A 56,878-nucleotide genomic window follows, 5' to 3' on the forward strand; every position below is an offset into this window, starting at 1 on the left:
CGCCGCGGTTGAGGCGGGTGGCGAAGTCGGGGAAGACGTCGAGCCGGTTGCCGCCCAGGTGGTTGCCCCAGACACCGTGCTTGGCGGGCTCGACGCCGGTCACGATGGTGGCCCAGCACGGCCCGGACATGGTGGGCGTGGTGTCCGCGACGGTGACCGGCACCAGGAACCCGGCCTCGGCGACCTCCTGGAGGCGCGGCATCGCCACCTCGGCCAGGTAGTCGTGGCGGACTCCGTCGATCCCGACGACGAGCACGCGGGGGCGGGGCCACTGGGCTGGGGACATGGCGGGGCTTCCTTTCGGTGGTGCGCACCCGGCCGCGCCCGCCGAGGGCGCCGCCGACCGCGCCATGCTTCACCGCCCGCCGTACCGATCGGCGTCGCCCTGTCGAACGGAGGGTGTCCGCGAGGTGTCAGGAGGTGGCCGGTCGCCCGTCACGTCAGCTTTCGGTCAGCCGTCGGTCGGGCCGGCTTTCGGTCGGCCGTCGGCCGTCGGCCGGCGGGCGGACGAAGCGGCGGTCGGCCTCGGCGAGTTCGGCGGCCGGTCCGGCGGCGCGCAGCACCACGTCGAGCACCCGCTCCGGGTCGGCGGCGTAGCAGTGTGCGAACCAGGGCAGGTTGGCTTCGACCACGGCCCAGTGCTCGGCCGGGTCGTACGGGTCGGCGACCGGGCCGACGTCCAGGGCGACGGCGCTGGGCAGGGTGTCGCCGACGGCGTCGAGCAGGCGGCGGGCGAAGGCGGCGGCCCCGTCGGTCAGCGGCGCCGGGTCGAGGCGGCCGAAGCGGGCGTAGCGGCTACCGGTGAGCACCTCGCCGTCGCGGACGAACAGCCGGTACTCGGCGGCGAAGGTCACCGGTTCGCTGACCAGGACGGGGGTGTCGGGGCCGATCCGATCGCCGGTACGGGGCAGCCGGGAGCCGTCCGGGTAGACGGCGGGCGGGATCGACTTGTCGGCGGGCGGCTTCACGAAGACGGGGTGGCGCAGCGTCCAGGCCTCGGCAAGGGTGGTGAGTTCGATCCGGCGGCGGGTGAACTCCTCGGGGAGGCGGGCGAGCCAGTCGTCCTCGGGTTCGAGCAGGGCGAGGCCGAGCGGCGCGGCGATCCGGGCGGCGGCGAGCGGGCCGCCGTACCAGTGGACGGGCCGCCCGGTGAGCCGCCCGACCGCGCCCGGGCCGTCCAGGGCGGCGATGGTCAGGCCGCGCCGGGCGGCGGCCTCGGCGAGCAGGGTGGTGGTGCTGGTGCGCTGGGCGGAGGTGAGCAGGACCCGCCCCACCGCATCCGTACCGGCCGCGCCGGAACGCGCCGTGGCCGTACGCGCTGTGCCCGTGCGCGGTGTCACGGCTGAGGCCGGAACTCGTGGACGACCTCGATCCGGCCGACGATGTGCCGGTTGAACTCCGTCAGCTCCTCGGCGGGCACCCAGAGTTCGAGGATGGTCCGGCCGCCGGCCTGCTGCACGGGGTAGCGGGCCAGGAAGGCGGTCTCGACCTTGAAGCGGGTCACGTAGCCGACGCCGGAGGCGGGCACGTTCCAGTCGCGGGCGATCCGGATCGCGTAGTCCTCATTGAGGACGGGGTAGAAGATCGGCTGCTCGGGCAGCCTCGGCGGCCAGGCGCGCCAGTCGGCGGCCTCGACCAGCGCCAGTTCCTCGGGCCCGGTGGGGCGCCAGAGGGTGGTGGTCGGGGGCGTCCGGGTCGTCCCGGTGCTCTGGCCGTTCATGGCGGGAACGGTAGCCGGGCCGCGACGGGCCCGGCTACCGGATTTCCGCTGGTCGACGGGGTGGACGGGCCGTCAGCGGTAGGCGGACTCGCCCGTGATGGCCTCACCGAGGACCAGGGTGTGGATCTCGCTGGTGCCCTCGTAGGTGAGCACCGACTCCAGGTTGTTGGCGTGCCGCAGCACCGGGTACTCGGTGGTGATGCCGTTGGCGCCGAGGACGGTCCGGGCGCTGCGGGCGATCTCCAGCGCGGTGCGGACGTTGTTGAGCTTGCCGAAGCTGATGTGCGGCGGGCGGGCGGCGCCCTCCTCCTTGAGCCGGCCGATCCGCAGCGCCACCAGGTAGGCCTTCTCGACCTCCAGCATCATCTCGACCAGCTTCTGCTGGGTGAGCTGGAAGCCGGCGATCGGGCGGTCGAACTGGATCCGGCTCTTGGCGTAGTCGAGGGCCGCGGTGTAGCAGTCGCGGGCGGCGCCGACGGTGCCCCAGAGGATGCCGTAGCGGGCCTCGTTGAGGGAGGAGAGCGGTCCGCGCAGGCCGGTGACCCCGGGCAGCACGGCGTCGGCGGGCAGCACCACCTCGTCGAAGGCGAGCTCGCTGGTGACCGAGGCGCGCAGCGAGAGCTTGCCGTGCACGTCGGTGGCGGTCAGGCCGCGGGTGCCGCGCTCGACCAGGAAACCGCGCACGCCCTGCTCGGTCTGCGCCCAGACCACGGCGACGTCGGCGATGCTGCCGTTGGTGATCCACATCTTGCTGCCGGACAGCACCCAGTCGCCGCCCTTGCCGCCCTTCTGGACCGCCCGGGTGCGCATGTTGGCCGGGTCCGAGCCGAAGTCGGGCTCGGTGAGGCCGAAGCAGCCGATCAGCTCGCCGGCCGCCATGCCGGGCAGCCAGCGCTGCTTCTGCTCCTCGGAGCCGAAGGCGTGGATCGAACGCATCGCCAGGGAGCCCTGGACGGACACGAAGCTGCGCAGTCCGGAGTCGGCCGCCTCCAGCTCCATGCAGGCGACCCCGTAGGCCACCGCGTCGGCGCCCGCGCAGCCGTAGCCGTCGAGGTGCATGCCGAGCACGCCGAGGGCGCCGAGTTCGGGGGCGAGTTCACGGGCCGGGAAGACGCCGCGGTCGAACCAGTCGCCGATGTGCGGGCGGATCCGCTCCTCGGTGAACTTGCGGACGGTGTCACGGATCAGCCGCTCCTCGTCGGAGAGGAGGTCGCCGACGGCGAGCAGGTCGGACGGGTCGATCCGGGGCGGCTTCGTCATTGAAGTTCCTTGTACTCTCGGCGGAATATGGCGGAATATGCCGGATGTTCGGTGGTCGGCCGGGTGCCGGGTACCGGGAGTATCGCGCACGCGGCCGGGCGTCGGACGGACGCGAAGGCGTGAGGAAAGCGACACGGGGACACGGGGAGGCGGAACATGGCGCGTTGGGCGCTGGTGGTCGAGGAGACGGTCGGCATCGGCAGGGACCGGACCTGGGGCAACAAGGTTCTCGGCGAGGTCGAGGGCACCCGCGAGGAGGCCGTCGCGGAGCTGCGCCGGATCGTGCCGACGTACACCCCGGATCACCCGATGAGCAGCCGGCGGAGGACGCTCCTCCGGGACGGGGACACCTATCTGCTGATCTCGCAGGGGAGCATGCGCGACTACCACTGCGTGTTCAAGGTGTGGGAGATGCTGTGGGACAGCAAACGGCCGGAGGTGCAGGCGGAGCGGTTGACGGAGGAGTAACCGGCGCGGGCGGGGCGCGCGGCGGCGGCGAACAGGTGGCGGCGAACGGACAACAGTGAACAGATGACAGATTTCGAAATCCGTCATCTGTTCGCTGAAAGTTGTCAGCTGTTCGCCGCCAGCCGGCTGCCGCCCGCCGTCACGCCACCCCGCACAGCCGCAGCAGCGCCGTGGTCGCCGCACCCGCGACGACCACCACCGGGAAGGGCGCCCTGCGCCAGGCGAGCGCCCCGGCGACCAACACCCCCGCCGGGCGCGCCCACCCCGCGAAGCCGTGCCCCTGGGTCAGCGCGCCGGTCGCCACCAGCGCGACCAGCAGCACCGCCGCCGCGACGGCCAGCAGGTGCCGCAGCCGATCCGAGAGCGCGAGCCGGTGCCCCAGCAGCGGACCGGCCACCCGGTAGGCGTACGTCCCGACCGCCAGCAGCAGGATGGCGTAGAGCGGCATCATCGGACGTCCTCCTTCACGGCCACGACGGCCACCTCCGGCCCCGCCGTCTCCTTCACTCCCGGCCGACCCGCGAACAGCAGCCCGACCAGGGCGAGCAGCACGGGCACCCCAGCCGGCACGAACGGCGTGGCTGCGACGGCCACGACCGCGCCCGCCACCGCCGCCGTACGAGTCCCGCGGTCCGCGAGCGAGGGCAGAACCAGCGCGAGCAGCACCGCCGGGAAGGCCGCGTCCAGGCCCAGCACGTCCGTGTCGCCGATCAGGCCACCCGCGAACCCGCCGAGCAGCACCGCGGCGTTCCACACCACGAACAGCGAGACCCCGCAGATCCAGAACACCGCCCGGCGCCGCCGCGGGTCGCGCTGCCGCAGCACGAAGGCGGCACTCTCGTCGGTGAGCATGTGCGCCCCGAACAGCCTTCGCCACCACGGGCCTTGGAGCACATCGGCGACGGCGAACCCGAACGGCAGCAGCCGGGCGTTGAGCACCAGCCCGGTGGCGACGGCCGCGAGCGCGCCGCCGCCGGACAGCACCACGCCGACGGCCGCGAACTGCGAGCCGCCCGCGAAGACGAGGACGGAGAGGGCGACCGGCACCCAGAGGGGCAGACCGCCGGACACGCTGATCGCGCCGAAGGAGACGCCGACCAAGGCGTCGGCCAGGCAGACCAGGGCGATGTCACGGACAGTGGCATGTTCCAGTGTTCGGAGAAGCGAACGCATGTCCACCAGAGTGAACCTGCCGCCCACAGTTCGTCAAGGCGAACAAAGAGGCCGACATAACGAACGAACGCCGCCGCGGACGGCCGTGGCAGCATGAACGGCACCAACCACCGAAGACCGACCGACCGACCCCGACGAGGGAGCCGGGAGAAAGCGTGAGTGGCGAACATGAGTGACCAGACCGCCCAGCCCACGGGCGCCAACGGCTCCGGCACGGAGCTGATCGGCCAGATCGCCGCCTCCATCCGGCGCGAGCGCGAGCGCAGCGGCCTGTCGATGACCGAGCTGGCCCGGCGCGCGGGCATCGCCAAGTCGACGCTCTCGCAGCTGGAGTCGGGCGCGGGCAACCCCAGCGTGGAGACGCTCTGGGCGCTCGGGGTCGCGCTGAACGTGCCCTTCAGCCGACTGGTCGACCCGCCGCGCCCGACGGTCAAGGTGCTCCGGGCCGGAGAGGGCCCGGTGACCCACTCCGAGCAGGCCAACTACGCGGCCACCGTGCTCTCCTCCTGCCCGCCGAACGCCCGGCGCGACATCTACCGGATCGAGGCCCAGCCCGGCGAGACCAGGGCCTCCGACCCGCACATGCCCGGCACCGTCGAGCACGTGATGATCGGCTCTGGCCGGGCCCTGGTCGGCCCGACCGAGGCACCGGTCGAGCTGGGCCCGGGAGACTACATCAGCTACCCGGGCGACGCCCCGCACCTGTTCCGCGCCCTCGTACCGGACACCCTCGCGGTGATCGTGATGGAGCACATCTGACGAACCACCGCCCTCCTCCCCCGGACGACCCGGGGCCTGCCTACTTCAACAGCCCGTCCAGGAAGGGGTTTCCGAACACCCGGTGCGGGTCGTACCGGTCCAGCACGGCGACCGCCTCGTCCCAGCCCGGCCCGCCCCCGGCGCGCAGGCTGTCGGGGATGACCCGGCCGAGCAGGTCCGGGTCGGACCAGGCCGCGTCGGCGGTGTAGGCCCAGCCCTTGGACCACTCGACCCGCACGCCCGCCCGGGTGCCGTCGAAGGTGCGCAGCAGCCACTGCTCCAGGTCCCGGGCGAAGCGTTCCAGGCCGGGGGTGCCGGGGAAGGCGAGCACGTCGAGCCAGACCGCGGTGTCCCACTCCGGCCGGTCGGCCCGCGGCCGCAGCGCGGACAGCAGCGGGGGCCGGGCGCCGGGGACGCCGGAGTACGCGGGGTCCTCCAGGCCGGTGACCCGGATCTCCACCGCGCCGTTCACCGGGAACTCGCCCCTGGCCTGGTACTCGCCGAGCAACTGCCGGTAGTAGGCGGCGAATTCGCTGACCACCCACTGCAGGTCGGCGCGCTTGGCCAGGACCGCGTAACCGTTGGCGGTGACCCGCAGCGTGGTGGGCCGGACGTACTGCAGCAGGGTACGCGAGGGGCCCCAGAGGTCGGAGCGCAGGCCGCCGGCGAGCAGGTGGGTGATCAGGTCGCCGGTGAGCAGGTCGCGCAGCAGTCCGCCGGAGAGCAGGACGTCGGTGAGGTCGCCGGTGAGCGCCACCTTGGCGACGAGGTACTGGAGTTGGCCGAACAGCGGGGCCGATCCCCAGGCTCCGCTGACGATTTGCCCGGCCAGCTGGGCGACCGGTTCCGGAACGCTGTCCGAGAAGGGGTAGTTGTAGGGCTGGTCGACGGCCTTCGAGGCGAGCGGCTTGGTCGGGGTGACGGTCCAGGTCTTGAGCCACGGGTACTCGGTGTAGGCGAACCAGATCGCCTCGACCCGGCCGTCGCGCTCGACGAAGTCGGCGAGGGTGCGCGGACCGCCGCCGCCCAGCAGCCCTCCGAGCAGTCCACCGCCGCTGCCGCTGCCGGGACGGGCGAACAACTCGGTGGCCGGGATGTCGAGTCGGCTGACGCAGCGCAGTGGCCGGTCCGCCCCGGCCCGCAGCACCACCTCGGTGAGGAAGGCCCGGCCCAGGTGCACCAGGAGGGCGGCGCTGTCGGCCTCGGCGCGGTCGAAGGTGCGCAGCGCGTAGCGACCGGTGGCCGGGTCGAGGACGACGGCCGTGAGCCGGACCACCTGGTTGCTGACCGAGCCGTAGCCGTGCCCGTCCGGCCGCTGTTCCCCGGCCGCGGGGGCGGCCGTGCCGTGGCCGCCGATGGCGAGCACGCCGCCGACGGTGAGGTCGCCCGGGGCCGGGCAGGCCGTCAGGCCGAGGCCGCGGTCGGCCAGGTGGGCGAGCAGCGCCTCCATGCTCGCGCCGGTCTGTGCCCGGACGGTGGTGGGAGAGTCGGCGGTGAGCGCGGTGAGGTGGCGGCTGGTGTCCAGGAGCAGGACGCGGGCGCTGTCCGGGGTCCCGTTGGCGACGGTGAGCGGCGCCCAGGTGTGCCGGTAGCCGGTGGCACGCAGCCGCCAGCCGTTGGCGTGCGCCCAGTCGGCGAGCGCCGGGACCTCCTCGGGGGTGCGCGGCGCGCAGGTCCACAGCTGGTCGGTGCGGATCTCGCCGGACCAGTTCTGGAAGACCCGCTGGAAGAGTTCGGCGCCGGCGGGCAGGCCGGGCGGTACGGGTGTGGCGGCCTCGGCGCTGTCCGGGCCGACGGTGCCGCGCAGCAGCCAGGCCGCGCCGCCGAGTGCCGCCGAGGCGCCGAGCAACCGCCGCCTGCTCAGTCCTCTCCCCCGGCTGCTCCCCGACTCGTTCCCCGCCCCGCCCGCTCCGCCGTTCACACCGTGTCCTGCGGTCATCCTGGTCCGCCCCCTGCGCCTGCGCCGGTGTCCCCCCGGGCCGTGCTGCGGCGTTCCGGGGCGGGCCGGTGTCCGCCCGGCCCCGGTCAGAAGCGTACGAAGCGCCGTACGACCGTTTGAAGTGATCCGGCCGGGATCTCACTCCTTCGAGTGATCACGGCCCAAACGGCTGCGGACCGCCCCTGCAGCGCCCCTCAACTCGGCGCCGCGGGGGCGGCCTCCGCGTGGCGCCACCGCCGGTCGGCCGCCAGGCCCGGCACGCAGAGCCGGTCCTTGCCGGGCTCCTCCGGGCACGCATAGGTTGATCTTGACCACCGACTCCCACCCGCCCGGAGCCCCGCCTTGCCCTCGTCCGCGTCGCTGACCGTCACCGTCGCCCAGCCGGCCTGCGCCGAGCCCGGCCGCCCGGACACCGTGTCCGTCAACGTCGAGCGGCACGCCGAGGCCGTCCGGGCGGCCGGGACCCGCCTGGTGGTCTTCCCCGAGCTGTCGCTCACCGGCTACGACCTGGCCGCCCCCGCCGTCGACCCGGCGGACCCTCGGCTCGCCCCGCTGGTCGAGGCCTGCGCCGCCACCGGCGCCCTCGCCCTGGTCGGCGCGCCGGTCGCGGAGGCGGACGGACGCGAGGCCATCGCCACCCTGGCGGTCACCGGCGAGGGTGCCACCGTCGTCTACCGGAAGATGCGCCTGCACGGCGAGGGAGAACCCGACCGCTTCGCCCCGGGCGAGAAGCCCGTCGTACTGGAGCTGGACGGCCTGCGCCTCGGCCTCGCGATCTGCGCCGACGCCGCCGACCCGACCCACGCCGAGGAGACGGCCGCGCTCGGCATCGACGCCTACGTCGCCTCCACCCTGTACGGCCCGGGCGCCGCGCAGGCCGAGCGGCGGGATGCCCACTGCCGGGCCCGCTCCACCGCGCACGGGGTCCAGGTCGTGCTGTCCACCAGCGCGGGGCCGACGGGCGTGTGCCCGGACAGCTCGGGCGGTTCCGGCGTCTGGGCGGCGGACGGGTCGCCGGTCGTCCAGGCCGGCACCGAGCCGGGCGAACTGGTCCGGGCCGAGCTGACCCGGCTGTAGCGGCGCCGCCGGCGGATCACCGGTGGATCACCGGCGGATCACTCGGCCCCGGGTGGAAATACCCGGAGCCCGCGCGCGGCTGTCGTGATCGGTGAATCAATCGGTGAATCAATCGGTGAGTCAGCGGATCGGCGGATCAGTACCGGATCGGCGGATCGGTGGACCCGTGACCGGGCCGAGCGGGCCCGTACAGGAGGTGCAGCGCGCGATGGGTGACGAGCGGGAGAAGTCGCAGGACTACCGGGTCGAGCACGACTCGATGGGCGAGGTGCGGGTGCCGGCCGACGCGAAGTGGCAGGCGCAGACTCAGCGGGCGGTGGAGAACTTCCCGGTGTCCGGCCAGCGGCTGGAGCGCGCGCACATCGCCGCGCTGGCCCGGATCAAGGCGGCCGCGGCTCGGGTGAACGCCCGCCTCGGGGTCCTGGACGAGGAGACGGCCGGGGCGATCGCGGCGGCGGCCGACGAGGTCGCGGAAGGCCGCTGGGACGACCAGTTCCCGGTGGACGTGTTCCAGACCGGTTCGGGCACCTCCTCGAACATGAACGCCAACGAGGTGATCGCCACCCTGGCCGGCGAGCGGCTGGGACGGCCCGTCCACCCGAACGACCAGGTGAACGCGAGCCAGTCGTCCAACGACGTCTTCCCCTCCTCGATCCACATCGCCGCGACCGCCGCCGTCACCCACGACCTGATCCCGGCGCTGGAGCACCTGGCGGAGTCGCTGGAGCGCAAGGCGGCCGAGTTCGCGCAGGTGGTCAAGTCGGGCCGTACCCACCTGATGGACGCCACGCCCGTCACGCTCGGCCAGGAGTTCGGCGGCTACGCGGCGCAGGTGCGGCACGGACGGGAGCGGCTGCTGGCGACGCTCCCCCGGGTCGCCGAACTGCCCCTCGGCGGAACGGCGGTGGGCACCGGCATCAACACCCCGCCCGGCTTCCCGGCGGCGGTCATCGAGGAGGTGGCCCGCGCCACCGACCTGCCACTGACCGAGGCCCGGGACCACTTCGAGGCGCAGGGCGCGCGGGACGCGCTGGTCGAGCTGAGCGGTCAACTGCGCACGGTGGCGGTCGGGTTCACCAAGATCGCGAACGACCTGCGGTGGATGGGGTCCGGCCCGCGCACCGGCCTCGGCGAGATCAACCTGCCGGACCTGCAGCCAGGTTCGTCCATCATGCCGGGCAAGGTGAACCCGGTGCTGCCCGAGGTGGTGCTGATGGTCGCCGCGCAGGTGGTCGGCAACGACGCGACGGTGACGCTGGCCGGCGCGAGCGGCAACTTCGAGCTGAACGTGATGCTCCCGGTGATCGCCCGCAACGTGCTGGAGTCGGTGCGGCTGCTCGCCAACAGCGCCCGGCTGCTGGCCGACCGGACGGTGGACGGCATCACCGCCAACGTCGAACGGGCCCGCGAGTACGCGGAGTCCTCGCCCTCGGTGGTGACGCCGCTGAACCGGTACATCGGGTACGAGGAGGCGGCGAAGGTCGCCAAGCAGGCACTGGCCGAGCGGAAGACGATCCGTCAGGTGGTGCTGGAGCGCGGGTACGTCGAGCAGGGCAGGCTCACCGAGGAGCAGTTGGACCAGGCGCTGGATGTGCTGCGGATGACGCACCCGTAGGCGCTTGCGCAGTCGAACTTCCGCAGCCGCAGGCGTTTCCGTCGGACGCGCGCCGGGGCGCGGCGGGCTCGCGCCCTCCGCGCCCCGGACACGGGCCAATGGGGAAGATCAGCCCTTGGCGCGGCCGGCCCGGCCGAGCCGCATCGCTGCTCCGTTCGCTGTGATCGTGGCCATCGAGATCGCCGCGAGGCCGAGCAGGAACATCACGGCACCGGCGATGACGCAGGTGACGATGTTCCTGCCGAGCGCGACGGACCCGGAGACGGCCCAGGGGGAGAGGATCGTCCAGACACCGAGCGCGGTGGCCGCCCAGGCCCGCGCGTGCGTCCGTTCGTAGGCCGATCCGTAGCCGGCCATCAGCGCCGTGTAGGCCAGACCCACGATCAGGCAGGTCACGGTCAGGGTGCTGAAGGCGCTGAATCCGACGATCCACGGCGATGCCGCCAGGAAGAGGCCGGCCAGTACGGCCAGGGCTTCGACGCCCTGGGCGCGGGGAGTCAAGGTGACCCGCTCGTAGTGCTCCCGGAGTTCGACGATGTCCGGGTGGTGCTCCATGCCCGTCGGCATATGGGTTGCCACCGATACCACCTCCATGTGGTTCGGACCAGGGAAGGGGCTTGCCCCGTACCTATTCTGGCGCTTCTCTACCGTTTTGCACCCGATAGTCGGGAATGATCGATAACCATCCGATCACGCCGGTGACCTGTGTCTCAACACTCCAAGGGCCCATTGCCTATGCAACTCGTTGCATAGCAGGATGCGGGCATGGCACTGGAGCACGCGATCCTCGTCTCGCTGCTGGAGCAGCCCGGCTCCGGCTACGAGCTGGCCCGGCGTTTCGACCGCTCCATCGGACGCTTCTGGACCGCCACCCACCAGCAGATCTACCGGGTGCTGCGGCGGATGGAAGCGGACGGCTGGATCGCGGCGGAGGAGGTCGCGCAGGACGGCCGGCCGGACAAGAAGGTCTACTCGGCGGCCGGACCGGGCCGGGCGGCACTGGCCGGCTGGCTGCGCGAGCCGGTCGAGCCGGAGACCGTACGGCACGAACTCGCGGTCAAGATCCGCGCCGCCGCCTTCGACGACCCGGCCGCGCTGGTCTCCGAGGTCGAGCGGCACCGCGAAAGCCACGCTGCCCTGCTCGCCCGCTACCTCCACGGCGAGCAGCGGGACTTCCCCGACCTCGCCGCCCTCGACACCCGGCAGGAGCTCCAGCACGTGGTGCTGCGCGGCGGCATCGAGTACGAGCGGATGACCCTCGCCTGGCTCGACGACGTGCTCGCCACGCTGCGTCGGCTCGCGGGCGAGCGGGAGGGTGGCGGGGAACAGGGTTCAGATAACAGAGTCTGAAATCTGTTATCTGAAATCTGTCTTCTGAACTCCGACCGCTGAACTCTGTCTGCTGAATTCCGTTCGCTGAACTCCGTTCGCCGAGTCCTCAACACCCTCGACCCCCAGGAGCTCCTGATGCTCTTCAACCCGCGCACCTACGACCCCGCGCAGTTCGACGAGCCGACCCGCCGTCTGCTGCGCGCGACCGTCGACTGGTTCGAGTCCCGCGGCAAGAAGGCGCTCATCGACACCTACATCGACCGCACCTGGTACGCCGACTTCCTCGAATTCGCCGCCCAGGAAGGTCTGTTCGCGGAGTTCCTGACCCCCGCCACGGCCGACCCCGTCAAGCGCTGGGACACCGCGCGGATCGCCGAGCTGAACGAGATCCTCGGCTTCTACGGCCTCGGCTACTGGTACACCTGGCAGGTCACCATCCTGGGCCTCGGCCCGGTCTGGCAGAGCGAGAACGAGGCCGTCCGGGCCCGCGCCGCCAAGCTCCTCGCCGAGGGCCACGTGATGGCCTTCGGCCTGTCCGAGCGCACCCACGGCGCCGACATCTACTCCACCGACATGATCCTCACCCCGGACGGCGAGGGCGGCTTCACCGCGACCGGCCCCAAGTACTACATCGGCAACGGCAACGTGGCCGGCCTGGTCTCGGTCTTCGGCCGCCGCTCGGACGTCGAGGGCCCGGAGGGCTACGTCTTCTTCGCCGCCGACAGCCGCCACGAGGCGTACCACCTGGTCAAGAACGTGGTGAACGCCCAGATGTACGTCAGCGAGTTCCGGCTGGAGGACTACCCGGTCCGCGCCGAGGACGTGCTGCACACCGGCCAGGCCGCCTTCGACGCCGCGCTGAACACCGTCAACGTCGGTAAGTTCAACCTCTGCACCGCCTCGGTCGGCATCTGCGAGCACGCGATGTACGAGGCCCTCACGCACGCCCACAACCGGGTGCTGTACGGCAAGAAGGTCACCGACTTCCCGCACGTGCGACGGGAGTTGACCGACGCCTACGCCCGCCTGGTGGCGATGAAGCTGTTCAGCGCCCGGGCCGTGGACTACTTCCGCACCGCCTCCCCCGAGGACCGCCGCTACCTGCTGTTCAACCCGATGACCAAGATGAAGGTCACCACCGAGGGCGAGAAGGTCATCGACCTGATGTGGGACGTCATCGCGGCCAAGGGCTTCGAGGCGGACACCTACTTCGACAAGGCCGCCAAGGACATCCGCGGCCTGCCGAAGCTGGAGGGCACCGTCCACGTCAACCTGGCGCTGATCCTCAAGTTCATGGGCAACTACCTGTTCGCGCCCGCCGACTACGCCCCGGTGCCGACCCGCCTGGACGCCGCCGACGACGCCTTCCTGTTCCGCCAGGGCCCGGCCCGCGGCCTCGGCGCGATCCGCTTCCACGACTGGCGCGCCGCCTACGACCGCCACGCGCAGCTGCCGAACGTCGCCCGCTTCCGCGAGCAGGCCGACGGCTTCTGCGAGTTGCTGCTCAAGCACGCGCCGGGCAAGGAGCAGCAGGCCGACCTGGACTTCCTGCTGGAGATCGGCCAGCTGTTCGCGCTGATCGTCTACGGCCAGCTGGTGCTGGAGCAGGCCGAGTTGACCGACCTGCCGGCCGACGTGCTGGACCAGATCTTCGACGCCCTGGTCCGCGACTTCTCCGCGCACGCCGCCGAGCTGCACGGCAAGGCCTCCACCACCGAGGAGCAGGCCGCCTGGGCGCTGGCGAACGTGCGCCGCCCGGTCGCGGACGCCGAGCGCGCCGCGAAGGTGTGGGCGCGGGTCGAGGCGCTGTCCGGCGCGTACGAGATGCAGCCGTAGGACCGGAAGTACCAGTGAGACCCCGGGGGTGCCGGTCGGCGGACCGGCACCCCCGGACCGATCCGGGCGAGCTCGGCCGCCCCCCGAGCCCCGTGCCGCACACCCGGGTGGTCGCCTCGGCGCGCGTGGCGACGTGCGGCTTCTCGAAGACGCGGGTGACGTGGTTGCGGACGGCCCTCTCCGCGACCACCGGCTCCCGGGCGATCCGCCGGTTGTCGTAGCCGCGCGCGACCGGGTCCGGCCCTCGGCCGCACGGGGGTGCCACCTCGTCCCGATTCCGGCCCCGTGCCCACCGTGTCCTGGGGCTCGGGGCTCGGCAGGCACGGTCCCGGGAGTCCACCCGGGCGGCCCCGTCCCTGCCCGGCGCCCACGCCCGTCCCGGCCCGACATCGGCGCCCGTACCGGCCCCGCCGCGACGGGCCCGGGATCGGCGTAGCGGATCGGCGTACGGTGGAACTCGGAGGCCGTGTCATGCACGTCACCGGAACCCACTTCACCGACCGCACCGACGCGGGCCGGCGCCTGGCCGCCCGCCTCAGCCACCTGGGCGGTACCGACACCGTGGTGGTCGCGCTGCCGCGCGGCGGGGTGCCGGTGGCCGCCCAGGTGGCGGCGGCGCTCGGCGCGCCGCTGGACATCTGCGTGATCCGCAAGCTCGGCGTGCCGTACCAGCCCGAGCTGGGTATGGGGGCGATCGGCGAGGACGGCGTGCGGGTGCTGAACGAGCACGTCATCCGGCTCGCCGGGATCACCGACGACCAGCTGGCGGCGGTGGAGCTGAGCGAGCGCGTCGAGCTGGAACGCCGGGCCCGCCGCTACCGGGGCGACCGTCCGGCCGCCGACCTGCGCGGGCGCACCGTGGTCGTGGTGGACGACGGCATCGCCACCGGCTCCACCGCGAAGGCCGCCTGCCGGATCGTCCGGGCGCGCGGCGCGGCCCGGGTGGTGCTCGCCGTGCCGGTGGCACCTGTGGACTGGACCGAGCGCCTGTCCGAGGTCGCCGACGAGCTGGTCTGCGTCGACACGCCGTCCCCGTTCTTCGCGATCGGTGAGTTCTACGCCGACTTCTCGCAGACCGGCGACGAGGAGGTGCTGGCGCTCCTGGCCGAGGCCAGGGGTGAGCAGTCCCCGGAGCCCGCCGAGGTCGACCGCGAGCTGGTGCTGCCGGCCGCCGGGGTCCGGCTCGCGGGCCGGCTGACCGTCCCGGGCGGGGCGCGCGGCATCGTGGTGTTCGCGCACGGCAGCGGCAGCGGGCGGCACAGCCCGCGCAACCGGCACGTCGCCCGCTACCTGAACCGCGTCGGGCTGGGCACGCTGCTGTTCGACCTGCTCACCGAGGCCGAGGAGCCGGACCGGCGCAAGGTGTTCGACGTCGGTCTGCTGGGCTCGCGGCTGACCTCCGTCGCCGGTCGGCTGGGCGGGCTCACCGAGACCCGTGGCCTGCCGTTGGGCCTGTTCGGTGCCAGCACCGGCGCCGCCGCCGCGCTGCACACCGCCGCCACGCTGGGCCCGGCGGTGCGCGCCGTGGTCTCCCGGGGCGGGCGCCCGGACCTCGCCGGGCCACAGGTGCTGGGCGAGGTGAGCGCGCCGACGCTGCTGCTGGTCGGCGGCCTGGACACCGTCGTGATCGACCTCAACCGGCAGGCCCGGGCCCGGCTGCGCTGCGAGAGCGAGCTGGTGGTGGTGCCGCACGCGAGCCACCTGTTCGAGGAGCCGGGCACGCTCGACCGGGTCGCCGAGCTGGCCGGAGACTGGTTCCTGCACCACCTCCCGCCTGCCGAGTCATCTGCCGGGTCACCTGCCGGGTCACCTGCGAACTCACCTGGCGGCTCACCTGCCGACTCAGCTGACGAGAGCCCGTAGCGGCCGGTTGCGCAGAATTCGTGCGACAGCTGCCGTGGGGCAGCACATTTTGCGCAGCCCGAGGCGGGATTTCCTAATCAGCTTGTACACATTGAGCAGTGAAAAATCGACCTGTTGCCCAACCACCCGGACAGGAGCAAGCTCTGCGCCATCCGCACCGCGCATTTGTTCGCCGTGCGGCCGCGATCCACGCGAGCCACGCGAGCCAAGCGGTCCAGCACAAGCCTCAGCGCCGAGGCCCAGAGTGGAGGAACGAGCGATGACCACGCAGTCCCACGCCCTTGAGTTGACCCCCGAGGAGCGCGAGGCCGGTCTCGACACCGACCAGCTGCGCCGCCTCGTCGGCCTCGTCGAGCACGACGCCAGCACCGACCCGTTCCCGGTCACCGCGCAGGACGCGGTGGTCTTCGTGGTCGGCAACGCCACCCAGACCGCGCAGTTCTACCAGGTCGTGTTCGGCATGGAGCTGGTCGCCTACTCCGGTCCGGAGACCGGCCGCCGCGACCGCAAGGCGTACGTCCTCCGCTCCGGCTCCTGCCGCTTCGTGATCAAGGGCGGCGTCCAGCCGGACAGCCCGCTGCTGGACCACCACCGCCGCCACGGTGACGGCGTGGTCGACCTCGCCCTCGAGGTCCCGGACGTCGACAAGTGCATCGAGCACGCCCGGGCGACCGGCGCCACCGTCCTGGAGGAGCCGAACGACGTCTCGGACGAGAACGGCACCGTGCGCCGCGCGGCCATCGCCACCTACGGCGAGACCCGCCACACCCTGATCGACCGCTCCCGCTACAGCGGCCCGTACCTGCCGGGCTACGTCACCGCGAAGAGCGGCGTCACCCACCCGGAGGGCTCGCCCAAGCGCCTGTTCCAGGCCCTCGACCACGCCGTGGGCAATGTCGAGCTCGGCCGGATGGACGAGTGGGTCCAGTTCTACAACCGGGTCATGGGCTTCGTGAACATGGCCGAGTTCGTCGGCGACGACATCGCCACCGAGTACTCCGCCCTGATGTCCAAGGTCGTCGCCAGCGGCAACCACCGGGTGAAGTTCCCGCTCAACGAGCCGGCCATCGCCAAGAAGAAGTCCCAGATCGACGAGTATCTGGAGTTCTACACCGGCCCCGGCTGCCAGCACATGGCGCTCGCCACCAACGACATCCTGACCACCGTGGACGTGCTGCGCTCGCGCGGCGTGGAGTTCCTCAACACCCCGGACGCCTACTACGACGACCCGGAGCTGCGCGAGCGGATCGGCAAGGTCCGGGTGCCGATCGAGGAGCTGAAGAAGCGCGGCATCCTGGTCGACCGCGACGAGGACGGCTACCTGCTGCAGATCTTCACCAAGCCGATCGGCGACCGCCCGACCGTCTTCTACGAGTTCATCGAGCGCCACGGTTCGCTGGGCTTCGGCAAGGGCAACTTCAAGGCGCTGTTCGAGTCCATCGAGCGCGAGCAGGACCGTCGCGGCAACCTGTAAACGTCGGCCTACCCTGATTGACGGCGGCCCTCACGGACGGTCGAGGAGGAGCACGGAGATGGCGTACTACCGGCAGCTGGGCAACATCCCGCCCAAGCGGCACACCCAGCACCGCACACCCGAAGGCGGGCTGTACTACGAGGAGTTGATGGGCGAGGAGGGGTTCTCCTCCGACTCGTCGCTGCTCTACCACCGGGGCATCCCCTCGGCAGTGGTCAACGCGGTGCCCTGGGAGCTGCCGGACCAGTCCACGGTGCCCAACCATCCCCTGCTCCCCCGCCACCTCAAGCTGCACGAGCTGTTCGCGGGCCAGGAGTGGAAGTCCGCGGACGTCGTGAACAGCCGCCGCCTGGTCCTCGGCAACGGCGACGTGCGGATCTCGTACGTCGCCGCCGGGGCCCCGAGCGAGCTGTACCGCAACGGGCTCGGCGACGAGTGCGTGTACGTGGAGTCCGGCTCGGGGACGGTCGAGACGGTCTTCGGATCGATCGAGGTCGGCCAGGGCGACTACGTGATCATCCCCCGGGCCACCACCCACCGCTGGGTGCCCTCCGGGGACGAGCCGCTGCGCGCCTACTGCATCGAGGCGAACAGCCACATCACCCCGGTCAAGCGCTACCTGTCCAAGTACGGGCAGCTGCTGGAGCACGCGCCGTACTGCGAGCGGGACTTCCGCGGGCCGGCCGGGCCGCTCGTGGTCGACACTCCCGGCGACGTCGACGTGCTGGTCAAGCACCGTGGCCCGAAGGGGGTTTCGGGCACCCGCTACACCGTTCCGCACCACCCCTTCGACGTGGTCGGCTGGGACGGCTGCCTGTACCCGTACGCCTTCAACATCCGGGACTTCGAACCGATCACCGGCCGGATCCACCAGCCGCCGCCGGCCCACCAGGTGTTCGAGGGCAACAACTTCGTGATCTGCAACTTCGTCCCCCGCAAGGTGGACTACCATCCGCTGTCGATCCCGGTGCCCTACTACCACGCCAACGTGGACAGTGACGAGGTCATGTTCTACTGCGGCGGCGACTACGCGGCCCGCAAGGGCTCGGGCATCGCCCAGGGCTCGATCTCGCTGCACCCGGGCGGGCACACCCACGGGCCGCAGCCGGGCGCGTACGAGCGCAGCATCGGCGTGGACTTCTTCGACGAGCTGGCCGTCATGGTGGACACCTTCCGGCCGCTGGAGCTCGGCGAGGGCGGACGGGCCAGCGAGGACGACAACTACGCCTGGACCTGGGCCGGTCGGGGGCCCGGACGATGAGCGCTCCGGTCGCCACGGGGGTGATCCCCGAGCTGTTCCGCGGGCTCTTCGACGACGCGGCGGTGTTCCCCCCCGGGAACCTGCCGATCGCCGAGGCGGTGCCCGCCCACCGCGTCCACCGCGCGGCCTGGTACGCCGAGGCGGTCGGCCCGTTCCTCTGCGGGGCGGGCCGACTGGGCGAGTTGGCCGCCGTGGTGACGGGCGGCGCGACGCCCCCGGCCTCAGCCGCCGTGGCCGCCGCGACCGCGCGGGGTGCGGAGGAGGCGGGCGCCACGCCGCTCAGGGTCGGACTCGTGCTGCCGGGGGGCAGCGCGGAGCTCGCCCCGGCGCTCGCCGCCGCCGCGCCGTTCGAGCTGGCCGGTGTCGAACTGGCCACCCGGGACGCTGCCGAGGCGGTCGCCGAACTGGACCGGCTGCTGCCGCCGCACGTACCGGCCGCCGTCGAGCTGCCGCGCGAACTCCTGCGCGGGGACGGGCTGGACGCGGTCCTGGACGTGCTGGTCGACAGCCCGTACCGGGCGAAGTTCCGCACCGGCGGGCTGGTCGCGGAGGCGTTCCCGGACGAGGACGAGCTGGCCGCCTTCCTCACCGGCTGCGCGCTGCGCGGTCTGCCGTACAAGTGCACGGCCGGACTGCACAACGCCGTCCGGCACACCGACCCGGAGACCGGCTTCGAGCACCACGGCTTCCTGAACGTGCTGCTGGCCGCGCAGGAGACCGACCGGGCGGCCGCGGCGGCGGTACTGGCGGAGCGGGACGGCGAGGTGCTGGCCAAGGCGGCCCGCGCGCTGACCGATCGTCAGGTTACGGTGATCCGCAACTCGTTCACCGCGTTCGGCACCTGCAGCATCGCCGAGCCGCTGGGCGACCTGGCCGCACTCGGCCTGCTGTCGTCGCCCGATCCACTGCCCCAGGAGGACCGTTGAGCACCACCCCCAGCAGCCCGCGCAGCTGGCTCGCCAGCGCCCAGGACTCGCCGTTCGGCGTGCACAACCTGCCGTACGGCGTCTTCACCGCCGCCGACCAGCCCGGCCGGCGCCGGATCGGCGTGCGCGTCGGGGACTTCGTGCTGGACGCCGGGGCGGCCGCCCGCGCCGCCGGGGCGCCGTCCGCACTGCTGGCGGCGGACTCGCTCAACCCGCTGATGGCGGCCGGACGTTCGGTCTGGACGCAGGTGCGCTCCGACCTGACCACCTGGCTGACCGACGAGTCCTTCCGCGAGGCGCTCTCGCCCGCGCTGCTGCCGGCGGACGAGGTCGAGCTGCACCTGCCGTTCGAGGTCGCGGACTACGTCGACTTCTACGCCTCCGAGCACCACGCCAGCAACCTGGGCCGGATCTTCCGCCCGGGCTCGGAGCCGCTCACCCCCAACTGGAAGCACCTGCCGATCGGTTACCACGGCCGGGCGGGCACCGTGGTGGTGTCCGGCACGCCGGTGGTGCGTCCGCACGGGCAGCGCAAGGCGCCGGCCGACACCGCGCCGACCTTCGGGCCGTCGCGCCGGCTGGACATCGAGGCCGAGGTCGGCTTCGTCGTCGGCACGCCCTCGCAGCTGGGGCAACCGGTCGTGCTGGACGACTTCCGCGAGCACGTGTTCGGCGTCTGCCTGCTCAACGACTGGTCGGCGCGCGACATCCAGGCCTGGGAGTACGTGCCGCTCGGCCCCTTCCTCGGCAAGTCCTTCGCCACCTCGGTCTCGCCGTGGATCGTGCCGCTGGACGCCCTGGAGCACGCCCGGGTCGCGCCGCCGGAGCGCGACGTCGAGCCGCTGCCGTACCTCGACGACCGGGGCAACGAGCCGTGGGGCCTGGACCTGGCGATGGAGGTCAGGCTGAACGGGCACCCGATCTCCCGGCCGCCGTTCGCCGCGATGTACTGGACGGCGCAGCAGCAGCTCACCCACATGACCGTCAACGGCGCCTCGCTGCGCACGGGTGACCTGTTCGCCTCGGGCACCGTCAGCGGGCCGGAACCGGACACCCGGGGCGCGCTGATCGAGCTGACCTGGAACGGCGAGGAGCCGGTGAAGCTGCCGGACGGGACGACCCGGACCTTCCTGGAGGACGGCGACGAGGTCACCATCACCGCCACGGCCCCGGGGCCGGACGGCGCGGTGGTCGGGTTCGGCGAGGTGACCGGGCGGGTGCGGGGGTAGCGATGCGCTCCCTTCGCCACGGATGACAGATAGCAGCCGACGAATGACAGCTGACAGATTTCATCATCTGTCAGCTGTCATTCGTTTTCCCGCATCCGTCCACAGCCCCGCCCCGCCCGTGGCGTCGATGACCCGCCCCGTCACCCAGCGCGCGTCATCGGAGGCCAGGAACGCCACGATGTCCGCGATGTCCTCCGGCTGCCCGACCCGCCCGAGCGCGGCGACCGAGGCCGCGTACGCCTGCGCCTCCGCGTTGCCGCGCAGCCAGCCCGCGTTGACGTCCGTGTCCACGATGCCGGGCGCGACCGCGTTCGCCGTGATCCCGCGCGGGCCGAGCTGCTTGGCGAGGTTGAGCGTGAAGGTGTCCAGCGCCCCCTTGGTCGCGCCGTAGGCGATGATCTCCGGCATCGCCACCTCTACCCGGACCCGTCCCACCCGGCGGGCTGCCTGGTGATCACCGCCGCTACCAACGTCACCCCGCAGGACGCCGAGGTCCAGGCGCACCTGCGCGAGCTGCGCAACCGGAACAAGCAGGTCTTCGAAGACCGTCTTCGTACCGCGCGGCACGACGGCGAACTGCCACCCGAGGCGGATCCGAAGGCCCTGGCCGGATACCTCGCCGCGGTGGTCCAGGGCATGTCCCAGCAGGCCCGCGACGGCGCCACCGCCGACGCCCTGGCCCACACCGCCGAACTCGCGCTGCGCGCCTGGCCGTAGCCGCCGAGCCACCCGGTCCCGGCCCAGCGATCACGACCGCCCGCCCTCCCCGGTACGGTGGAGCGCGGAAGTCCACATCACCGAGGGACGGGAGCGGGTCCGATGAGCGTAGAGGTGGCGGAGGTCCAGGCCTTCCTCGACGAGAACGGCGACGGCGGCCTCGGCCGGATCGTGCTCAACCGCCCACGGGCGCTCAACTCCCTGACCCACGGCATGATCACCGCCCTGCGCGCGACCCTGGACGACTGGGCCGCAGACCGCCGGGTACGCGCGGTCGTGCTGACCGGCGCCGGCGAGCGCGGCCTCTGCGCCGGTGCGGACATCCGCGCGATGCACGACGACGCCAAGGCGGGCGGGGCCGGCACCCGCGCCTTCTTACGCGACGAGTACCGGCTGAACGCGCTGATCGCCGACTACCCGAAGCCGTACGTCGCGGTGATGGACGGCATCACCATGGGCGGCGGCGTCGGCCTGTCCGCGCACGGCGCGGTGCGGATCGTCACCGAGCGCTCCGTGGTCGCGATGCCCGAAACCCGGATCGGGCTCGTCCCGGACGTCGGCGGCAGCCGCCTGCTCGCCCACGCCCCGGGCGAGTTGGGCACCCACCTCGGACTCACCTCGGCCTCGATGGGACCCGGCGACGCCCTGCTCTGCGGCTTCGCGGACCACTACGTCCCGTCCGCACGCCTCCCCGAGCTGCTCGACGCCCTCGCTAGCAGCGCCGATCCGGCCGCCGCCGTCGCCGCGCACGCCGAGCCCGCGCCACCCTCCGAGCTCGCCGCCCAGCACGAGTGGATCGACGCCTGCTACGCGGCCGACACCGTCGAGGAGATCGTCGAGCGGCTGCTCAACTCCGGTGTGCCGGAGGCGAAGGAGGCCGCCGGGCTGGTCCTCGGGAACTCCCCCACCGCCGTCAAGGTCACCCTGGCCGCGCTGCGGCGGGCCCGTACGCTGCCCTCGCTGAAGGCCGTGCTCGACCAGGAGTACCGCATCTCCTGCGCCGCGCTGGACGGCCACGACCTGGTCGAGGGCATCCGCGCCCAGGTGGTCGACAAGGACCGCAACCCGCAGTGGTCGCCGCGCGCGCTCGCCGAGGTGACGGAGGCGGACGTCGCACGCTTCCTCGCCCCGCGCGAGGACGACGAGCTGGGCCTGGCCTGACCCCGGTCCGACCGGATCCGACCGGATCCGACCGCCCCACCCCCCTGCTCTCCCCGGAACTCCTGGAGCGCCATGACCCACCCGGGGCAGGGCACTCCGCCACGCTCGTGACCGGCGTCTCGCATGTCAAGACTGGCGCGAGGCGGGGCGCGTCGTAGATCGTTGGGTGGTCAGGGCGCGCCCGCGCGGCGCCGAGCAGCGGAATGGGAGTCAACGGCGATGACCGAGACCGAGACCTACGAGACGATCCTGGTCGAGCGCAAGGGACGGGTGGGCCTGATCACGCTCAACCGGCCCAAGGCGCTCAACGCGCTGAACACCCAGCTGATGAACGAGGTCGTGGCGGCCGCCACTGCCTTCGACCGGGACCCGGAGATCGGGTGTCTGGTGATCACCGGGTCGGAGAAGGCCTTCGCGGCCGGAGCCGACATCAAGGAGATGCAGGGCAACCACTTCCCGGACGTCTACCTGGACGACTGGCTGGGCCCCTGGGACCGGATCGGCGCGCTGCGCAAGCCGGTGGTGGCGGCGGTGGCCGGCTTCGCGCTGGGCGGCGGCTGCGAGCTGGCGATGCTGTGCGACATCCTGCTGGCCGCGGACACCGCGAAGTTCGGGCAGCCGGAGATCAAGCTCGGTGTGATCCCGGGCATCGGCGGCTCACAGCGACTGACCCGGGCAGTCGGCAAGGCGAAGGCGATGGAGCTGTGCCTGACCGGCCGGATGATGGGCGCCGAGGAGGCCGAGCGGGCCGGCCTGGTGTCCCGGATCGTCCCGGCCGACCAGCTGCTCGACGAGGCGCTCGCCACCGCCGAGGCCGTAGCGGCGATGTCCACCCCGGCGGCGATCATGATGAAGGAGAGCGTCAACCGCGCCTTCGAGACCACGCTGGCGGAGGGTGTCCGCTTCGAGCGCCGGCTGTTCCACGCGGCCTTCGCCACGGCGGACCAGAAGGAGGGCATGTCGGCCTTCGCCGAGAAGCGCCCGCCGAAGTTCGAGAACCGCTGACGGCGGAGGGCGGACGGTCCGCGGGGAGCGCCCGCCCGCTGACTGCGAACAACTGACGGATGACGGCTGACAGATTTCAGATGATGAAATCTGTCAGCCGTCATCCGTTCGCGGCCATCTGTTCGCGGCCTTCTGTTCGCGGTCCGCCGTCACCCGCCCGCTGTCACCCGCCCCCAGCCGCGCGCCTCACCCCTCCTCCACCAGCACCGTGTTGAGCCGTGCCAGCCCGCTGCGGGTGGCGGCGACCACGATCCGGTCACCCGGGGTCAGCTGGCGGGTGCGGTCCGGGAAGTTCCACTGCAGGTGCGTGCTGCGCGCGAAGCGGACGGCGATCACCCGGACGCCGCCCGGGTCCTCCAGGTCGTGCCGGTTCAGACCGATCAGCCCGCTGCCGTCCTCCACCGCCAGCTCGGCGATCAGCAGCACGTGCCGGAACACCGACAGCGTCCCGCGCACCTCGCTGCCCATCAGGGCGGCGGCGAAGGCGGGCGCGGCCAGGTAGGACACCGACCGGGAGGCCGCGTTGTCCAGCGTCTTGTAGAAGTGGCCGGCGAAGTTGTCGTCGAACAGCCGCACCACCACCCGCACCTCGGGATTGCCGTGCCGCGCCTCCAGCGCCGCCTCCAGGTTGGTGGCGTCGTCCCCGCTGACCGCGACCACCGCCCGGCTGTGCTTCAGCCGGGCGCGGCGCAGCTGCTCCTCGAACGGCCCGTCGCCCAGCACGACCGGGATGCCGAGCGCCCGGACGGCGGCGATGCCGCGGGCCTGCGGGTCCCGTTCCATGCAGACCACCGGCACGCCCAGCTCGTGCAGCTGGGTCGCGACGCGCGTACCGAGGTTGCCGAGCCCGACCACGATCACGTGGTCCCGGGTGCCCGCGCTGGGGTTGCGGGGCAGCCCGCGTCGTCCGGAGCCGAGCACCTCGACCGCGATGGCGGTGGCGACCGGCGCGAAGGTGATCCCGCAGATGGTGATGACCACCTGGGCGACCCGCTGCCAGATCCCGCCCGTCCCGGTCCCGGCGGCGATGTCGGCCTGCTGGTCGGGCTGGGCGGCGCCGGCCAGGTCGAGCAGCGAGATGTAGACGGTCCAGCCGAAGTCCCGGTTGAGGTACCAGAGCACGCCGAAGGCCATCAGCACCGCGGCGAGCGCGGTGAGCAGCACCAGCCGCATCCGGGCGCTGGTGAAGAACCGCATGGTGTCGAGCAGCCGCCAGCGCAGCCGTCGTGCCCAGCTGATCGGCTCCCGGGGTTCGACGGGCAGCGCCTGCAGCGCGGCCCTCCCGCCCGGCGCCTCCTCGGGCACGGCGGTCGGCACCACCGGTTCACGGTCCACCCCGCCGCGGAGGACCGGCCCGTCGTCGCCGAACTCGCGGGCGAGGCGGACGAACTGGGCCGAGTCGCCCTCCTGTTCCGGCAGCAGACGGATCTTGCTGAGGTCCTGCCGGTCGATCTGGTCGGCGACCACGCAGATCCGGTCGGAGGTGATGGCGTCGTCGAAGGCGATGTGCAGGTACCGTCCGTCGACCTCGACCGCGTTGGGTCGTCCGAGCGCGGCGGCGGCGAAGGCCGGGGCGGCGGTGGCGGAGCCGGAGAGCGCGGCGCCGTTCTTGAGCAGCCGTTGGATGTTCTCGCCGAGTCGCTGGTTGAACATCCGGAACACGATCCGGATGTCCCGGTTGTGGTCCTGGGCGCTGAGCGCGGCGTGGATGTTCTCCTGGTCGCTGCCCTCGACCAGGGCGAGTCCACGGGCGGTGCCGATGGACACCGCGCGCAGCGCCTCCTCGGTGACGCTCGGGTACTCGACCACCGCGGCGACACCGGGGAGCTGCTCGATCTGCGGCGCGTGGTCGCGGGTCCGGTCGGCGACCAGGACGACGACCGGAACCTCGTAGTGCTCGACGAGTTCCAGGACCAGCCGGTGTGCCAGCGCGTTGCCCCCGCAGACGATGTAGTGCTGGCTGATCGGCTCGACCGGAGGGGTCCCCCACCCTTCAGAAGTCATACCGACGGATGATATCGACAGCGAGTGACCGGAGGATGTCATTCCGGCAACCGTCGGAAGTCACTCGAACGGACCTACCCAACGCGCGGCTTGACGGCGGAACGATGAGGGTGGGGTGCGTTCTCTGCCCCCAGCCCCGAGGAGTAACCCACCGTGGCCCCTCCGATCATCACCCCCGACGGCACCCCGGTCCAGGGCCCGCTCGGCATGCTCGCCAGGGCCGCCTGGCAGGTGCTCCTGGCCGCCGGTGTGGCCTCGCTCGCCCTCGGCATCGTCGTCTTCTCCTGGCCCCGGGAGACGCTGCTGGTGGTGGGCGTGCTGTTCGGCCTCTACCTGCTGGTCATCGGCATCGTGCAGCTGGTCGCCGCGTTCGGCACCCACACCACCACCGCGATGCGGGTGCTGGCCTTCGTCAGCGGCGCGATCAGCGTGCTGCTCGGACTGCTCTGCTTCCGCAGCGCGGCACAGTCGCTGCTGCTGCTCGCGCTCTGGATCGGCATCGGCTGGCTGTTCCGCGGCATCACCCAGTTCGCCGCCGCGGTCTCCGACCCGCTGATGCCCGCCCGCGGCTGGCAGGCCTTCGCGGGTGTGGCCAACACCCTGGCCGGTGTGCTGCTGATGGTCTGGCCGGTCGGCTCGATCGCCGCGCTCACCGTGCTGGCCGGGTGCTGGCTGCTGATCCTGGGCGTGGTCGAGATCGCGACGGCCCTCCAGATGCGCAGCCGGGCCAAGCGGATCCCTTCGGGGGTCTGACCGACCGCCAGGCCGCGGCCACGCGAGATGGCCACTGTTCGAGGAGGCCGCCACCGCTCCCGGCGCCGCGCTACCCCCTCCGCCACTACGGCCGAGGCGCGTAGCCGAGCCGGAAGGTGGCGGCCTCCAGCCGTTCCGGGCTGAGCCGGACGTCGGTCAGCCGCTCGGCGAGCGCGAACGCGGCCTCGGTGTGCAGCTCGTAGCGCTCCCCGTCCAGCTGGAAGCCGCAGGCCGTCAGCAGCTCCGGGGTGCCCGGGGCCTCGGCGTCCGTGCCGTTCCGCTGGTCGACGAAGAGCGGCTCGAAGTCCAGCCGGCAGGTGCCGTGCTCCCACCACTGGAAATGGTCCGCCGCGTTGACGTTCCGGAAGTGCGAGACCAGCCGGGTGCCCTCGCCGAGCCGGGGGACGACCTCGTACAGGCTGCCGAGGTAGCCGTACGGCTCGATCGCGAGCGCCCAGCCGTCGAGCTCGGCGACGGCAACGAGGATCCGGTCCTCGTCCAGGTCGAACAGCTCCTCGGCCTCCTCGTCCTCTCCGTCGTCGAAGGTCTCCCAGGCGGCGAGCACCGCGTCCAGCCCGGTCACCTCCCGGCCGGTCAGGGCGTCGAAGCGGCGCAGCAGTTCGTCGACGCCGACCCCCTGGACCTGGGTGAGGCAGTAGGCCTCGCCCAGGACGGGGTAGCGCTTCTCGAACCAGGTGTAGTCGGTGGCGTGTGCGGCGGTCATACGCAGGATGCTGCCAGACCCCGCTGACAGCGCCCTTCGCGCTCCTGGTCGCTCAGCGCCAGACCGGCGCGTCCGTCCCCCAACGCCCGGGCGGGCGGGCCCAGTCGACGGGCGCACCCTCGTAGCCGATGGGCGGCAGGGCGTGCCGCAGCCGTCCGTACGCCGAGTCGGTCTCGGTGAGCCGGCGCGTCGGGTCGTACGACTCGGTGCCCGGGCGCGGTGCGGCCGTCGGCTCGGGCTCGATGCCGTGCAGCAGCCAGGAGGCGGTGCCGGCCAGGGAGAAGCGCAGGTGGCGGCCGCCGGGGCGGTCGGTGCGCTGGTCGGTGAGGGCGCGCAGGACGGCGGCGGCGAGGAGGTAGCCGGTGCCGTGGTCGAGGGCCTGGGCGGGCAGGACGCCGGGGCGGCCGTCGGGGGCCGCCTCGTGGGCGGCGATGCCGACGCCGGCCTGGACCAGGCTGTCGAAGCCGCGGCGGCCGGCCCACGGACCGGTCCAGCCCCAGGCGCAGACCTGCGCGAGGATCAGGTCGGGGCGGCGGGCGAACAGCGCGTCGGGGGCGAGGCCGTGGGCGTCCAGGGATCCGGGGCGGTAGCCGGTGACGACGACGTCGGCGGTGTCGAGCAGGCCCGCGAAGACGGCGCGGTCGGCCGGGTCGGCGAGGTCCAGGCGGGTGGAGCGCTTGCCGAAGCCGGTGTCGGCGTGGGCGTCCTCGGCCTCGGGCAGCCGTGGCGAGTCGATCCGCAGGACGTCGGCACCGAGCAGGGCGAGGGTGCGGGTGGCGACCGGTCCGGCTATCACCCGGGTGAGGTCGAGGACCCGGATCCCGGCGGCGGGCCGGTCCACCGGGGCGGCGCTGAGCGGACGGGCGGGCGCGGACCCTGTCTCCCGGCGTTCCACCAGGGGGTGCACGGCCGCACTCACCGGTGCGACCGCCACGGCGAGCGCCCCCGCCGCGTACGCGCGCTCCTGCACCTGCTCGGCGGGCAGCTTGCCGAGCGCCTCGGCGAGCTGGTCGGGCCCGGCGTCCGGGGCGAGGTCGAGGACGGCGAGCAGCCGGTTCCGGTGGTGCGGGTAGTTGGCGTGGGTGCGGACCCAGCCGTCGGCGGTGCGCCAGAACCCGGAGTGCGGGGCGAAGCTGACGGGCGTACGGCCGTCGATCACCAGGTGCCGCTCGCTGACGAAGGCGGTGGCGACGGCCCCCTCGTCCACCCGGACGACGGGGACGGGCCCGCCCGCGCGGTGCGCGGCCAACTCGGCGGCGGCCAGCGAGCAGGCGGCCACGGTGGCGCGGGCGAGCCGGCGCACCGGCAGGCCGGAGGGCAGGACGTCCTGCGGGCCGTGGAAGCCCACCCGGTCCAGGAGTTCGGCCGGTCCGCCGAGGGCGGCCCAGGCGTCGGCGGTCGGACGGTCAGCGGTCGGACGGTCAGCGGTCGGACGGTTGGCGAGCCCGCCCTCGGACGGCATCGGACGATCTGTCATGTCCGGCATTGTGCTCCGCTTCCCGCGTTCCCGCCGTGACGCCCGCCACTGGGCGCCGACCACCCTCCCCGCCGGGCGGCCGCCGTCCGGTTCACCGGCATTCGCGCAGGTCAGGACGGGTTCGACGGGAAAGCAGGGCAGGCCGGGCGGCCGGCCGACGGTCCGCGGGTAGGGTGCGAAACAGCGGCCGGTTCCGGCCGTACGCACGGGGGCCGAGTGACAAGGGGGACAAATGCACAGGATCCGCCGTCTCGACCTGGGCTACTTCGTCCGGCCGGCCTCCGAGGTGGGCGGCCCCGAGCCTCGGGTGGAGCCGGTGCTCGCGTACCTGGTCCGGGGCCCGGAGGGGCTGCTGCTGTTCGACACCGGGATCGGCGCGGGCTCGCCGGAGACCGAGGCGCACTACCGCCCGGCCCGCCGCCCGCTGCCGGAGGCGCTCGCCGCGGCCGGCGTCTCGGTCTCGGACATCGACCTGGTCGTCAACTGCCACCTGCACTTCGACCACTGCGGCGGCAACCCGCTGCTCGCCGGGACGCCGGTCCTGGTCCAGGCCGAGGAGCTGGCCACCGCCCGGCACGGCGACTACACCATCGACGCGCTGGTCGACTTCCCCGGCGCCGTCTACCGCGAGCTCGACGGCGAGACCGAGATCTGGCCCGGCGTCCGGGCGCTGCCCACCCCCGGACACACCGACGGCCACCAGTCCCTGCTGGTCGAGCGGCTGGGCGACTGCACGGTCCTGCTGGCCGGGCAGGCGTACGACTTCGCCACCGAGTACGGGCAGGCGGTGCTCGCCCGGCAGGCCGCCCGCGAGGGGGCGGCCGCGCCGCTGCCCGGGTACCGGGCCTGGCTGGACCGGGTGTCCGAGCACGGGCCGCGCCAGGTGCTCTTCGCGCACGACCACGCGGTCTGGGAACTCGACTGACGGATCGTCGGGGACGAAGACGCGGGCCCAGGCGAGGACTCGGACGAGGATCTCGAGCGAGGGCCCAGGCGAGGACCCCGGCCCGGGGCCGGGCGAGGACTCCAGCCCGGGGCCGGGCGAGGGCTCAGAAGGTGAACCGCAGCGAGCGGACCCGGTGGTCGAAGCTGGACGGGACGAGCTCCGGCGCGCCGACCGACCGCGCGTCGGGCAGCCGGGTGAACAGCTCCCGCAGCAGCGCCGTCATCTCCTGCCGGGCAAGGTGGGCGCCGAGGCAGTAGTGCGGTCCACCGCCGCCGTAGCCGAGATGGGGGTTGGGGCTGCGGGTGATGTCGAAGGCGTCCGGGTCGGGGAAGACCGCCTCGTCCCGGTTCGCCGAGCCGTAGTACAGCGCGACCTTCTCCCCGGCCCGCAGCAGCGGGCCGCCGGGGCCGCCCAGCTCGTGGTCCACCGCGACGGTCCGGCGGAACTGGATGATCGGCGAGGCGTGCCGGACGATCTCGTCCACCGCGCCGTCGAGCCGCCCGTCCAGGTCGGCGAGGAGCAGGGCCCGCTGCTCGGGGTGGACGGTCAGCAGGTGCAGGCCGTGGGCCAGCGCGTTGCGGGTGGTCTCCACCCCGGCCACCAACAGCAGGGTGAAGAAGGCGCCCAGCTCCCGGCCGGTGAGCCGGCGGCCGTCCACGTCGGCGGTGACCAGCGCGGAGATCAGGTCCTCGGCGGGCCGGCGGCGGCGCTCGCGGCCGATCCCGGCGACGATGCCCTGCATCCGGGCGAGCGCCGCCAGCCCGCGCCCGGGCACCCGGAACCGGCGGCGCAGCGGACGGGCCACGCCGATGTCCTCGGAGGTGCGGTTGACCAGGTCGAGGATGGCGCGGCGCGATTCCGCGGGGATGCCCATCATGGTGCAGATCACCTGGAAGGGGAGCTCGGCGGCGACCGCGCCGACGAAGTCCTCGGGCCGACCACGCTCGACCTCGTCCACCAGCGCGGTGGTGATCCGGCGGACGTCCTCCTCGACCCGGCCGAGCAGCCGCGGGGTGAAGGCCCGCGAGACGATCCGGCGCAGCTGGGCGTGGCGGGGGTCGTCGAGGTTGACCATGGAGTCGCCGAACAGCATCCGGACCCAGCGGGCCGGCTCGGGGGTGGTCACGCCAGGGCCGGAGAGGAAGACGGCGGGGGTACGGCTGGCCTCGACCACGTCGGCGTGCCGGACCAGGGCGTGGAAGCCGCGACCGGTGGCGCGGTCGCCGAAGTACGCCGGGACGGGGAGGCGGCGCAGCTCGGCGAAGGCGGCGGCTCGGGCGGGGGCGGGCAGCTGCCAGAAGCGGGGGTCGGCGAGGTCGGGGGTGGCTGACGCCGGGGTTCCTGCCGGGGTGGCCGCGGAGATCTCCGTCGGGGCGTCCATGGTCCTGCCTCCTGCTTCCGGCCCGCTTCCTCCCGACGCGTACGGTCCGTGTCGGCGTGTGCACATTTAGCGAGCAGGGGAATACGTGATGTCAAGTCGCATCGGCGGCTTGCACGAACGGGTGCGATGAGCAGCTGATCGGTTCACCTGTCGGCCGGCCGCCCCGCCGGTCAACCGGGCCGCCGGCCGACCGGGCAGGCCGGGGTCAGGAAGCCGGGCATGGTCTCACGGGACGGAACCGGCCAATACCGGAGGGTGCGGTACGGGCCGGGGAAGGCGGGTGCGACGATGAGTGTCATCGTGATGACCGACCGGATCCGCCTGCTGCGCGCCGCGGTCTTCGCCGCGCTGTGCGTGGCGATGGCCGCCACGGCGCACGTCGCCATGGCTGGGGCCGGGGTCTCGCCGCCAGTGTTGTTCGGCGCGTTCGGGGCGGTCCTCGGGCTGACCTGGCTGCTGGCCTGGAAGCCGCGTGGGCTCGGTGTGATCAGCGCGTGGATGGTCGCGGCACAGAGCGCGCTGCACCTGCTGTTCGAACAGGCCGGGTCGTTCGGTCGCGGGGGCGGCGGTCTCGGCCGGCTCGCCACCACGGACTGGGCCGCCCTGCTGCTCTGCAACCCGGACCGGGTGCCGGACGGGCTCTCCCCCGTCGAGCTGGCACGGATGGCCGGCATCGACCCGGACGTCCCGCCGGCGACCGACAGCCTGCGCCCCCTGGCGGGGATGCACCACGGGGCGGTGGCCGGGTCGGCCGACGGGATGGCCATGGACATGGGCCTGCCCGGGATGCCGAGCATGCCGGGGATGCCGGGCATGCCCCCCGGGACGTCCCACGCGATGCCGTCGGGGATGGCGCATGACCTGTCCGGCGGGATGACGCACGGGATGGCGCACGGGATGCTCCCCGGCATGTCGCACGGCATGTCGCCGGGGATGGCGATCGCCCACGTGCTGGCGGCGCTGGCCTGTGCGCTGCTGCTCTGGCGCGGTGACGTCGCGTTGGTGCGACTCTTCGAGCTGCTCGGCGCGCTCGGGAGCGTGGTCGCGGGGGCGCTGCTGCTCCCGCTACTGGCGCTGGTCGCCCGCCCCTTCGGGTACCGTCCCCCGACACCGCCCCGGCCCGCCGACCGACCTGCCCGGCCGCCCCGGTCGGTGCTGCTCACGCATGCCGTCGTCCGGCGCGGCCCGCCGGCGTTCGCCCTCGCCTGCTGACGCGCCCGCCGCACTCTTCCCCCGGCCGACCTCGGCCGCTGCCGGGACCTCCGTGACGGGCAGGTCGCCCTGTCGTGCCGTCGTCCGTCGCGCCCCGCTGCCGCAGCACCTTCGGGTGGCTGTGCCGGAGTGCCGCCACGCACCGTGCCGAGCAGGGTTCGGGCCCGCGTTCGCCGACGCCTCCCACCGGAGGTGTGGTGTGCCGCGCGATCGCCCCATGGACGTCTGCGGTGCCGCTGCGCGCGGCGCCGTTCCCAGCCTTACCCTCGGGACCTTTCCATGCCTCACTACGACGGCGCACCGGCTCCGGCCTGCGCCACCGTCCTACCGCTCCGCGCCCTGCGGACCCTCCGGAGCGTGACCGACCGGGCCTTCCGTCTCCAGTCGGGCCAGCAGCCGGGCCGACCACTCCGGCGACGGCCCGTCGGTGGCGGCCGCCCACACCTCGCCGCGCAGCCGCTCGGCCCGGTCGTGCCACTCCCGGCAGCCGGTGCAGCGCGCGAGGTGCTTGTCCAGCCGGGTGTCCGACAGGCCACTCGATTCACCGTCGAGCCGGGCGGACAGAGCGGTACGGAACTGCGCGCATCTCATATGACCATCGTCCCGCACGGCCGGTGCGCCGGGACGGCGGGCCGGGCGGGAGGCCGCCGTGGATGACGACCAGCTCACCGCGCTCGCGCTGACCGCCCGCTCGGGCCGGGCGGCGGACGTCGAGGCCTTCGTCCGCGCGACCCAGCGGGACGTGTGGCGCTTCGTCGCCCACCTGACGGACGTCCAGTCCGCCGACGACCTCGCCCAGGAAACCTTCCTGCGCGCGTTGCGCGGCCTGCCCGCCTTCGCCGGACGCTCCTCGGCCCGCACCTGGCTGCTGTCCATCGCCCGGCGCACTGTGATCGACCGCTACCGGATGGCCGCCGCCCGGCCGCGCTGCGCGGCGCTGCCGGACTGGCAGGAAGCGGCGGAGCGGCAGAGCGCCACCCCGACAGCCGGGTTCGAGGACGGGATCGCCCTCGGGGACCTGCTCGACCGGGTGCCCGCGCAGCGGCGGGAGGCGTTCGTGCTGACCCAGGTGGTCGGCCTGAGCTACGCCGAGGCGGCGGAGGTCGCGGGCTGTCCCGTCGGCACCGTCCGCTCCCGGGTCGCCCGGGCTCGCGAGGAACTGATGGCGCGACTGCGGGCGGCCGAGACCGGGGAGCTCGCGGCGGCCTGCTGAGCGGGGGCGGGCAGCCGACCGCGGACAAGTAACAGATGACAGATAACAGCTGACAGATTTCGAAATCTGTCAGCTGTTATCTGTTCGCCGAAAGTCGTCCATCGCAAAAATCCCCCGGGTGTTCGGAGCCGGAGCCGCCGCGTCCTCGACCAAGCCGTTCCCGACCGACCATCAGACCGCGCCGGTCGACCGGTGGAGCCCGGTCGTGGCCACCGGGCTGCTCTCGTTCGTCGCGATGCTCGACATGCACGTGGCCCACCTGGCGCTCAGCGACATGTCCGCCGCCCTGCACGTCACCGCAGTGGGCCGCCATCGGCTGCCAACTCCCCCACATCGCCTCGATGTTGACCGCCGGACGGCGGATGGACCAGGTCGGCACCCGGTCCGCGCTGCTGCTCGCCGTCGACTGCTTCGGCGCCAGCGGCGTGCCGGCAGCCCTTGCCCCGTGGGCGGGTTGGCCGATCGTGGCACGACTGCCGCAAGGCGCCTTCGGGGCTGTGCTGTTCGTCCCTATACCGGTGCCGGCCGCGACCTCCGTCTGGCCCGAGCCTCGCGGCCGAGCGATGAGCGTGCCGGCGACGCTCGGGTCCCCGACGACCTCCGCGACGTCGGCGGGCACCTCCTACGAACGCCGCATGACGGCCCCTCACGACCGCCCTGCCCGTAGGGTGGCCGGATGGCCGAACCCACCCTGCTGCACGACGACCTCGACCTGCCCGTACGGCTCGGGCCGCACCCGCCGCGCCGGGTGGTCTCGCTGGTGCCTTCGCTGACCGAGGCGGTCGCCGCCACCGCGCCCGGCCTGCTGGTCGGCGCCACCGACTGGTGCAGCCACCCCGCCGACCTGGCCGTCACCCGGATCGGCGGTACCAAGAACCCGGACGTGCCGAGCATCCTCGCCCTCGAACCGGACCTCGTGCTGGCCAACGACGAGGAGAACCGGCGCCCCGACCTGGACGCGCTGCGGGCCGCCGGGGTGCCGGTCTGGGTCACCGACATCCGCTCCCTGGACGACGCGTTCCGCTCGCTGGACCGCATGCTCACCGCCGCCTGCCGACTGCCCCGCCCGGCCTGGCTGGACGAGGCGGAGGCGGCCTGGCGCGAGGTGCGGCCGACGGCGGACGGTCCGCGCGCGATCGTGCCGATCTGGCGCCGCCCTTGGATGGTGCTCGGCCGCGACACCTTCGCCGGGGACCTGCTGCGTCGCCTGGGCCTGCGGCTCCTCCACGCCGACCACCCCGAGCGCTACCCCGCCGTGCCGCTGCCCGAACTCCTGGCGAGCGGAGCGGAGTTGGTGGTGTTGCCGGACGAACCGTACCGCTTCACCGCCGAGGACGGCCCGGAGGCGTTCCCGAACGTCCCGGCCGCGCTGGTCAGCGGACGGCACCTGACCTGGTACGGCCCCTCCCTGGTCGCCGCGCCGACCGTGCTGCGACAGGCGATCGACCACCCGTTCGTACAAGGCTCGATGCCCACATCGTAGGATGACCGCCACTCGTCGGGATCACTGGCGACAAGTGGGGGGAACCACGCATGAGGCTGAGCACCACCCGGCGGACACTGATCCTGGTGTCCGCCACCGCCGTGTCGACCGCCGTCCTGGCGGGCTGCGGCACCAAGCACGCCGACGACCACCAGAACGCGGCGGCGACCGGCACGCCCACAGCCGCCACCGCCTCGCCGAGCGGCACGCCGAGCCCGGGCCCGTCCGCGAGCACCGCCCCGACGCCGACCGACTCGGCATCGGCCGGCCCCAGCGCCTCGCGCAGCCCGAGCGCCGCCGCCAGTACCGGGGCGGGCAAGACGGCGAAGGCCGCACCGACCACCCAGCCGGGCACCGCCAAGCCGGCCACCGGCAACGCGGCCGCCGCGCCCGCCACCCAGCCGCCGGTCGAGAAGCCCGTCGTCGCCGCCCCGGTACCGACCGCCAAGCCCGGCGCGGTCGCGCTCCCGCCGCCGCCCGCACCGCCGGCCCCGCACGTGCCGCCGCTGCAGAGCGGCTGCCAGCCCAGCAAGCCCCAGCCGGACGAGACCAAGGAGACCGTCGGCACGGCGCTCACGGCAGCGGCCGGCCAGTCCCGGGTGCTCACCCTCAGCTCGGGCGGCACCGACAAGCTCCCGCCGCTGCCGGTCAACCTGGTCAAGGCGATCGCCTGGCAGGAGAGCGGCTGGCAGTCCGGCATCCTCGCCTGCGACGGCGGGATCGGCACCATGCAGGTCATGCCGAACACCGTCAGCTGGATGAACGGCAAGTTCGGTACGACCTCCGACCCGAAGACCCTCGCCGGGAACGTGCAGCTCGGCACCCAGCTGCTCAACTGGCTGGTCGCCTACTACGGCGACTCCTCCTTCGGCGGCAAGTACGACCTCTCCCCCGACCCGGCCACCGGCAAGACACCGCTGCTCGACCTGGTCATCTCGGCGTACAACGCGGGCGCGGGCAACGTGCACTACAACGCCGTCACCGACCCGACCACGGGCGAGGTCGTCGGCAGCCTGGACATCCCGAACCCGAAGTACGTGTCCAACGTGAAGGCGCTGATGTCCAGCCAGCCTTGGAACAAGGCGGGCTGACGAGCCACGGCTCTCGGCTGACGGCCTGCATGCAGCACAGGGCCCGGGACGCTCGTGCGTCCCGGGCCCTGCTGTGGGTGCTGACGCGTCAGCCGCGCGCGGCAGCGACGGCGGCGCCCAGCGCCTCCTTGATCCGGGGACCGAGGCGGGCGAAGCCCAGCTCCTTCATGGCGGCCCGGAGCAGCTCCTCGTCGGTCCGCCCGGTACCGTCACCGTCGACCCAGCGGACGACGGCGAGCAGCTCGTCGGCCGAGTAGGCGGTGACGGGGCGGCCGGGGGTGAAGTCCGGCTTCTCGGGACGGCCGGTGGGGGCCTCGGGGGCGGGCTCGGCAACGGTCGGCTCGGCGACGGGCTCGGGCTCGGGCTCGACGGCGGGGGTTTCCTCGACGGCCTCGGGCTCGACGGCGGGCTCCCCGACCTCGACGGCAGGAACCTCGGCGACGACCTCGGGCTCGACGACGGGCTCCTCGGCCACGGCCGCCGGGGGTTCCTCGGCAGTCTCGGCCTCGATCACCGGCTCGGCGACCTCGGCGACCTCGGCGACCTCGGCGACCTCGGCGACCTCGGCGACCTCGGCGACCGGAGCCTCCTCGACCCCGTCAGTCTCAGCCGCCGGCTCCTCGACCTCGGTGGCAGGGGCCTCGTCGACAACCTCAACCTCAGCGACCGGCTCCTCGACGGCAGGTGCCTCGGGCTCAGCGACCTCAACGGCAACGGCCTCGACGGGCTCGGCGACCGCAACCTCGATCAGCTCCTCGACCTCAGCCGCCGACTCCCCAACCTCAACGGCAGGGGCCTCGTCGACAACCTCAACCTCAGCGACCGGCTCCTCGACGGCAGGTGCCTCGGGCTCAGCGGCCTCAACGGCAACGGCCTCGACGGGCTCGGCGATCGCAACCTCGGTCAGCTCCTCGACCTCAGCCGCCGACTCCCCAACCTCAACGGCAGGGGCCCCGTCGACAACCTCAACCTCAGCGACCGGCTCCTCGACAGCGGGTGCCTCGACCTCAGCGACCTCGACGGCAACGGCCTCGGCCTCGGCCTCGACCACCGGCTCGGCGTCGGCAGCCTCCTCCGTCACCTCTTCGACGGCCGCAACCTCGGCGACAGGCTCCTCAGCCCACTCCGCCTCCGCCTCGTCCGCAGCCGCGGCCTCGGCCAGCGCGGCGGTCGCGGCGGCCACCAGGTCGTCGGCGGCCGGGGAGGGCGCCGGGAGGGACACCACGGCGGCCGGGGTCTCCTCCTCCGCCACCTCTTCCACCGCAGCCGACCCGACCTCGACGGAGTTCGGGTACGAGCCCGACGGCGTCTCGACAGCCTCGGTGTCGGCCTCGTCCTTGACCTCGGTCTCGGCTTCTGCCTCGGCCTCGGCCTCGGCCACGAAAGCCTCAGCCTCGACCGGAGCCGTCAACGAAACCGGCGCTTCCTCCGCGAGGCCGTCCCGCTGGCCGCCGGCCAGAGCCTGACGCGCAGCAGCCTCGGCATCGGCGCCCGACGCCTCGACCTCCGGCACCTCGACCAGCGACTCCCCGGCGAGCGACTCCGCGACACCAGTCTCGTCCGACTCCGCCAGCCCGTCCCGCTGCCCGCCCGCGAGCGCCTGGCGCGCCGCGTACGCGGCCTCGGCGGCGCGGCGGTCGGCCTTGGCGGCGGTGAGCTCGGCGAGCAGGTCGCCGAGGCCGGCCTCCTCCAGGGTGGCGCGCAGGCCGCGGAGAGCGGGCAGGCGGTAGAGGGTGCCCTCGTCGGCGGCGAGGCGCTCGACCAGGTCGACCAGGTCCGCGAAGGCGATCCCGTCCAGGTCGTGCTCGGGCAGCAGGCGGGCGAGGCCGCGCAGGCTGGAGTTGATGGCCTCGAAGGCCTGGGCGGTGCGGTCGACCAGGGCGCCGTCGGCGGGCACGGTCGGGAGGGTGCCGGCCGGGGCGAGGGCGGCCCAGGCGCGGCGCTCGATCTCGGCGGAGCTGAGGGCCTCGTGCAGGTCCTCGCGGCGGACCCGGCGGTCGGTGGCCAGGGCGGCGGCCTGCTTGCGCAGCGAGCGGCCGCGCAGCCAGGAGAGCTTGACGCCGTTCTCTCGGCGCCAGTTGCTGTCGGCGGTGGCGGCCGCGAGGGCGGTGAGGTCGGCGTCGTAGGCGGCGGCGGTGAGGGTGGCGGAGGTACGGTGCACCCGCTGGAGCATCTCGACCAGCAGCGCGGTCTTGGCGACCGTGGCGGGTTCGTCGAGCTTGGCCTCGGCGGCCAGCGCGGTGACGGCTTCCCAGGTCTGCTGGAGGTCGCGACCGCGCAGCTCGGCGAGGGCGGTGGAGGCGGCGCGGGCGTCCTCGGGGGTGGCGACGGTGTCGACGGCCGCGTACCAGGCGTGGGTGTCGGCGCGGACGGTGAAGGCGCCGAGTTCGGCGTAGCGGCCGAGGTCCTCGCGGAGGTCGGGCTCCGCGGCGGCGTCCTGGGGGTCCTTGACGTCTGCGGCGCCGGCGACGTCCGCCGGGTCGGCTGCGTCGGCGTTGCGCGAGTGAAGCACTGTCATGTGTGGTCCGGTTCTGGGCGTCGGCGGCGGGGCTGGCGGCGAGGGGACGACGGACCGGGTGCGCGGAAGGCCCCTGGGGCGGGGCCGGGGGGCGCGCGGTCGGGCCGCCGGGTTGTGGAGGCCCAGAATACGGGTGCCCGTTCGAGCCTTGCACGCACCCACCGCCGCACGGGCCGGTGTCGTGTGCCATACCGCCCGCCTGGACGCTACTCGGGAGGGCCACCCGGGTGGCCCTCCCCTGGTCCGGACGGGTGGCCGGGGTGCTCCGTCCGGGGTGGGCGGGGCCGCCGCAGCCCGTCCAGCGGGACCTTGCGGGCGCTGCGGGCCGGTCGGCCGAGCGGCGGGCGGTAGCCGGCCCGACCGAGGGTGTGCTCGTCGACCGGCGCGAGGTACTCGTGCAGTGCGGTGCGGTGCCACCACGCGCCGGTTTCCCGCAGTTCGCGCCATCCGGTGAACCGGTAGAGATAGAGGGTCGCCCGGACGTGGGTCGGCGGGTCGTCGGGGAAGGGGTTGTGGCGCAGCAGCCGGAGGGTCGCCCGGTCGCCGGCCAGCAGGCGGGCGACGAAGGGCAGGAACCAGGGACGGGCGTAGGCGGGCGAGATGCCGGCGAACCACATCAGCCAGTCGAGCCGCAGGTGGTAGGGGGCGTACTGGCGCGGGAGGCGACGCACGTCGCCGGGTTTGCCCTTGAAGCCGTACTCGCGCCAGACGGTGTGCGGGGTGAGGACGGCCTCGTCGGTGCCCTCGACCACGACCTCCTGGCGCAGCCGGTTGACGCTGCCGAAGGCGCCGTAGGTGTTGACGAGGTGGAGCCGGTTGAAGGAGCGGTTCATCACCTGGCGGCGCGAGACCATGTTGGTGACCGGCCAGTAGCTGAGGACGAGGACGGCGACGGTCAGCGCGATCACCAGCGCCTCGTACCAGAGGGGGGCGCCGGGGTACCGGCGGGCGTGCACGGGCAGGCCGAGGCGGGCCGGTTCGACGGCGGCGAGGGCGAGGGCGATGGTCAGCCAGTTGAGCCAGGCGAAGTTGCCGGAGGTGACCAGCCACAGCTGGGTGGCGAGCACGGCGCAGGCCGCGTAGCTCGCGATCGGTTGCGGGAGCAGCAGGCCGACCGGGACGACGAGTTGGACGAAGTGGTTGGCGGCGGCCTCGACGCGGTGCAGCGGGCCGGGCAGGTGGTGGAAGAACCAGCTGAGCGGTCCGGGCATCGGCTGGGTCTCGTGGTGGTAGCGCAGGCAGGTCAGGTCGCGCCAGCAGCTGTCGCCGCGCAGTTTGATCAGTCCGGCGCCGAACTCGACCCGGAAGGCCAGCCAGCGCATCAGCCACAGGACCAGGGTGGGCGGGGCGGTGTCGGCGTTGCCGAGGAAGGCGGCCAGGAAGCCCGCTTCGAGCAGCAGGGACTCCCAGCCGAAGGAGTACCACGTCTGCCCGACGTTGACGATGGAGAGGTAGAGGACCCAGAGCACCGCCCAGAGCAGGACCGAGGCCCACAGCGGGACGGCGTCGCCGAGTCCGGCGGCGACGGCGGCGGCCAGGGCGGCGCCGCTCCAGGCGACAGCGGCGAAGAAGCGGTCGCTGTAGTGGAGGTGGAAGAGGCTCGGGGCCTGGCGGAACGGGACGCGGGCGGTGAAGCGGGGCACCGGCAGCATGCCGTCGGCGCCGATCAGGGCGCGGAACTGCGCGGCGGCGGCGAGGAACCCGATCAGGTAGAGGCCGGCGAGCAGGCGTTGGACGAGCAGCCGGCTCAGCCAGTAGTCGGGGGCGGCGAACCAGTCCATGCGGCCCATGCCTACCATCGGCGGCCCCCGGCCGGGCCCGGCCGGGGCGCGGGCGGCGGACGGTTCACCCGCTCGGCCCGGGACGAAGGGTGGTGAGGCGAAGGGCGGCAAGGCGAAGCGGCGAGGCGGAGGCTGGTGGGGAGGTGAGGCGAGTGGGCGGTGGGGCGCCGACTGGTGGGGCAAGGGGCCGTGCACCACGGTGCCGTGCGCGCAGCGCCCGAACGACACCGTGGCGGGGAGCCTCTCCTCGGGGGTGAGAGGCGCCCCGCCACGGTGGTGGACGGTACGGAGGGCGGAGCCGGCGGCCGCGGCCGCGGTGCCGCGCGCGGGCGGCGGGTCGGCGGCTCAGCTCGGCAGGACGAGTCCGGACCCGCCGGCGACGCCCGGGCGGCCGGTCGCGGTGGCGGTGCCGTTCTGCTGGAGCCGGTCGACCAGCAGCGCGGCCAGCGTGCCGAGCTCCTCCTCGGTGCGGGACTGCGCGGTGACGTCCATGCCGACGGTGAGGACGCCGTTGACCTGGCCGGTGCGCGCGCTGCGCATCGGGGTGCAGGTGAAGCTGAAGATCTGCTGGATGCGCTGCGCCTCGGGGCGGCCGGACTGGATCCGGACGTCGTTGAGGACGGTGGCGCGGCCGGTGTGGTACGCCTCCGTGACGGCCTGCTGGAGCCCGGCAGCGCCGAGCTGCGGGTAGGCCGCGCCGATCGATCCGTACGCCACCGGGGCGCCGAAGGTGTCGGCGTGCTGGGCGTTGGCGTAGCGGATCTCCTGGCCGGGGCCGTCGGTCAGCATGATCGGGAACGGGGATCCGTCGAAGGCGGCGAACATCTCCTGCTGCTGGGCGAGCAGGTTGTCGCGCAGCCGGATCTCGGAGAGCAGCGCCTCGGCGAGGTGCTGGATGTCGCGCAGCCGCTCCCGCCCCCACTGCCGGGGTTCCCGGTCGAGGACGCAGACGGTGCCGATGACGGTGTTGGTGTCGTCGACGAGCGGGGCGCCGAGGTAGGCCCGGACACCGAGCTCGTCCACGACCGGGTTTCCGGCGAACCGGGGGTAGGCGAGGATGTCGTCCAGCGCGAGGGGCGAGCGCTGGGCGACCACGTGCGGGCAGAAGCCGTGGCTCAGCGGCATCTGGCGGGTGGGAAGGTCGAAGGCGATGCCTCGATCCGCCCAGGAGGCACCTTCTTCGTGCGCGATCTCGGTCGAAGTTGGCGGAATGTAGAGCCCTCGGAACATCTGGCGCTCGTCGTTGATGAAGTTGACCATCGCGATGGGAGCGCGGGTGATGCTGGCTGCAAGGTGGGCGAAGCGGTCGAAGGCCTCGTCCGCGGAGGGTTCGTTGAGACCCAGGCTGCGCAGCCTGCGGGTCCGCTCGGACTCCCCGGCAGCACCCGGGAACTGGCCTTGAGTGCTCATCACATCAGTCATGGCGCACATGTAATCAGACATTGGGGTGTCGCGGGGCTACCGGGATCGCCCGTCACCCCTGCTGATGAACAGTCAAAGCCGCATGTGAGGGGCCCCGCGGTGGGTTGACGGAGCGGGGGAAGACCACTTCCCACCCCGCACCGCGCCAAACCCGTCGATAAAAAGATGATCCGATTCTCGCCAATCCAAGATCCGCTAGCTGTGGAGTCGGGACGCGCATATGACAATGAGCCCTGCCGAAGACACGGACGGTAGTTCCCGTGATCCCGCCGGGGGAATGGTCGCAGCGGAATCGACGGCGCGAACGGAGGCACGACACCCACCGCAACGAGAGGACCAGAGCATGGCGATGGACTACTTCACCGATGAGCGGCACGAGAGCCTCCGGGCGGAGGTCCGTGAGTTCGCGGAGAAGGAGGTGCGTCCCGAGGTGGCCAGGATGGAGGCCGACCGGGACGTCGAGTTCGAGCTCTCCCGCGAGATCGCCCGTCGCGGCTGGATCGGTGTCACCATCCCCCGCGAGTTCGGCGGCCTGGGGCTGGGGCACCTCGCCAAGACCATCATCGTGGAGGAGCTGGCCAGGGTCAGCGGCGCGATGGGCGCGATGGCGCAGGCCTCCCAGCTCGGCGTCGCCAAGGTCATCCACTTCGGCTCGAACGCCCAACGGCGTTTCTGGCTGCCGAAGTTCGCCTCCGGGGAGTGCCTGCCGACCATCGCGGTGACCGAGCCGGAGTCCGGTGGCCACGTGCTCGGCATGGCCGGCACCGCCCGCCGCGAGGGCAACGAGTACGTGCTCAACGGCCGGAAGGTGTTCGTCGGCAACTCGCACATCGGCGACGTGCACGGCGTGGTCTTCCGTACGGGCAAGGGCAGCAGGGGCCTGTCCGCCTTCCTGGTCGAGAGCGACCGGCCCGGCTTCCGCGCCGGGGCGATCGGCACCCAGGGCGGTCTGCACGGCTTCAGCTTCGGCGAGCTGGTCTTCGAGGACTGCCGCATCCCGGCGGCCAACCGGCTGGGCGAGGAAGGGCTCGGCCTCGACGTCGCCTACTCCTCCTCCACCCTCTACGGCCGGCTGAACCTGGGCGCCGTCGCACTGGGCATCCACGTCGCCGTCGTCGAGGACACCGTGCGCTACGCCGAGGAGCGGGTGCTGTACGGCAAGCCGCTCAACCAGTTGAACAGCGTCGCGCTGAAGCTGGGCGAGATGCAGTCCCGGCTGATGACGGCCAAGCTCGCCGCCTACCACGCCTCGCACCTGCTGGACCGCGGCCAGGCCTGCGACGCCGAGCTGATGAACGCCAAGCTCGTCAACACCGAGTACGCGATGGACTCGGCGCGCCAGGCGATGGAGATCTTCGCCGCCCGCGGCACCCAGGAGGAGCACCACATCATCCGCTACCTGCGGGACGCCACCCACATCTACGCCCCGGCCGGCACCTCGGACGTGCAGAAGCTGCGGCTGGGCCAGGTGGCTTCGGGTACGTACGGCAGGCAGTGGTCGGCCGAACTGGCCGACGTGGCGAGCTGGGCGTGGACCGAGCTCAACCAGGTGGAGGCCGAGGCGAAGCCGCAGCGCCCGCGGGGCGCCCGGGTGGTCCCGATCTCCATGGCGAGCTGACCCACGGCGGTCGACCGGGCCGGCCGCGAGCTGCGGCCGGCCCGGGGCCGGGACGTGTGCCCGCCCCGGGCGGCAGGCCGGAAACCGCTGCCCGGATGGTGGCGAACCTTCAGCACGACGACTCTTTGACCTGTTCCTGACGGCTCTCCGAGAGACACACCCCGCCCTCCCGGAGAGCCGTTCCCGCTTCACTGCCACCGAGCCGACCTGCGACGTTCCGTCAGCGAACGCCCTGAGCGGGAGCGGGCTCCACGGCCATCGGCCGTTCTCATATCGTCAGTTGATGTTGCGATAAGGGCACCTGGGGCTGATAGGTTTCCTGCCGTCGGCGGCCTTGGCTGCACCCCGCCCGGACGGTGACACCGCGTCACCCCGTCCGGCAACTCCGGCCTCGGCGCCCTGAAGCCCGCCCGGGCCGCACGGGCCGACCACGCCCTCGGACCCGCGACCCGGCCTGCAACTCGGCCCTGCAACAAGGAATCAGATGCCAGGCATATCGGCCCCCCGCACGGGCCACCGCGCCGGCCGGTCCGGCTCCCTCCGCAGCTCACTCCTCGCCCTCGTGCTGGTCCCCAGCCTGAGCCTCGCCGTCGCCTGGGGCTACGCCGCCTACCTGCTACGCGACGCCGGCCACCGCACCGCGCTGCTGGCCGGCACCGTCGTCGTCGCCGTGGTCCTGCTGATCAGCCTGATCCGCGGGATCCGGGCCGCCCGGGCGCTGTCCGCCCGACTGGCCGGACTGCGGGCCGACACCCTCGCGATCGCCCAGCAGGAGATCCCCGACGTGGTCGGGCGGCTGCGCGCCGGGGAGACCGTCCCCACCCCGCCCACCTGGACGCCCTCCCGGCGGATCGGCGACGAGGTCCAGCAGACCTCGGACGGCCTGGCCGCCGTCCGGCAGGCCGCCGTCGCGGCCATCGTCCACCAGGCCCAGGGCCGCGAGGGGACGAAGAAGGTCTTCCTCAACATCGCCCGCCGCACCCAGATCCTGATCCACCGGCAGATCAGCATGCTCGACGCCCTGGAGCGCGAGCACGAGGAACCCGAGCTGCTGCGCGAACTGTTCGCCGTCGACCACCTGGCCACCCGGATGCGGCGCAACGCCGAGAACCTGGTCATCCTCGGCGGCGCGCTGCCCGCCCGGCGCTGGCGCAACGCCGTGCCCATGGTCAACGTGCTGCGCAGCGCCGTCTCCGAGACCGAGAACTACGCCCGCGTGGTCGTCCAGGGCGTGCCCCGGGCCTCGCTCAGCGGGCAGGCCGTCGCCGACGTGATCCACTTGGTCGCCGAGCTGATCGAGAACGGCACCACCTTCTCCCCGCCGTACACCCAGGTGCAGGTCTCCGCGCAGGAGGTCCCCAAGGGCTTGGCGGTCGAGGTCGAGGACCGCGGCCTCGGCATGACCGAGGAGGAGTACGAGCGGCTCAACGAGTACCTGGCCAACCCGCCCGAGCTGGACGTCTCCGCGCTCGGCGACGACCTGCGGCTCGGCCTGTTCGTCGTCGCGCGGCTGGCCGCCCGGCACGACATCCAGGTCACCCTGCGGCCCTCGCCGTACGGCGGCACCCGGGCCGTGGTGCTGGTGCCCTCGGTCCTGCTGGGGCAGGCCGGGCAGCCGGCCGCGGTACCCGGGCTGCCCTCCGGCGCACGGGTCACCCGTACGCCGGTGCCGGAGCAGCGGCCGGCGGCCGACGGCGACCTCGGGGAGGTCGACGAGCAGCTGTCGGGCGCGCTGGCGGGGGTGCTGAGCGGACTGCTGGGCGAGGGGCCTGCGGCTCCTTCCGCGCCCTCCGCTCCCTCCGGTCCTTCCGGTCCTTCTCCTTCCGGTCCTTCCGTGCCCGAGGCGCCCGCCGCCCCCGGGGAGCCGGACGGCGGTGTGATCATCGGTGAGCTGCTCGCGCGGCAGGACGGGGAGGGTGACGCCGCCCCCTCCAGCGGTGGGCTGCCGGTGGGGGCCGAGATCCCCGGGCTGCCCGGTGCCGTGGTCGTGTCCCGGCCCACGCTGCCCCGGCCGTACGCCCTGCCGACCGATCCCTCGGAGTTCGCTGGCGGCCTCCCGTCGGGCGTCGCCTCCGGTCACGGTCCGGGCCTCGGTTCGGGCCACGGTTCGGACAGCGACTCCGGCCTCGGTTCGGGCGTCGGCTCCGACCTTGCGTCCGGCCTTGCTTCCGGCCTTGCTTCTGGCCGTACGGACGGACCGCTCGTGGACCCGGCGGCCGGGTTCGACGGAGTCACCGCCGACCCCTCGGCGCCCACCCACGAACGCCCGCAGGAGGACCACGTGGAGCACGGCCCGGACGGCGAACTGCGCACCCCGCGGGTCCTGCCGCAGCGGGTCCGCAACGCCAGCCTCGCCGAGCAGCTCCGCGAGGCCAACGCGCCGGGCGCGATGATGCTGCCGGTGGCGTCGATGCCGTCGGCGCCGTCCCATCCGTCAATGCCCTCGACGCCCTCGATGCCGTCCGCCGCGCCGACTCAGCCGTACGGGGGGCACGCCGCCCCGACCGGCCCCCGGTACGACGCCGGCGAGGCCGACGAACTCTCGCCGGCACGCTCGCGCGCCACCATGGCCGCCATCCAGCGCGGCACCCGCAGCGCCCGCGCGGCCGGTACCGAACCGGACGCGCCCGCCACAGCCCCCAACCCGGCCGCACCTTCCGCCCCCGGGGAAGCCCCTGCGGAAGCCTCCGCCGTTCAGGAAGCCAAGGAACAGCAGTGATGACGCAGCACACCGACACCCAGCGCGACCTCAACTGGCTGCTGGACCAGCTGGTGGCGCGGGTACCCGAGACCCGGCACGCCATCGTCCTCTCCGAGGACGGCCTGCTGGTCGGCATGTCCCAGGGCCTCGACCGGGCCGACGCCGAGCACCTGTCCGCCGTCGCCTCCGGCCTGCAGAGCCTCGCCCGCGGCGCCGGGCACCGCTTCAACGGCGGCCGGGTCCGGCAGACCGTGGTCGAGATGGACCAGCTGTTCCTGTTCGTCACCACCGCCGGACAGGGCGCCCGGCTCGCCGTCCTCACCAGCGAGCAGGTGGACGCCGGGCTGATGGCCTACGAGATCAACATGCTGGTCAAGCAGGTCGGCCAGTACCTCACCGCGGCGCCGCGCAGCGACGCCGGCCAGGTCGGCGCGGGTGGCGGTGCGTGACCACCGCCGACGCCGACGAGGGCTGGTTCTACGACAAGGACGCCGGCCACCTGGTCCGTCCCTACGCGATCACCAACGGGCGCACCGGCCCGGTCCGTGACGGCTTCGCCCTGATCACCCTGGTGGTCACCGCCGACCCTCGCACCGACACCACCCGGTTAACACCCGAACCGGCCGCGATCCTCGATCTGTGCCGCGAACGCCCGCTGGCCGTGGCCGAGATCGCGGCCACCCTGGACCTGCCGGTGAGCGTGGTCAAGGTGCTGCTGGACGACCTGGCGGAGGCCCGGCTGATCCTCACCCGGGCACCGGTCCAGCTCGCCGAGGCGCCGGACATCTCGCTGATCCAGGCCGTGATCGAGGGCGTCCGCCGGCTCTGACCGGTCGGCCCGCCCTCCTCGCACCACCCAGTTCCCATCCAGGAGACCCGAATTGACGACCCAGAGCCTGGTGCCGGGCGCGGTCAAGATCCTCGTCGCCGGCGGCTTCGGCGTCGGGAAGACCACCATGGTCGGCTCGGTCAGCGAGATCGAACCGCTGCAGACCGAGGAGCGGATGACCCGCGCCAGCATCGGGATCGACAGCCTCGAAGGCGTCCAGGACAAGTCCACCACCACGGTGGCGATGGACTTCGGGCGGATCACCGTCCGCGAGGACCTGGTGCTCTACCTCTTCGGCACGCCGGGGCAGTTCCGGTTCTGGTTCATGTGGGACGACCTCGCGCTCGGCGCCCTCGGGGCGATCGTCCTCGCGGACACCCGACGGCTCGAATCCAGCTTCGCCGCCGTGGACTTCTTCGAGCAGCGGGGCATCCCGTTCGCGATCGGAGTCAACTGCTTCCACGGCCGGCGCGACGCCAGCCCGGAGGACGTCCGCCGCGCCCTCGACCTCGGGCCGGAGGTGCCGGTGGTGCTGTGCGACGTCCGGGAGCGGGCCTCCAGCAAGGAGCTGCTGCTCGCCCTGCTCGACCGGGTGCACCGGGACGCGCTGGCGGCCGGGCGGCGGTAGGAGCGACTCACCGTTTGACGCTCGGCAATTGACGCTCGGCGCTCGGCAATTGACGCCTACCGTCGGCCGCCTGCCCGCTGCCGGGTCTCCACCGCGAGGCCTCCACCGCGAGGCTTTCGCCGTCAGGCCTCCGCGCCGTCAGGCCTTCGCCGGGGTGAGCTTGAGGTAGGTGAGCGCGTCGACCAGCGTGGCCAGTTCGGGGACGTCGGCGGCCTGGGCCAGGGTCGCCTCCAGGGTGGCGTCGTGCACCGGGCGGGCGGCCTCCAGCAGGGCGCGACCCTCCGGCGTCAACTCGGTGTAGATGCCCCGGCGGTCGTCCGCACAGAGGTAGCGGCTGAGCAGGCCGCGGTCCTCCAGGCGGGAGACCAGGCGGGTGGTCGCGCTGCTGCTCAGCGCCGCCGCGCGGGCCAGCTGCTGCATCCGCATGTGCCAGCCGTCCTGCCGGGACAGGGCCTCCAGCACGGTGTACTCGACCACCGAGAGCTGGTGCTCGGCCTGGAGCGCCTTCTCCAGAGCGGTGTCGATCAGCCCGTGCAGTGCGGCGAGCGTGCGCCAGCCACTGGCCCGGACCTCGGCGGCGTCATCGCGGATCCCCATGGCTCGCCTTCCCTTCGCGTTCGCCCGTACGTCCCGTTGCGTCTCCTCTGCGACAAGTATGACAGTCGGCGCCGACTATCTGTCTCTGCAACTACTTCGACTTATGCCTTTCCGGTGACCGCCTCCTCAGGTGCCCAGGCCGCCGAGCAGAGCGCGGCGGCCAACGCCTCGGTGTAGGCGGCGGCCGCCAACCAGGCGGCGGCGAAGGCGTCGTGGTCGTCCTGGACGATCCGGCCGAACACATCGCGCTGCTGATTCGCCGCGGCCGCCCGGAGGCCGTCCAGGAGCTGGGCGGCGGTGGCCAGTCCGGCGGCCCGCAGCAGGCTCCGGTCGGCCGTCGCCGTGGCCGTGCTCGGGACCAGGGCGTGCCGACCGGTGGTGACCGTCTGCTCCACCCGGCGGCCCAGCACGTGCACGGGCAGACCCTCCGGGGGCGAGGCCGGTGCCGTCGTGGGGCCGGTCGCGGGGCCTGCCGGGAGGTCCGCGGTCTGGAGGCGCTCCAGGCCCAGGTTGACCCGGCCCGCGCGGTCGGCGGTGAGGGCGAGCGGGTCGGGGGCGTCCGGAGCCGTACCGATCGCGAGCAGGCGCAACTCCGGCCGGTCCGCGCGCTCCAGCCGGCCGATCACCCGCAGCCGCAGGCCGGGGGCGGTGCCGAGCAGGGCGAGGTTGGCCCGGAAGGCCAGCTCGGGGTGCTCGTGGCCCGCGCGCAGGGCGATGACCAGGCCGTTGTCCAGACCGCCGTCCAGACCGCCGGCGCCGCACCGGGCGAGCAACCGGGGTTCCCCGCCCGGCCCGTTGGGGGCAGCGCCCAGCAGGTTGACGTCCAGGAACAGCAGATCGCTCCCGGCCGGGCGGCTTTCGTACGGCAGCTCCTGCGCCGCGAGGGCCCGCGCCACCTGGGCAGCCGGCTCATCGGACCAGAGCCGGGCCGCCGGCGGCGCCGTCCAGTCCGTACCCACCGCGCGGACCGCGCGGACCGAGGCCCCGGCGCCCAGCCGCCCGGTGGCGGACCTGGTCGCACCCTGGACGGCCAGCCCGGCGCGGCTGAACTCGCGGTGGCTGAGCGCGGCATCGCCCAGCCGGACCGTCCGGTTGCCCGCCCCGACCGCCAGCGGGGCGGCGGCCACCGCGTCGCCGTGCGGCGTCACGTCGGCGACCGTGCTCAGCCGGCCGTCGGCGTCCACCGCCCAGCTGACCACGCCCGCGTGGGTGGCGGTCAGCACCGGTTCGGCGAACAGCCCGTACAGCCGCAGGCCGCCCTCCTCGGCGTAGGCCTGACGGGCGGTGCCGCGCAGTTCGGGGGTGGAGCCGGTGGTGGTGGTCAGAGCGGTGGTGAGGTCGAGCAGGTCGCGCAGGGCGGCGACCAGGTCGGCCAGCCGGTGGTCGGGAGCGCCGGAACGCGCCGCCCGGATCCGGGTCACCACGGCGACCGCCGCCGCGGCCGGACGGTACAGCGCCGCCAGCCGCGCACGGTGGGCGGCACGCAGCAGCTCGGCCTGGGAGACGGCGCCCGCCCCGCTCACCCCGGCGGCCAGGACGGCACAGGCGGCCCGGTGGAGGTGGCGGGCGGCGGCGCGGTCGGACGGGGTGAGGGGGGTGGGGGCGGGTGTTGCGGCGTCGGGCGCCTCCGGGGCTTCGGTCGCCTCGGCTGGTTCGGACGCCTTGGCCGGTTCGATTCCCTTGGCCGGTTCGATTCCCTTGGCTGGTTCGGTTCCCTCGGGCGCGTCGGGCGCCACAGGCGGTTCGGAGGCGTCGACGATCGGGCAGAGGGTGACCGCGGCGGCCCGGTGGACGCAGGCCGGGGCGAGCAGACAGCCGCAGTGGACGTCGGCCGGGTCGGCCACCACCCCACCTGGGGCGCGCAGGACGAGCAGGGACTCCTCGTCGACCTGCACCCGCCACTCCTCGCCGTTGCGGGTGACCGGCCGCTGCGCCAGCTTCGCCGCCGCCCCGTCCAGCCGCTTCTGCAGCCGGGCGCTCAGCCCGGCCACCACCTCGGCGACCACCTCGGGCCGGACACCCGGCCAGTCGTCCCCACGCGTCGTCGCGCTCATCGCACCTTCTCCCCCACCCAGCGGGCCAGTTCCAGCGGACTCAGTGCCGCCACGGGCATTCCGGCCGCGACCAGTTGGCCCGCGACCGCCTTGGAGTATCGGGCCGTCCCGGTGTCGTCCAGCGCCGCGCAGCCGACCAGGTGCACGCCGGAATCCACCAGCGCCCGGGCCTGCGCGAGCAGCCCGGTGACCGGGCCGCCCTCCTCGAAGTCGCTGACCACCGCGACCAGCGTCCGGGACGGCACCGTCACCAGCTCCCGCGCGTACCGGAGCCCGGTCGCGATGCTGGTACCGCCGCCGACCCGCACCTCCAGCAGCAGGCTCAGCGGATCCGCCACTCGCTCCGTGAGGTCGAGGACCTCGGTGGAGAAGGCGACGAAATGGGTGCTCAACGAAGGCACCCCAGCCAGGATCGCGGCCGTCAGCGCCGCCCAGACCGTGGAGGCCTCCATCGACCCCGAGACGTCCACCACCAGGATCAGCCGCCAGTCGTTGGCCTGCCGCGCCCTGGTGCGGAACACCGGGCGCTCGGGCACGATCAGGGTGCCGACGCCGTCCGGCGCGGGACGGGCGGTGGCGAGGTTGGCCCGGATGGTCCGGTCGAGGTCCAGCCCGCCGCCTGGGCGCCGGGACGGGCGCGGCACGCTGATCCCGGTCAGCGCCGGGCGCAGCCTCGTCGCCAACTCCCGGCTCAACTCGTCCACCAGGCGCCGCACCAGCGGGCGCAGCCGCGCCACCCGCGCCTCGGGCAGGCCCCCCGCGTGGTCCAGCACGGTGCGCAGCAGCTCGACGGACGGGCGGACCGCGGACGGGTCGATCGCCTCCAGGACGTCGGTCCGGCCGTGGACGACGGCGGCCGCCAGCACCTCCTCCCGTACGCCCGGGCCGAACAGTGCCTCCAGTTCCTCCGCCCACTCGCGGACCCCGGGGAACGACGGCTCGCGGCCACCTCCTCTGCCGCTCCTGCCGTCCAGGCCCGGACCGGAACCCTCACCGTGCCCGCTGCCGTACAACTCGTCCAGCGCGGCGGCGAGTCGGGCACAGCGGCCGCTGAGGCCTCCGTTTCCGGGTCGGCCGAGCAGCAGACGCCAGCGCTCGGCGGGGGCGAGGGCGTGCGCGGGGTGCGGCGGCCGTCCGGTGCGGACCGGGGCCGGCTCCGGCTCGGTGTGCCGGGGATCGGATGGCAGCAGGCCGCGATCGGCGAGCACCTGGCGGGCGGCCAGGTCCGCACGGACCCACCGTGCCAGCAGGGCGGGCTCGGTCTGCTCGGGCAGGGCGGCCAGCCGGGTGCCGAGGCGCTCCTCGACCAGGGCCAGCAGCCGGTCGCGGGCGGCCGGGCTGAGTGTGTCGAAGCCTGCGCGCAGTGCGGGCAACCGGTCCAGGAACGCGGCGTCCGGCAGCGAGCCGACCCGCTCCAGCACGGGCTCCAGCGCCTCGGGCGCGCTGTCGAACAGCCCTTCTGCGGCGGTCAGCGCCCCGGCCAGCGCCCGCCCGAGCACCTGCCGCGCCCGCGCGTCGGTCGCCCCGTCCACCCAGGACGCGGCCCGCCCGCCGAACACCTCCGCCGGCTCCTGCCCGAGCAGCACCCGCACCGCCCCGGCCGCGCCCCGCACCAACGGACGCCCCCGTTCGGCGAGTTCGGCCAGCACGAAGCCCAACCGCACCCCACCGAGCCGATCCGCCCGCCGCGCCAACTCCACCAGCGCCCGCGCGTCCGCCGCATCGTCCGACCCGCCCATCCCCTCCAACTGCCGCACCGCGGCGGCGGTCAGCACCTCCTGGGCGGCCCCGAAGAAGTCAGCTCGGGCCGCCGCCCCGGTCGGCCGGGCGGCGGGGGCGGCGGGGGCGGCCGACACCGCACCGGCCGGACGCGGGCCTGCGAACGTGCCGGCAGGCTGCAAGTCCCCAGCGCCGCCCACGGCGCCGGGCGGCAGCGTGGCGATCGACACCCCGTCAACCGCGTCCGGGCCCATGGGCGGCAGAGCTCCAGCGCCGCCCGGCGGCAGCGGGCCGCCGGCAGTCGCCCGACTTTCCGGTGGGTCGGCGGCGTCCGTCGGGGGTGCGGGAGTCGGCGCGGCACCGGGGAAGTGGCCGGCGGTGAGGCGGTCCAGGACGGTGAGGGCGTCGAGGAGGTCGGGGAGGGTGGCGGACGTGGGGAGGGTGGTGGTGAGTTGGGTGAGGCGGGTTCGGGTGAGGGTGGGGAGGGCGCAGGAGGCGGCGGCGGTGAGGCCGTCGATGATCTCGCGGGGGGTGGGGTCGTCGGTGAGGCGGGTGCGGAGGGTGCCTTCGGCGGCTTGGGCGGGGGTGACGCCGCGGGTGGCGGCGACGGTGAGCATGGCGGCGGTGGTGGGGGTCCAGTGCAGGCGCCAGCGGGTGCCGAGGGTTTCGGTGCCGCCGGGGCCGGTGGTGGGGACGGGTTCGGCGTAGGGGACGCCGCAGGCGGTGAGGCGGTGGAGGAGGATCTCGCGGCGGCGGTCGAGGGGGCTGCGCAGGGGGTCGAGGCGCAGGTCGCGCGGGCCGGGGTCGGTGGTGCCGGGGAGGCCGAGTTCGGCGAGGAGGGTCTCGACGGCGGGGGCGAGTCCGCTGCGCGGGGCGGCGGGGGTGGGACGGCCGGTGCGGGTGCCGATCAGGACGTGTTCGAGGGCGCGGGCGACGGCCCGGCCGCGGCCGAGGGGTTCGCCCTGGGCGAGGACGGTCTGGACGGCTTCGACGAGTTCGCCGCGTCCGGGGGCGGCGTGGCCGCGCAGGCGGGCGAGGTCGCCGGCGAGGCGGACGATCTCTCGGGCGTCGGCCGGGCCGGACGGGTGGTCCTGAGTGCGCAGGGCGGCGCAGATCCGGACGGCGGTGGCGGTGAGCGCCTCGGTGAGGCGCTCCGGGTCGCCGCCGGCGTCGAGGACGGTGTGCTGCCACTCCGGGTCGCGGATACCGGCCGGGTAGCCGGAGCGGGCGTCGAGCAGCGGGTAGGTGTACGGGATCAGGGACAGGACGTGCCCGGGCTCGTCCGGGCCGGGCGGCTGCTCGGGGGCGATCGGCCCGTCCAGCAGCGCCGGGGCGTGGAAGGCGCCGACGACGACGGCGATCCGGCGCCCGTCGGCCGAGGCGGCGCGGATGCGGGCGCGCATCCAGGCCTCACGCTGCAGGTCGTACGGGTCGACGCCGGGGCCGTGCTCGACGTCGTGCCGCAGCGCCCAGCCGACCAGCAGGGCGGCGCGCCGGACGGCCTCGGGGGTGGAGCCGGGGGCGGCGGTCTCGACCAGGCGGTCCCACAGGTCCTCGTCGGAGTCCCGGCCGGTGAGGCGGTGGCGCAACGCGTCGGCCACCCCGGGGGCGTCGGGCGGTCCGGAGGCGTCGGGCGGTCCGGCCGGCCGTGCGCTCCGGGCTGCGGCGCGATGGGCGAGCGGCAGGTCGCAGGCGATGGCCTCGACGCCGTTGCGCCGGGCCCAGCGCAGGGCGGCGAGCTCCGGGGAGAAGTCGGCGAAGGGGTAGAAGGCCGGGCCGGCCGACTCGTCGGAGTCGGCCGGGGCGGCCGCGAGGGCGACCGGGGCCTCGGTGGCCTCATCGGCCAGCCAGTCGAGCCAGGGCTGGAACTCGGCGGGCAGTTCGACCAGCACCGCCTCCGGGCGGGCGGCGTCGAGCAGCGCGGGGAGGACCGCGCTGAGGGAGGGCGCGTGGTGGCGCACGCCGATCAGGTAGGGCCCGGGACCGTCGGTGCCGGAGCCGGCCAGCCGCTCCGACTCGGCCCGGACGTCGGGACCGGCGTCCACCGTGCCGAGGCCGTCCGGGGCGGGCTTGCCCGCGCTGCTCGTCATCGTCAGGCCTCCAGCGCCGAGCGGAGGTCCCACAGGGTGCGCCAGGTGGCGGCGCCCTGTTCGGCGCGGCGGCGGACCGGGCCGTCCCAGTAGCCGAGCAGGCGGGCCGCGTCGGCCGGGTCGTCCTTGCGGACCACGCCGAGGAGTTGGCCGGGCAGGCGGCCGATGAGGTCGCCGCCGTCGGGCAGGTAGGCGGCGGTGACGCCGAGCGCGGTGGCGACGGAGACGGCTTCGGCGGTGCTCATCACGGTGGAGGGGCGTTCGACGTCCCAGCCCTCGGTGGAGCGGCCGGTGCGCAGGTCACGGAAGGCGGTGACCAGGGCCTCCAGGACGGCGTCGTCCACGGCGTAGCCGGCGCCGGCCCGGGCGACGGCGATGGTGGACTGGCGGCGGACCAGCTCGACCTCGGCGGCGAGGCTGCCGATCGGGCCGACCGTCTCGAAGTTGAACCGCCGTTTGAGGGCGGCGGACATCTCGCTGACGCCCTTGTCGCGCAGATTGGCCGTGGCGATCAGGGTGAAGCCCGCGGCGGCGTGCAGCTGAGCGTCCGGGCTTCCGGCCAACTCGGGGACGGCGACGCGCCGTTCGGAGAGCAGGGAGACCAGGGCGTCCTGCACCTCGGGCAGGCAGCGGGTCACCTCCTCGACCCGGGCGACCGCTCCGGTGGTCATCGCGGTGAGCACCGGGGAGGGGACGAGGGCATCGCGGCTGGGGCCCTTGGCGAGCAGCAGGGCGTAGTTCCAGCCGTACTTGAGCTGGTCCTCGGTGGTGCCGGCGGTGCCCTGGACGGTGAGCGCGCTGGTGCCGCAGACGGCGGCGGCGAGCAGTTCGGAGAGCATGGACTTGGCGGTGCCGGGCTCGCCGACGAGCAGCAGGCCGCGCTCCCCGGCGAGGGTGACGACGCAGCGTTCGACCAGGGCGCGCTCGCCGACGAACTTCGGCTCGACGACCAGGCTGCGGCGCCCGGCCTTGAGCTTCTCGCCGGCGCTGCCCATGACGAAGGTGACGACGGCGCGCGGGGTCAGGCGCCAGCCGGGCGGGCGCGGGCCGCTGTCGTGGGCGGCCAGGAACTCCAGTTCGGCGGCGTACTTCTCCTCGGGCGGGACGATCTGCCGTACGGGGGTGGTGGTGGCGTCGCCGGTGGTGGTCTCGGTGGCGGTCATCGGCGGGCCTTCCTGCGCTTGCTGGTCTGGAGCTCTTCGTAGCCGGGGGCGTCGCCGTCGAGGGTGCGCTGCCACGCCCGGGCGAACAGTTCGGGGACGGTCAGTCGTGGTAGCACCGGCCGGTGGGTGGGCAGTTCGTACAGGGCGGCCTTCCAGGTCTCGACCGGCAGGGCGGGGGCCTTGGCCTCCTGCCAGCCGCCGGGCAGGAAGAGGCTGCGGCCGGCCCGGGCGCGCTTGGCCTCCAGCACCAGTGCTCCGGCGGCGAGTTCGGCGCGGGCGCGCTTGAGCCGGGCGGGCTTCCAGCCCGTCCAGCGGGCGGTGTTGCGGTCGGTCGGGTCGGGTAGGGCGAGCAGTTGGAGGTAGAGCGCGGCGGCGTCCTCGCCGAGGCCGTGGGTGCGGGCCGCCTCGGCGACCAGCTCGGGGACGCTCAGCTGCGGGTTCTGCAGCCAGGACGGTCCGTCGGTGGCGGCCGTCACTGCGGCGGCGGAGGCGGCCAGCCGCTCCGGCTCTCCGCGCAGGACGGACTCGATCGCGGCCCGCTCGGTGCGGAACCAGTAGGTGCCGGCGAGCCCGTCGAGCAGTTCGAGCAGCGGGTCGTCCGGGCCGGTGAGGCTGGCCGGGCGCAGCCGGACCCGTTCGAACTCGGCCTGGTACGGGGTGAGGACGAGTGCCGGGCCGCAGCGGACCAGGCCGTCCGGGTCGGCGCCGCCCTCGGCGGGCAGGCCGAAGTGGGTGCGCAGGACCGCGGCGAGCGAGGTGTCCTCGCCGGTGCGGACGAGGACGGTGTCGAGCAGCAGTTCCGGATCGGCCAGGCGGCTGCGCAGCGCGGCGGCGGCCCGGGGCATCAGCGACCGCAGCGGGCTGTCGGCGGGCAGGTGGTAGGCGAGCCAGCGCAGCGCTTCGACGGCGGAGCCCAGTGCGCCGGCGGCGGGCACGGCGGATGCGTCCTCCGGCTCCAGCAGGCGGGTGGCCGGGTCGCCACCGGTGAGCCGGAAGGTGGTGGTGCGGGTCAGCCACGGGGTGTGGGCGGGGTTGAGCACCGCCTCGATGCTGGCGACGGGAACGCCCCGGACGCCGGCCTGGTCCTCCTCGGGGAGGGTGACGAGCCGTCCGAAGTGCCGGATCCAGGCCTTGGCCCCGGCGGCGAGGTCGGGGCCCTCGGTCCACAGGCGCTTGGGGTCGTCGAGGGGCAGCAGGGCGCCCCAGACGTCGGCGAGCGCGTCGCGGTCGTGGCCGCGCAGCCAGTCGCGGGCGGCGTTGACCTCGGCGGGCTTGAGGCCGTACTCGGCGGGCACGGCGGTCTTGCCCCAGTGGAGGAGGGTGGGCGGCGGGCTGAGCAGCAGGGTGGCGCGGGCGGCGCCGATACCGGTGAGTTCGGCGAAGGCGGCGGCGCGTGCAGGGTCCCAGGGGACGGTGCGGCGCAGGGCGGCGACGCGCCAGAACTTGGCGACCCAGGCGGCGCTGACCCGCTCCTCGGTGCCGCGCTCCTCGACGGTGGTGAAGTGGGCGACGGGGCCGAACGTCCCGCTCGGGTCGTGGTCGACGGCGAGCCAGCGGACCGTGCCGTCGGTGGTGTGGCTGCGGTGGCCGAGGATGACGACGGTGCGGTCGCCGTGGCGCAGCACCTCGCCCTGGCGGAAGGTCACCGGTGCCGCGGCCTTGGCGCGCTCGTCGGTCTCGGCGAGGACGATCTCGCGCAGGGTGGCGCCGCGGTCGGCGAGCGGGCCCTTGGTGAGTTCGCCGAGCAGCAGGACCAGCGTGGAGCGGTGGGCCGGTTCGGTGAGCGGCGCGGCCACGGCGTGGGCGAGGACGTCCAGCCGGCCGAGCAGGTGCAGCCAGCCGTGGCCGAGGTCGCCGCCCTGCAGGGTGACGGTGGTCGGGGTCGTCCAGCCGTCGCCGCTCGTGGCGGGCGGGGCGGCGAGGACGGCGCTGACGGTGCGCAGGTTGTTGAGCACCCACCAGCGGTCGGTCGAGCCCCAGGTGTTGCCGAAGCCGCCGAGGCCGGGCAGGACGGTGCCGACGGCCACGCGCAGCTCGTGGTCGCGGCCGTGCTCGGGCCGGTACTCGGCGGCCTTCGCCTTGCTCGGGCGCTCGGCCTCGGGCTGCGGGACGAACCGGGCGATCCGGTCGAGCAGGTCGGCGGCGGCGCGGGCGAGCCCGGCGACGCCGGCCAGCAGCAGCGGGTGGCTGATGCCGGGCAGTAGCTCGCCGACCGCCCGGACGGGCAGGCTGCGGCGAGCGCTCTTGTGCTGGGCGACCTGGCGCCGGACGCCCTGGACGGTGATCCAGAGTCGCTCGTCCTCGGGCTCCGGCTGGACGTCGACGGGCCAGGCGGCGTCGATCAGTGCGGCGGCCTGCGCGGCGTCGACGGTGCGCAGGACGCGCGAGCCGGCCTCGTCGCGGGGCCGCAGGGCGTGCCAGTGGTCGTGTGGCGGGACGAGCACGGTGCCGGCGGCCGAGAGCTCGCCGGAGCGGCAGGAGCGCAGGTCGGCGGTGCGGTCGTGGTTGTCGGCGAGATCGGGCAGGCAGAGGGAGAAGGAGTCGCCGGTCGGGTCGACGACGACCGGGCGGGCGTCGCCGGGCAGGGCGAGTCGGCCAACCGGGCCGTAGACCCGACGGTTGCCCGTCAGCGGCAGGACGATGCACTGCCCGTCGGCGG

Annotated in this window: 46 protein-coding genes and 1 pseudogene (2 of these 47 cut by a window edge); 25 read left to right on the forward strand and 22 right to left on the reverse strand. The window is 73.8% G+C overall.

Translation table 11 applies throughout. The annotated features are described in order from the left end of the window. The 4 genes from ACFVWU_RS02150 to ACFVWU_RS02165 all read right to left on the reverse strand — a co-directional run. On the reverse strand, nt 1–286 hold the start of the coding sequence (locus ACFVWU_RS02150; protein ID WP_387614234.1) for an alkaline phosphatase family protein. 593 nt of this gene lie to the left of the window's left edge; 286 of the gene's 879 nt are visible here — the first part of the coding sequence; the start codon lies at nt 284–286; its stop codon lies beyond the left edge, outside the window. A 154-nt stretch (nt 287–440) separates the two neighbouring features. Continuing rightward, the gene (locus tag ACFVWU_RS02155) at nt 441–1,274 is read right to left on the reverse strand and encodes an ATP-grasp domain-containing protein (RefSeq protein WP_387614530.1); all 834 of its coding nucleotides are present in this window, start codon (nt 1,272–1,274) and stop codon (nt 441–443) included. A gap of 62 nt (nt 1,275–1,336) precedes the next feature. Next, nucleotides 1,337–1,720 (reverse strand): ADP-ribosylation/crystallin J1, encoded by a 384-nt coding sequence (locus ACFVWU_RS02160; RefSeq protein WP_387614237.1) that lies wholly within the window; start codon nt 1,718–1,720, stop codon nt 1,337–1,339. Between the two features lie 72 nt (nt 1,721–1,792). Beyond that, nucleotides 1,793–2,980 (reverse strand): acyl-CoA dehydrogenase family protein, encoded by a 1,188-nt coding sequence (locus ACFVWU_RS02165; RefSeq protein ID WP_387614240.1) that lies wholly within the window; start codon nt 2,978–2,980, stop codon nt 1,793–1,795. A 156-nt stretch (nt 2,981–3,136) separates the two neighbouring features. Here ACFVWU_RS02165 and ACFVWU_RS02170 point away from each other — a divergent pair, with 156 nt between their 5' ends. Then, on the forward strand, nt 3,137–3,448 hold the full coding sequence (locus ACFVWU_RS02170) for a hypothetical protein (protein WP_387614243.1): 312 nt from the start codon (nt 3,137–3,139) through the stop codon (nt 3,446–3,448). Nucleotides 3,449–3,587: 139 nt separating this feature from the next. On the opposite strand, the gene ACFVWU_RS02175 is transcribed toward ACFVWU_RS02170, so the two are convergent. Together ACFVWU_RS02175 and ACFVWU_RS02180 are read right to left on the reverse strand one after the other, a co-directional pair. After that, nucleotides 3,588–3,896, reverse strand: a complete 309-nt coding sequence (locus ACFVWU_RS02175) for an AzlD domain-containing protein (protein WP_387614533.1) — start codon at nt 3,894–3,896, stop codon at nt 3,588–3,590. Then, nucleotides 3,896–4,621 carry an AzlC family ABC transporter permease gene (locus tag ACFVWU_RS02180; RefSeq protein WP_387614246.1) on the reverse strand — a complete coding sequence of 242 codons (726 nt, stop codon included), beginning with the start codon at nt 4,619–4,621 and terminating at the stop codon, nt 3,896–3,898. The genes ACFVWU_RS02175 and ACFVWU_RS02180 overlap by 1 nt, the downstream gene beginning before the upstream one ends. Before the next feature lie 168 nt (nt 4,622–4,789). Between ACFVWU_RS02180 and ACFVWU_RS02185 the strand changes: the two genes are divergently transcribed. After that, the gene (locus ACFVWU_RS02185; RefSeq protein WP_387614249.1) at nt 4,790–5,380 is read left to right on the forward strand and encodes a helix-turn-helix domain-containing protein; all 591 of its coding nucleotides are present in this window, start codon (nt 4,790–4,792) and stop codon (nt 5,378–5,380) included. A gap of 40 nt (nt 5,381–5,420) precedes the next feature. Here the strand turns inward: ACFVWU_RS02185 and ACFVWU_RS02190 are convergent, their stop codons facing one another. Then, nucleotides 5,421–7,319 (reverse strand): cholesterol oxidase substrate-binding domain-containing protein, encoded by a 1,899-nt coding sequence (locus ACFVWU_RS02190; RefSeq protein WP_387614252.1) that lies wholly within the window; start codon nt 7,317–7,319, stop codon nt 5,421–5,423. Nucleotides 7,320–7,661: 342 nt separating this feature from the next. Between ACFVWU_RS02190 and ACFVWU_RS02195 the strand changes: the two genes are divergently transcribed. Then, on the forward strand, nt 7,662–8,396 hold the full coding sequence (locus ACFVWU_RS02195; RefSeq protein WP_387614255.1) for a carbon-nitrogen hydrolase family protein: 735 nt from the start codon (nt 7,662–7,664) through the stop codon (nt 8,394–8,396). Nucleotides 8,397–8,604: 208 nt separating this feature from the next. Continuing rightward, on the forward strand, nt 8,605–10,011 hold the full coding sequence (locus ACFVWU_RS02200; RefSeq protein ID WP_387614258.1) for a class II fumarate hydratase: 1,407 nt from the start codon (nt 8,605–8,607) through the stop codon (nt 10,009–10,011). Between the two features lie 108 nt (nt 10,012–10,119). Here the strand turns inward: ACFVWU_RS02200 and ACFVWU_RS02205 are convergent, their stop codons facing one another. Next, nucleotides 10,120–10,566, reverse strand: a complete 447-nt coding sequence (locus ACFVWU_RS02205; protein ID WP_387614260.1) for an SPW repeat protein — start codon at nt 10,564–10,566, stop codon at nt 10,120–10,122. Nucleotides 10,567–10,776: 210 nt separating this feature from the next. On the opposite strand from ACFVWU_RS02205, the gene ACFVWU_RS02210 reads away from it, so the two are divergent. From ACFVWU_RS02210 to fahA, 7 genes are all read left to right on the forward strand, one after another. Then, on the forward strand, nt 10,777–11,361 hold the full coding sequence (locus ACFVWU_RS02210) for a PadR family transcriptional regulator (protein WP_387614263.1): 585 nt from the start codon (nt 10,777–10,779) through the stop codon (nt 11,359–11,361). A gap of 117 nt (nt 11,362–11,478) precedes the next feature. Further along, on the forward strand, nt 11,479–13,179 hold the full coding sequence (locus tag ACFVWU_RS02215; RefSeq protein WP_387614266.1) for an acyl-CoA dehydrogenase family protein: 1,701 nt from the start codon (nt 11,479–11,481) through the stop codon (nt 13,177–13,179). A 471-nt stretch (nt 13,180–13,650) separates the two neighbouring features. Further along, complete coding sequence (locus ACFVWU_RS02220; RefSeq protein WP_387614269.1) at nt 13,651–15,042, forward strand: phosphoribosyltransferase family protein; 1,392 nt, start codon at nt 13,651–13,653, stop codon at nt 15,040–15,042. A 259-nt stretch (nt 15,043–15,301) separates the two neighbouring features. Then, complete coding sequence (gene hppD, locus ACFVWU_RS02225) at nt 15,302–16,516, forward strand: 4-hydroxyphenylpyruvate dioxygenase (RefSeq protein WP_380609539.1); 1,215 nt, start codon at nt 15,302–15,304, stop codon at nt 16,514–16,516. 58 nt (nt 16,517–16,574) lie between these two features. Further along, entirely contained in the window at nt 16,575–17,777 is a 1,203-nt protein-coding gene (locus ACFVWU_RS02230; RefSeq protein WP_387614272.1) for a homogentisate 1,2-dioxygenase, read from the forward strand. Continuing rightward, the gene (locus tag ACFVWU_RS02235; protein ID WP_387614275.1) at nt 17,774–18,703 is read left to right on the forward strand and encodes a hypothetical protein; all 930 of its coding nucleotides are present in this window, start codon (nt 17,774–17,776) and stop codon (nt 18,701–18,703) included. The genes ACFVWU_RS02230 and ACFVWU_RS02235 overlap by 4 nt, the downstream gene beginning before the upstream one ends. Then, entirely contained in the window at nt 18,700–19,932 is a 1,233-nt protein-coding gene (fahA, locus tag ACFVWU_RS02240; RefSeq protein WP_387614278.1) for a fumarylacetoacetase, read from the forward strand. Before ACFVWU_RS02235 ends, fahA begins: the two co-directional genes overlap by 4 nt. A 63-nt stretch (nt 19,933–19,995) precedes the next feature. Here the strand turns inward: fahA and ACFVWU_RS02245 are convergent. After that, nucleotides 19,996–20,346: pseudogene (locus tag ACFVWU_RS02245) on the reverse strand (SDR family oxidoreductase); the annotation flags it as partial. Nucleotides 20,347–20,382: 36 nt separating this feature from the next. Between ACFVWU_RS02245 and ACFVWU_RS02250 the strand changes: the two are divergent. From ACFVWU_RS02250 to ACFVWU_RS02260, 3 genes are all read left to right on the forward strand, one after another. Further along, complete coding sequence (locus tag ACFVWU_RS02250) at nt 20,383–20,649, forward strand: TetR family transcriptional regulator C-terminal domain-containing protein (protein ID WP_387614280.1); 267 nt, start codon at nt 20,383–20,385, stop codon at nt 20,647–20,649. A gap of 102 nt (nt 20,650–20,751) precedes the next feature. Then, nucleotides 20,752–21,810, forward strand: coding sequence for an enoyl-CoA hydratase/isomerase family protein (locus tag ACFVWU_RS02255; protein ID WP_387614283.1), 1,059 nt, complete (start codon nt 20,752–20,754; stop codon nt 21,808–21,810). A 219-nt stretch (nt 21,811–22,029) separates the two neighbouring features. Further along, a complete protein-coding gene (locus tag ACFVWU_RS02260) occupies nt 22,030–22,815 on the forward strand; it encodes an enoyl-CoA hydratase (protein WP_387614285.1) in 786 nt (261 codons plus the stop codon). 186 nt (nt 22,816–23,001) lie between these two features. Here the strand turns inward: ACFVWU_RS02260 and ACFVWU_RS02265 are convergent, their stop codons facing one another. Beyond that, a complete protein-coding gene (locus ACFVWU_RS02265; protein ID WP_387614287.1) occupies nt 23,002–24,819 on the reverse strand; it encodes an NAD-binding protein in 1,818 nt (605 codons plus the stop codon). Between the two features lie 153 nt (nt 24,820–24,972). Here ACFVWU_RS02265 and ACFVWU_RS02270 point away from each other — a divergent pair, with 153 nt between their 5' ends. Continuing rightward, nucleotides 24,973–25,572 carry an HdeD family acid-resistance protein gene (locus tag ACFVWU_RS02270; protein ID WP_387614290.1) on the forward strand — a complete coding sequence of 200 codons (600 nt, stop codon included), beginning with the start codon at nt 24,973–24,975 and terminating at the stop codon, nt 25,570–25,572. A gap of 85 nt (nt 25,573–25,657) precedes the next feature. Here ACFVWU_RS02270 and ACFVWU_RS02275 read toward each other — a convergent pair whose 3' ends face one another. Both ACFVWU_RS02275 and ACFVWU_RS02280 read right to left on the reverse strand, forming a co-directional pair. Next, complete coding sequence (locus ACFVWU_RS02275; RefSeq protein ID WP_387614292.1) at nt 25,658–26,296, reverse strand: DUF6461 domain-containing protein; 639 nt, start codon at nt 26,294–26,296, stop codon at nt 25,658–25,660. Nucleotides 26,297–26,348: 52 nt separating this feature from the next. Continuing rightward, on the reverse strand, nt 26,349–27,773 hold the full coding sequence (locus ACFVWU_RS02280) for a CoA transferase (protein WP_387614295.1): 1,425 nt from the start codon (nt 27,771–27,773) through the stop codon (nt 26,349–26,351). A gap of 232 nt (nt 27,774–28,005) precedes the next feature. On the opposite strand from ACFVWU_RS02280, the gene ACFVWU_RS02285 reads away from it, so the two are divergent. Continuing rightward, nucleotides 28,006–28,698 carry an N-acyl homoserine lactonase family protein gene (locus ACFVWU_RS02285; RefSeq protein ID WP_387614297.1) on the forward strand — a complete coding sequence of 231 codons (693 nt, stop codon included), beginning with the start codon at nt 28,006–28,008 and terminating at the stop codon, nt 28,696–28,698. A gap of 124 nt (nt 28,699–28,822) precedes the next feature. On the opposite strand, the gene ACFVWU_RS02290 is transcribed toward ACFVWU_RS02285, so the two are convergent. After that, nucleotides 28,823–30,100 (reverse strand): cytochrome P450, encoded by a 1,278-nt coding sequence (locus ACFVWU_RS02290; protein ID WP_387614300.1) that lies wholly within the window; start codon nt 30,098–30,100, stop codon nt 28,823–28,825. Nucleotides 30,101–30,388: 288 nt separating this feature from the next. Here ACFVWU_RS02290 and ACFVWU_RS02295 point away from each other — a divergent pair, with 288 nt between their 5' ends. After that, nucleotides 30,389–31,312: a hypothetical protein gene (locus ACFVWU_RS02295; RefSeq protein WP_387614303.1), complete on the forward strand. Its 924-nt coding sequence runs from the start codon at nt 30,389–30,391 to the stop codon at nt 31,310–31,312. A 324-nt stretch (nt 31,313–31,636) separates the two neighbouring features. Here the strand turns inward: ACFVWU_RS02295 and ACFVWU_RS02300 are convergent, their stop codons facing one another. Next, nucleotides 31,637–31,903 carry a zf-HC2 domain-containing protein gene (locus ACFVWU_RS02300; RefSeq protein WP_387614306.1) on the reverse strand — a complete coding sequence of 89 codons (267 nt, stop codon included), beginning with the start codon at nt 31,901–31,903 and terminating at the stop codon, nt 31,637–31,639. Between the two features lie 58 nt (nt 31,904–31,961). On the opposite strand from ACFVWU_RS02300, the gene ACFVWU_RS02305 reads away from it, so the two are divergent. The 3 genes from ACFVWU_RS02305 to ACFVWU_RS02315 all read left to right on the forward strand — a co-directional run bounded on the left by ACFVWU_RS02305 (nt 31,962) and on the right by ACFVWU_RS02315 (nt 35,099). Next, a complete protein-coding gene (locus ACFVWU_RS02305) occupies nt 31,962–32,525 on the forward strand; it encodes a sigma-70 family RNA polymerase sigma factor (RefSeq protein WP_387614309.1) in 564 nt (187 codons plus the stop codon). 676 nt (nt 32,526–33,201) lie between these two features. Continuing rightward, complete coding sequence (locus ACFVWU_RS02310) at nt 33,202–34,008, forward strand: helical backbone metal receptor (protein WP_387614312.1); 807 nt, start codon at nt 33,202–33,204, stop codon at nt 34,006–34,008. A gap of 50 nt (nt 34,009–34,058) precedes the next feature. Then, nucleotides 34,059–35,099, forward strand: a complete 1,041-nt coding sequence (locus tag ACFVWU_RS02315; RefSeq protein ID WP_387614315.1) for a transglycosylase SLT domain-containing protein — start codon at nt 34,059–34,061, stop codon at nt 35,097–35,099. Nucleotides 35,100–35,187: 88 nt separating this feature from the next. Here ACFVWU_RS02315 and ACFVWU_RS02320 read toward each other — a convergent pair whose 3' ends face one another. The 3 genes from ACFVWU_RS02320 to ACFVWU_RS02330 all read right to left on the reverse strand — a co-directional run bounded on the left by ACFVWU_RS02320 (nt 35,188) and on the right by ACFVWU_RS02330 (nt 40,820). Further along, entirely contained in the window at nt 35,188–37,617 is a 2,430-nt protein-coding gene (locus tag ACFVWU_RS02320; RefSeq protein WP_387614318.1) for a hypothetical protein, read from the reverse strand. Nucleotides 37,618–37,823: 206 nt separating this feature from the next. Further along, nucleotides 37,824–39,398, reverse strand: coding sequence for a lipase maturation factor family protein (locus tag ACFVWU_RS02325; protein WP_387614535.1), 1,575 nt, complete (start codon nt 39,396–39,398; stop codon nt 37,824–37,826). A gap of 345 nt (nt 39,399–39,743) precedes the next feature. Next, nucleotides 39,744–40,820: a GAF domain-containing protein gene (locus ACFVWU_RS02330; protein WP_387614320.1), complete on the reverse strand. Its 1,077-nt coding sequence runs from the start codon at nt 40,818–40,820 to the stop codon at nt 39,744–39,746. A gap of 343 nt (nt 40,821–41,163) precedes the next feature. Here ACFVWU_RS02330 and ACFVWU_RS02335 point away from each other — a divergent pair, with 343 nt between their 5' ends. The 5 genes from ACFVWU_RS02335 (at nt 41,164) to ACFVWU_RS02355 (ending at nt 46,596) form a co-directional block, all read left to right on the forward strand. Then, nucleotides 41,164–42,438, forward strand: a complete 1,275-nt coding sequence (locus ACFVWU_RS02335; RefSeq protein ID WP_387614322.1) for an acyl-CoA dehydrogenase family protein — start codon at nt 41,164–41,166, stop codon at nt 42,436–42,438. Between the two features lie 484 nt (nt 42,439–42,922). Next, on the forward strand, nt 42,923–45,157 hold the full coding sequence (locus ACFVWU_RS02340) for an ATP-binding protein (protein ID WP_387614325.1): 2,235 nt from the start codon (nt 42,923–42,925) through the stop codon (nt 45,155–45,157). Continuing rightward, entirely contained in the window at nt 45,157–45,588 is a 432-nt protein-coding gene (locus ACFVWU_RS02345) for a roadblock/LC7 domain-containing protein (protein WP_355670497.1), read from the forward strand. Before ACFVWU_RS02340 ends, ACFVWU_RS02345 begins: the two co-directional genes overlap by 1 nt. Next, nucleotides 45,585–45,968 carry a DUF742 domain-containing protein gene (locus ACFVWU_RS02350; RefSeq protein ID WP_380609560.1) on the forward strand — a complete coding sequence of 128 codons (384 nt, stop codon included), beginning with the start codon at nt 45,585–45,587 and terminating at the stop codon, nt 45,966–45,968. The genes ACFVWU_RS02345 and ACFVWU_RS02350 overlap by 4 nt, the downstream gene beginning before the upstream one ends. A 52-nt stretch (nt 45,969–46,020) precedes the next feature. Beyond that, nucleotides 46,021–46,596, forward strand: a complete 576-nt coding sequence (locus tag ACFVWU_RS02355) for an ATP/GTP-binding protein (RefSeq protein ID WP_380609561.1) — start codon at nt 46,021–46,023, stop codon at nt 46,594–46,596. Between the two features lie 138 nt (nt 46,597–46,734). On the opposite strand, the gene ACFVWU_RS02360 is transcribed toward ACFVWU_RS02355, so the two are convergent. The 5 genes from ACFVWU_RS02360 to ACFVWU_RS02380 all read right to left on the reverse strand — a co-directional run. Further along, nucleotides 46,735–47,193 (reverse strand): MarR family winged helix-turn-helix transcriptional regulator, encoded by a 459-nt coding sequence (locus tag ACFVWU_RS02360; RefSeq protein ID WP_387614330.1) that lies wholly within the window; start codon nt 47,191–47,193, stop codon nt 46,735–46,737. Between the two features lie 101 nt (nt 47,194–47,294). Beyond that, nucleotides 47,295–49,247, reverse strand: a complete 1,953-nt coding sequence (locus ACFVWU_RS02365) for a hypothetical protein (protein ID WP_387614333.1) — start codon at nt 49,245–49,247, stop codon at nt 47,295–47,297. Beyond that, nucleotides 49,244–53,056: a DUF5682 family protein gene (locus ACFVWU_RS02370; protein ID WP_387614335.1), complete on the reverse strand. Its 3,813-nt coding sequence runs from the start codon at nt 53,054–53,056 to the stop codon at nt 49,244–49,246. The genes ACFVWU_RS02365 and ACFVWU_RS02370 overlap by 4 nt, the downstream gene beginning before the upstream one ends. Before the next feature lie 2 nt (nt 53,057–53,058). Continuing rightward, on the reverse strand, nt 53,059–54,219 hold the full coding sequence (locus ACFVWU_RS02375; protein ID WP_387614338.1) for an AAA family ATPase: 1,161 nt from the start codon (nt 54,217–54,219) through the stop codon (nt 53,059–53,061). Next, nucleotides 54,216–56,878, reverse strand: partial view of a hypothetical protein gene (locus tag ACFVWU_RS02380; protein WP_387614340.1) — the 3' portion only. The gene runs 2,407 nt beyond the window's last position; the window shows 2,663 of its 5,070 coding nt (coding positions 2,408–5,070); its start codon lies beyond the right edge, outside the window; the stop codon is at nt 54,216–54,218. The genes ACFVWU_RS02375 and ACFVWU_RS02380 overlap by 4 nt, the downstream gene beginning before the upstream one ends.

The organism is Kitasatospora sp. NPDC058190 (assembly GCF_042883685.1).
In the GTDB taxonomy this organism is placed as follows: domain Bacteria; phylum Actinomycetota; class Actinomycetes; order Streptomycetales; family Streptomycetaceae; genus Kitasatospora.

Coding starts and splice junctions, on each gene's coding strand:
- ACFVWU_RS02365 (WP_387614333.1), bottom strand. CDS start 49,247: ATGAGCGCGACGACGCGTGGGGACGACTGGCCGGGTGTCCGGCCCGAG.
- ACFVWU_RS02200 (WP_387614258.1), top strand. CDS start 8,605: ATGGGTGACGAGCGGGAGAAGTCGCAGGACTACCGGGTCGAGCACGAC.
- ACFVWU_RS02325 (WP_387614535.1), bottom strand. CDS start 39,398: ATGGACTGGTTCGCCGCCCCCGACTACTGGCTGAGCCGGCTGCTCGTC.
- ACFVWU_RS02330 (WP_387614320.1), bottom strand. CDS start 40,820: ATGACTGATGTGATGAGCACTCAAGGCCAGTTCCCGGGTGCTGCCGGG.
- ACFVWU_RS02165 (WP_387614240.1), bottom strand. CDS start 2,980: ATGACGAAGCCGCCCCGGATCGACCCGTCCGACCTGCTCGCCGTCGGC.
- hppD (WP_380609539.1), top strand. CDS start 15,302: ATGACCACGCAGTCCCACGCCCTTGAGTTGACCCCCGAGGAGCGCGAG.
- ACFVWU_RS02235 (WP_387614275.1), top strand. CDS start 17,774: ATGAGCGCTCCGGTCGCCACGGGGGTGATCCCCGAGCTGTTCCGCGGG.
- ACFVWU_RS02360 (WP_387614330.1), bottom strand. CDS start 47,193: ATGGGGATCCGCGATGACGCCGCCGAGGTCCGGGCCAGTGGCTGGCGC.
- ACFVWU_RS02180 (WP_387614246.1), bottom strand. CDS start 4,621: ATGCGTTCGCTTCTCCGAACACTGGAACATGCCACTGTCCGTGACATC.
- ACFVWU_RS02265 (WP_387614287.1), bottom strand. CDS start 24,819: ATGACTTCTGAAGGGTGGGGGACCCCTCCGGTCGAGCCGATCAGCCAG.
- ACFVWU_RS02230 (WP_387614272.1), top strand. CDS start 16,575: ATGGCGTACTACCGGCAGCTGGGCAACATCCCGCCCAAGCGGCACACC.
- ACFVWU_RS02175 (WP_387614533.1), bottom strand. CDS start 3,896: ATGCCGCTCTACGCCATCCTGCTGCTGGCGGTCGGGACGTACGCCTAC.
- ACFVWU_RS02300 (WP_387614306.1), bottom strand. CDS start 31,903: ATGAGATGCGCGCAGTTCCGTACCGCTCTGTCCGCCCGGCTCGACGGT.
- ACFVWU_RS02220 (WP_387614269.1), top strand. CDS start 13,651: ATGCACGTCACCGGAACCCACTTCACCGACCGCACCGACGCGGGCCGG.
- ACFVWU_RS02295 (WP_387614303.1), top strand. CDS start 30,389: ATGAGTGTCATCGTGATGACCGACCGGATCCGCCTGCTGCGCGCCGCG.
- ACFVWU_RS02340 (WP_387614325.1), top strand. CDS start 42,923: ATGCCAGGCATATCGGCCCCCCGCACGGGCCACCGCGCCGGCCGGTCC.
- ACFVWU_RS02315 (WP_387614315.1), top strand. CDS start 34,059: ATGAGGCTGAGCACCACCCGGCGGACACTGATCCTGGTGTCCGCCACC.
- ACFVWU_RS02275 (WP_387614292.1), bottom strand. CDS start 26,296: ATGACCGCCGCACACGCCACCGACTACACCTGGTTCGAGAAGCGCTAC.
- ACFVWU_RS02320 (WP_387614318.1), bottom strand. CDS start 37,617: ATGACAGTGCTTCACTCGCGCAACGCCGACGCAGCCGACCCGGCGGAC.
- ACFVWU_RS02160 (WP_387614237.1), bottom strand. CDS start 1,720: ATGAACGGCCAGAGCACCGGGACGACCCGGACGCCCCCGACCACCACC.
- ACFVWU_RS02375 (WP_387614338.1), bottom strand. CDS start 54,219: ATGACCGCCACCGAGACCACCACCGGCGACGCCACCACCACCCCCGTA.
- ACFVWU_RS02345 (WP_355670497.1), top strand. CDS start 45,157: ATGACGCAGCACACCGACACCCAGCGCGACCTCAACTGGCTGCTGGAC.
- ACFVWU_RS02190 (WP_387614252.1), bottom strand. CDS start 7,319: ATGACCGCAGGACACGGTGTGAACGGCGGAGCGGGCGGGGCGGGGAAC.
- ACFVWU_RS02170 (WP_387614243.1), top strand. CDS start 3,137: ATGGCGCGTTGGGCGCTGGTGGTCGAGGAGACGGTCGGCATCGGCAGG.
- ACFVWU_RS02290 (WP_387614300.1), bottom strand. CDS start 30,100: ATGGACGCCCCGACGGAGATCTCCGCGGCCACCCCGGCAGGAACCCCG.
- ACFVWU_RS02210 (WP_387614263.1), top strand. CDS start 10,777: ATGGCACTGGAGCACGCGATCCTCGTCTCGCTGCTGGAGCAGCCCGGC.
- ACFVWU_RS02185 (WP_387614249.1), top strand. CDS start 4,790: ATGAGTGACCAGACCGCCCAGCCCACGGGCGCCAACGGCTCCGGCACG.
- ACFVWU_RS02260 (WP_387614285.1), top strand. CDS start 22,030: ATGACCGAGACCGAGACCTACGAGACGATCCTGGTCGAGCGCAAGGGA.
- ACFVWU_RS02205 (WP_387614260.1), bottom strand. CDS start 10,566: ATGGAGCACCACCCGGACATCGTCGAACTCCGGGAGCACTACGAGCGG.
- ACFVWU_RS02310 (WP_387614312.1), top strand. CDS start 33,202: ATGGCCGAACCCACCCTGCTGCACGACGACCTCGACCTGCCCGTACGG.
- ACFVWU_RS02335 (WP_387614322.1), top strand. CDS start 41,164: ATGGCGATGGACTACTTCACCGATGAGCGGCACGAGAGCCTCCGGGCG.
- ACFVWU_RS02280 (WP_387614295.1), bottom strand. CDS start 27,773: ATGACAGATCGTCCGATGCCGTCCGAGGGCGGGCTCGCCAACCGTCCG.
- ACFVWU_RS02285 (WP_387614297.1), top strand. CDS start 28,006: ATGCACAGGATCCGCCGTCTCGACCTGGGCTACTTCGTCCGGCCGGCC.
- ACFVWU_RS02215 (WP_387614266.1), top strand. CDS start 11,479: ATGCTCTTCAACCCGCGCACCTACGACCCCGCGCAGTTCGACGAGCCG.
- ACFVWU_RS02255 (WP_387614283.1), top strand. CDS start 20,752: ATGAGCGTAGAGGTGGCGGAGGTCCAGGCCTTCCTCGACGAGAACGGC.
- ACFVWU_RS02370 (WP_387614335.1), bottom strand. CDS start 53,056: ATGACGAGCAGCGCGGGCAAGCCCGCCCCGGACGGCCTCGGCACGGTG.